Raw genomic sequence first — 57,671 nt, forward strand, 5'->3', positions numbered from 1 at the left:
CCGGAATGGTCAAGGCGCCGGAGGAATATCCGTATTCCAGCGCCCGGGCGCATATCACCGGCGTGCCGGACGAGGTGCTGAGCGATGAATTAATTACTGAAGACGGCAGGTCGAGTTATATAGAGTTCGTCAAGGCGCCGAGCCCGTGGGGTGGACGGGGACAGACCACATATTTTATAATGCTTGTTTTTCTTGACATTCAAGGCGCTCTTTGACAAAATTGAGGTTATGCCAAGGATTGCCAGAGTCGTCGCAGTTCATTTTCCTCATCATATCATTCAACGAGGCAATAATCGGGAAAAAATATTCTTTGCCGAAGTTACCAGAAGAAAATATCTGGACTGGCTCAAGGAATATGCCCAAGCCCAAGGCGTCAAAATACTGGCCTATTGCCTGATGACCAACCATATTCACCTCCTTGTCAAACCGGACAAACGGGAGTCGCTGGCCAAGATGATGCAGGGGTTGAATGTCTCTTATACGAGATACATCAATAAGAGATATGGGCGCACCGGACGATTACTTGAAGGCCGGTATCATTCGTGTATAATAGACGAGGAGCCGTATTTATGGGCCGTGGCACGGTACATAGAACAAAATCCCTTAAGGGCCGGAATGGTCAAGGCGGTGGAGGATTATCCGTATTCCAGCGCCCGGGCTCATATAACCGGCGGGTCGGACGAGGTGCTGAGCGATGAATTAATTACTGAAGACGGCAGGCCGAGTTATATAGAGTTCGTCAAGGCGCCAAGCCCGAAAAGGGAGATAGAACGGATAAGAATTACGACCAAGCGGGGGATGCCATTAGGTGGCGATATCTTTGTAGAGCGCCTGGAGCGCCGGCTAAAACGGCGTTTTACGAAGAAGAAGTCCGGTAGGCCGCGGAAATAAAGGGAAAGAAAATATGTGGTCTGTCCCCGTGGAACATAACTGGCGAGCCAAACGAGGCGCTGAGCGATGAATTAATCACTGAAGATGGCAGGCCGAGTTATATAGAGTTCGTCAAGGCGCCGATTCCGAAAAGGGAGATAGAACGGATAAGGATTACAACCAAGCGGGGGATGCCATTAGGCGGCGATATCTTTGTAGAGCGCCTGGAGCGCCGGCTAAAACGGCGTTTTGGGAAGAAGAAGTCAGGTAGGCCGCATAAATAAAGGGAAAGAAAATATGTGGTCTGTCCCCGTGGAATATAGAGTTCGTCAAGGCGCCGAGCCCGAAAAGGGAGATAGAACGGATAAGAATTACGACCAAGCGGGGGATGCCATTAGGTGGCGATATCTTTGTAGAGCGCCTGGAGCGCCGGCTAAAACGGCGTTTTAGAAAGAAAAAGTCCGGTAGGCCGCATAAATAAAGGGAAAGAAAATATGTGGTCTGTCCCACGAGACTGTGTACGAGATGCGTATACAAAAGGTGCTGGAGTTAATTATCCGCGCCGCCCCGCAAGTTTTTGGGGTATAACTATACCTTTTATAGATAGTTGGTCACCTCCACAAGCTAATGAGCTTGCCGATCCAAATAACAAAATAGATAATCTAAAAGTTATTCCGGAAAATGAAGCTAAGCCCGGTGATATAGTTGCTTTCCCAGCGGTAGATGGTTCAGGACATTCAGGGATTTATATAGGAAATGGGTTAATGGTATCTGCCAGCTCTCGTCTTAATCGGGTGGCAGTTACATCAGTAGCAGCTTCGAAGAGTGGACCACAGCACAACCGGGTAACTTATAGAAGATATACAGGAGGAAAGTAAAAATGAAAGTAAGGAAGAAAATGAAAATAATTATAATTGTTGCAATAGTTTTTGTATTATTGTTATTGGTAATGTTTTTTCAATACTTACGAATTAATCGGCCATATCGTATTGCTAACGCATTCCTGAACCTGGTTAAAAGGGGAGAATATGAAGATGCGTTAAAAATGTGTGATAAGACCATTGTTTCTTCGCTACTAGATAAAAATGGCAAGATAATTGGCATGCATTCTGTCTGGGATGAGGGTTATTCATATGATTGTTACTTTAATGATTTGAAAGATAAGGAAACACCTCGTCTTGGAGAATTAAAGTGGTATATATATATAAAAGAAATTTCCCCAAGAAGATTAATGCCTCTCGATGGTGGATACTATTTTGTAATAGAAGGAAGTACAATAAAATTTATTGATAGGAAGTTCTAATCCGAACAGCATAAGGGCTCGCATCGCAAGTGGCCTAAGCGGGACAGGCCACATATTTTGTAATGCTTGATTTGCTTGACTTAGAAACTAATGTTTTCTAAAATTGAACATGGTAATAAGGGTGTTAAAGAAGATGCTATTTTTATACCACAACGTCATCAACCCCAACAAAATAGCGGATGTAATCCGGGATAATCCGGGGACACAATACTAGTTAATTTCTTGCAGGCATTCTGATGATAATGTTCTGGTTCTGCGGGACAGACCACAGATTTTGTAATGGGCTATTTTGCTGCGATACAAGGCGGCGTTTGTAAAAAGTAGAGTTCGGAGGACACCATACTGAATTATTGAATTGAGTATGGTGTCCCCCGAATTTGCGTGGTGTCCCCCGAATTTGCGTCCCCCGAATTCCCCGAATTAATTCAACTAACCAAATTCTCAGCAATTTTTATTAAAAACATAGTCCATTCTTTCTCTAGGCCGGGCGTGTTACACCTGCCAGGAGAGCGTATATCATCTGCCCGGAGAGCATATACCACCTGAATGGGGAGCATATAACAACCACCAGTGGAGCGTGTATCACCTGCCAAGGGAGCGTGTATCACCTCCCAAGGGCGCGTATTCAACCTGCCAGGGGTGCGTGTATTACCTACCGGAGGCGCGCGTATCACCTGCCAGGGGCGCGCATATCATCTATCAGGGGTGCGTCTACCACCTGCCAGGGGCGCGTATGTCATCTGCCAGGGGTGCGTGTATCACCTGCCAGGGGAGCGAATTACACCTGTTAGGGGCGCGGATGACACCTGTCCGGGGCGCGTTTGTCACACGCCGGGTGAATTCATACCACAGTTCCAAGGGGCGCATACCACCCGGCAGCCGGGCGTAACATACCCCCCGGGGGGGCGGTATGGTATCCCCCCTGGGGGATAATGCGGCCCATACCCCCACCTTTTTTTAGGCACAAAATAATCAAAATTATCATTTTCTTAGAACCTTTTGCCTTATTTAGGCGTTTATATATATGGCTGAAAACCCTTGATTTTAGCGGGAAAAATTGGATTTGATGCAGTTTTTTGGGGGTCTGGAACATTCTATATTATAGAGAGGAAGACCCCTTTGTCCCTATGGGACAAGGGATAACTCGCTGTAACGAGCAAGCTCTAACAGCGAGTAAACATTCTATATTATGCCCCGACGAGTAATCGGGATAAGAGGCTGTAACATTCCGCCCTTAAGGCGGTATTAACAGCCTCTAAGAGGAAACCCCATACCTGCCCTATGGGGTTTTGGTCCTCGGCGCAGGGGTGGTTTTGCTGTGCTCATAAACTCGGCATTACCGCCCCTGGCCTTATAACAGGTAGGAGTATGCCTGCAGAGCATAACGACATACCCCCATCCGGGAAGGAAGGATGTTATGAAAGGCGATAAGTTTGACGATGAAGATGCGTCCTATACCGAGAAATTCGATAACCTGTGCTTTGACAAGGGCGGGCAAAAGCCCGCTGATATTAACGGCAAATCCTCACCTAAGGACCGGTTCCTGCTCCTGATTGACTGCCTGTTGCCAATCCTGCGCCGGAAATTCACCCAGGACGAGATTGACTTTATGCTGGCTTACCGGGCCAACCGGGGCGACCGGTATCTTACCGCCAATGCCATGGATATCGCGCCCAAGACCGTGGATGGCCACCGCACCTGCATAATGAAAAAGATACACAAGCTCTCCCGGGTGCTTATCAGGTTCCTCGGCCTGGGCAACGATTCAAATACCTAATCCCTCCGGGCTAAAATGCTTAAACCATAAGCACTTCAAAATATTCCTAATATTTTAACCCCTTATCAATCAATCCGTTACAGAATCGTCATTTCCCGGAAATGCTTAAACCATAGGAAAACCTACACTATCCCTATAGAGGGCAAAGATGGCTCTCGATTGACCCCGCAATGCTGCGGGGCCTAACTCGCCCGTACGGGCGTCTAAGAAAAGGATGGTGCGATATGAACACTACTGTGACCGCGACAGCGAAAACAAGAAAACATGCGGATGGGATGACGAAAGCGCTCCCCGACAAAAACTGTCGGGATAAGAGCCAGTATGTCGCTGGCGCTTCGACTGGCTCTAAAGAGTTCATTGAGGAGCAGCTCTACCAGCCGGCCCTAGCCGGGGCGTTTCAGCAGGAATTCAACTTCGTCAAGGCCTGCATCCCGGAACTGAAGCCATACCAAACACCGGCCGACTTTATGCGGGCCATGTGGCGGGACAAATCCCTGTGCGAGAAACTGGTTCGGCTGTTGGAGGCGTTGTGGAAGTCGGACTTTGCCCGGCGTCCGGCCTTGGGCCTGGTCCTGATGCTGGCTCTGAGACGCAAGAACGTCATGGCCGGAGATGATTACTGGGGCGATTACTTCATCGGCCTAGCAGAGGGCAAGGACGGTGTGCCATGCGAAGAATAATATTATTGGTTTTGGGGTGCGCGCTGTGCGTCGTGGGTCTTGCGTCTTGGGTCTTAACTCAGGACGCCCAACGCATAACGCAGGACGTGGTTATCGTCAAGGCGGGCCAGCCCAGACATCCGTATCAAGATGAATACGAGCGGATGCTATATCCAACGGTGAGGATAAGTTCACCGGCCGGGACCGGGAGCGGGGTGATATTCACCACAAAGCACACAAAGGACACAAAGGAAGAAATATATATTTTAACGGCTTGTCATGTTGTAGAGAACGAAACGACCGTTAGTATAGAATTATATAACGCAACAGTCATCACCGGAATGGTAGTAGTTACGGATACGGTCAAAGACTTGGCGTTAATACGAATTAATAGAGATTGCTTCGCTGACGCTCGCAATGACATTGTTGTATATTCCGCACAATTAGCACCCACGAACTACAAGCCGTATTTGTTTACGCCCGTCTGGACCGTAGGTTGTTCGCTCGGTTTAAAACCCCGCCCTTCTTTTGGCCACCTTAGTGCTCTTTGTGACCTTTGTGGTGAGAACTGGGAAATATCTGCCCCGGTTCTGCCAGGGAATTCGGGAGGACCTGTTTACGACGCACGCACATTTGAAGTAATTGGCATTGCGGTCTGGGTCAAGACCTGCCAAGGGCAACTCGTTACCACTATGGCTGGGATAGTGCCAATCAATCAAATCTATGAGTTTTTGGAAGGTTACAAGAGGTTACAATAGGTTACAAATAGTTACATGAGGTTACCGTAACATTCTGTAACATCCTGTAACTTCTCGTAACTTTCTATCAACTGTTTATGCAATACGAGATGCCTGATACATTTGCGCAGTGTATCGGAAGTATTGCCAGATGATAGATGTAACTTGCCTTGCGAGGGGGTGATTAAGATGGCAGACCAAATAGTTCTAGACCTCAAGATAACCGTTCCGACGATTCTTGGGCCGGCCGGGGATATGCCCGACAGGTGGGTTGAGGGAATGCTAAACAACGCCGAACGGCTGTATGACCGGTGGCAAGAGGTGATTTCCGATGAAGGCAAATTCCAGTCCATACTGGCGGAAATCTCCAGCCAGAAATGGCGCAAGATGGTCGACCCGGCATTCGTGTCCGAGGCGGGCAAGAGCCGGGACAATATCGTCCGGTTCCAGTACAAGAAACTGACCGAGGCCTTCGATAAGCTGATGGAAAAATACCAAAAGGCATTTGCCACAGTGGACGGGGTGTTCGGCAAAAACTTCAAGGACAACGTTACCAGCGCCAAAGACCGATGGGCCAATGCGATGGCTAACGGCACGCTCCGGCTGACCGGCGATAAGGTGCGCGGACGGGTGGTGACCCAGATGGGTTACTGGCTGACCGGCGACCCCAAGGCCAACCGGTTCTCAGACCACGTCGAGGTTATCTCAGGCGGACCGTATGATTTCACCAAGTCCGGACTGCGCAAGCAGTTCCGCTCGGCGATTACTAACCTGCTGATTTCAGCCGGTATGTATATCCTCAAAGCGGATATGGAGGCAGGCGAGATGACGGCCCAAAACGCCCGATTGGTGGATACGGCGAATTCTTTTAGGATTCCGGCCGTGAAACCTTTCGTGGCAGGCGGCGGGGCGACCGATTCGCTGCTCGAATACGAGTATGCGGATCCTGAGCTTAAGTTACATGCGAGAATCGTGTTAGTCTAAGTTTTAGATTACGCGGTCTCTGCGCAGTAGCTGGAGTTCGCTCCTGGAGTATGAGTATTCCGACCCGGAACTCAAGCTTCATGCACGGATAGTGCTGGTGTAGTGTGTGGGTAGCGTGAGTGGGGATGAGTGCACCATCCCCCGACCGCGCGTTAGGATAATGAATACCCCGCAATTCTGCGGGGTCTAAGAGCCAGTAAGTCGCTTTGCTTCAACTGGCTCTAAGAGGATAAATTTATGGCATACAGAAGAAATTATTTTGCGGACGGACAAGTTACGACACCCCAGATTACGCCTGAGGCGGTGACCGAGGATAAGATTGCGGATAACGCCGTTACATCCGCCAAGATTAAGGATGAGACCATTACCGGGGCCGATATCGGTGCCGGTCAGGTCCAGACCCAGGATATTGCCGATAAGGCAATTACCGCGGCTAAATTGGGCGATGATGTTACACTAACACCGTTGCCGGATAATGCGGTTTCAACCGCCAAGATACAGGATGGCGCAGTAGTCAGTAGTAAGTTGCCAGTAGGCAGTGTAATTGCTGATAAGATTGCCTCCGGCGCGGTGACTTCCATTAAGATTGTCAACGGGGCTGTGACGGCTGAGAAACTCGGGCCTGATGTGGTTATCGGCGCCCTGGGCAACGGGGCGGTTACTGCCGATAAGATAGCGGACGGCGCTGTTACAGAACTTAAGCTGGCTATAAATTCGGTGACCGCGGCCAAGATAAAAACCGGCGCAGTCGGCTCATCTGAATTGGCTACAAATTCTGTCATTACCACCAAGATAGCGGCTGGCGCAGTGACTACTGATAAGATACTTGATGCGAGTGTCACCCAGGCCAAACTGGCTCCGGGCGTGGGCGGCGGAGATACGTTGACGATGCTTCCCGCGCCGGTAACGGCCCTGGACCTGGCCGGGATTACCGGGACAACTCAACCGGCGACTGTGGACCTGTCCGCGATTATTCCGCTCAATACCAAAGGCGTTATCGTGTCAATCGCCTGTATCAACCAGAGTTATACGGACGGCGGGATGATGGCCTACATCTACCAACAGGTCGGCGCGGAATATGCCTTGCAAGTGATGGCACCCGCGGTTAATGCGCCGGGGATTAGTAACGGAGGCGCTGTCCTGATGCCGGTGGCATCGGATAGGACCCTGACCTGGATTGCTTATGTGGCTGGAAATAATTCAACCGAGTTGGTGATTTACATTTTGGGCTACGTTGTGTAACCACAGATGCAGGATGCAGGATACCGGATAATCAAACACGAATGGGACGCAGATAAACGCAGAGGCACGCAGATAATCCGGTAAATCTGTCAAATCCGCGTAATCTGCGTTCTATTCGTTTAGATTTCTTCGCGGTCAATTCGTGTTATCTCTTTTTCCTTGATAAGTATTTTCTTTGGGTTATAATAACCCTCAATGAAGAATTTCCGGAATATCGGTATTATCGCCCATATTGACGCGGGTAAGACCACACTGACCGAGCGCATCCTGTTCTACACCGGCAAGGAGCATACCATCGGACAGGTGGATGACGGCACCGCCACGATGGACTGGATGGAGGAGGAGCAGAAACGGGGCATTACCATCACCAGCGCGGCCACCACCACCTACTGGACGCCCAAGATTACCCGCATACCGAATTCTGAACCCAAGTACCGCTTTAATATTATCGATACGCCGGGACACGTGGATTTCACGGCCGAGGTGGAGCGCTCGCTGCGCGTCCTGGACGGCGCTATCGGCGTGTTCTGCGGCGTGGGCGGCGTCGAGGCCCAGTCCGAGACCGTCTGGCATCAGGCCAACCGTTACCATATTCCCCGCCTGGCCTTTGTCAATAAATTAGACCGGGTCGGTTCGGATTTCTTTATGGTCATTGACCAGATGTCCAAAAAGCTCCATACCATTCCGATGCCGATTCAGATTCCGCTGGGCAGGGAAAAGGATTTTACCGGCGTGATTGATTTGGTCCAGATGAAGGCGATTATCTTCGAGGAAATCCCGGACGAGGAGGCCAAGAGTTTCCGGATAGCCGATATCCCGGCCGAGTATTCCGAGCAGGCCAAGGAATACCGGCATAAACTAATCGAGGCGCTGGCAGACAAGGACGAGTCGCTGGTCGAGTCGTATTTGAGCGGCGCTGAGATAAATATTAATACCCTGATTACCGCCATCCGCAAGGTGACTCTGTCCGGCAAGGTCACGCCGGTCTTATGCGGCACGGCGCTGCAGAATATCGGGGTCCAGCCGGTCTTGGACGCCATCTGCGCCTATCTGCCCAGCCCGCTCGACCTGTTGCCCGAGGAAGGCATTAATCCGGACGTAAACAAACCGGCCCAGCGCAGGCATTCGGCGGACGAGTATTTTTCCGGCCTGGTATTCAAGTCAGCCACGGACCGGCACGGCGAGCTGTCATACCTGCGGATTTATTCCGGCAAGCTGGACGAGGGCGCGACTATTTATAATCCCCGGATAGACAAGCGCGAGCGCATCAATAAGATTTTCCTGATGCACGCCAACCAGCGCGACCAGCTCAAGACCGCGTCGGCCGGCGAGATTATCGCGGTTATCGGCCTGAGAAACACGGCCACCGGAGACACCATCTGCGACCCGAAGCATCCGATTGTCTATGAGCGGATGACATTCCCTGAACCGGTGGTGGCTATGGCCATCGAGCCGAAATCATCGGCCGACCGGGAAAAGCTGTCCGACGCGCTGGGCAAGCTGGCGCACGACGACCCGACCTTCCAGGTCAAGACCGACGAGGAGACGGCCCAGACCATTATTTCCGGGATGGGCGAACTTCATCTGGAAATCATCAAGAACCGGATACTCAAGGAATATAATGTGGCGGCCAATGTCGGCGCGCCCCAGGTGGCTTATAAGGAGACCATCACCGGCGCTATCCAGGGCGAGGGCACCTTCAACCGCAAGATCGGCGAGAAGGAACACTACGCCCATATCAGCGTGTCACTGGAGCCGGACCGGGCGCATCTGCAACCCTCTATTCAGAACCTGATTCTGGAAAAGATACCCAAACAGTTCCTGCCTTTTATCACTGAGAGCATCAAGAGCAGTTTATTATCCGGGCCGATTGCCGGATATCCGCTGATATACCTCAAGGCGACGATTACCGGCGGTTCGTTCGACTCGGCCAAATCCACGGACGTGGCATTCAGCGCGGCGGCGTCGCTGGCGGTCTGCGACGCGCTCAACAAGGCCAAGAGCATTACTTTGGAGCCGATTATGAAGTTCGAGATAATCATACCGGAGAAGAATATGGGCGACGTGATTAATGACCTGAACATGCGCCGGGGCGTGATTGAATCGATTGACGACTCGGGCGCGATGAAGCGGATTCACGGCAAGATACCGATTGCCGAGACCTTCGGATACGCCACGGTGATACGGTCCATTACCAGCGGCCTGGGTTCGTATAATCTGGAGCCGGCTGATTACCGCGAAGCGCCGAAGAAATAGAAACCACAGATTGCACAGATTTCGCAGATTATGAAGGAATTGAAAGATTGTTCCAGAGAAGAGTTGATTGGCCTGTTGGAAGACGCGGCCAAAAACTGGCTGGCCCACGACGGCCTGTGGTTCCAGCAGGTGGAGCAGGCGCTCGGGCTGGACAAGGCCATTGAAATGGATACGGCTTGCTGGTCTAAATTCAGCGTCATCGAGGCCGAACGGATAATGAAGCGCCATAATATCAAACCGGGCGGCGGGATTCCATCGTTGGTTCAGGCGCTCCAGTTCCGGCTCTACGCCTACATTAATAAGCAGGAGGTTGTAGAGGTCACGGACCAGCGCTGTGTATTCCGGATGAACACCTGCCGGGTGCAGGAGACACGGGAGCGTAAGAAGATGCCGGCATTCCCGTGCAAGCCGGTCGGAATAGTGGAATACACCAACTTTGCCAAGGCCATAGACCCGCGGATAAAAACCCGATGCATCACCTGCCCGCCCGACCAGCATTCACCGGAATGCTGGTGTTCATGGGAATTCAGTATTGATTGATATTTTATGCCGGAACCGCCGGGATTCCATACCTGTAAAAATCACTTGACAGAATAATGTTATTTTCCTAATATCCACTGCAGTATGAGCGGCGAGACATTAAGAATCAGGCAGTTCCATACCGAGGATGAGTTTCGGGCCTGGTGGGAAAGCACGGAGATTATCCAGCTGCGCCAGGGTTCTTCAGGCGAACTGGAATCGCTCAAATCGCATCCCTGGATAAAGCCCTGGCTGGACAAGATGCCCGGTCAAGGGCCGGCAACCGCCGCGCCGACGGTCCAGGCGCCGGCCCTGTCCGGCGAGCAATTCGGCAAGTATACGGTGGAGCGGAAACTGGGCCAGGGCGGGATGGGCGCGGTCTACCTGGCGTTTGACACGGTCTTGAAGCGCCGGGTGGCGCTGAAAGTCATGTCCGGCGAGGATGCCGATTCGCGGGAGCGGTTCCTGCGCGAGGCCCAGGCCTCGGCCAAGCTGCGCCATCCGCACATCATCCAGGTCTTTGAAATCGGCACCGAGGGCCGGTATCATTATTTCACCATGGAATATATCGAGGGCGGCTCGCTCCATGATTTAATCGGCAGCGGCGCCAGCCCGCGCCAGATTGCCGAGATTGTCGCCAAGATTGCCTCGGCCCTGCATTACGCCCACAGCCAGCAGCTGGTGCACCGCGACATCAAGCCGGCCAATATCCTGATAGACCAGAAAGGCGAGCCGTACCTGACCGATTTCGGGCTGGCCAAGGAGCTGACCGGCCTGGACCGGGCGCTGACCATGAGCGGGATGGTGGTGGGCACGCCCGATTATATGTCACCGGAACAGGCCAAGGGCGACAAGGATAAGATGGACAGCCGGAGCGACATATTTTCTCTGGGCGCCACGCTCTACCATTCCCTGACCGGGAGACTGCCGTTCCAGGGCAAGGAACTTTACGAGGTGATGGAGAAGGTGGTGCATTACGACCCGGCGCCGCCCACCCGGCTGGTCCGCAACCTGGCCCGCGACATCGAGACCATCTGCCTGAAGTGCCTGGAGAAGGAGCCGACCAGCCGCTACCAGACCGGACAGGAACTGTCCGACGATTTACTCAGGTTCGTCCGGGGCGAGCTGATTATGGCCCGGCCCAGCGGGCTGGTTACGATGGTATACAAGAAAGCGGCCAAGAACAAGATAGCCAGTTTGGCCATTGCCGGGGCTTTGGCGGTACTGATAGCGGTCGGCGCCTGGCTGATGATTTCGTCCGCCCGTAATAAGGAACTGGTGGTGAAATACCGGCTGGAGGCCGAGGAATTATACCGCCGGAACGATTATAACGAGGCGAAGGTCCGGGCCAGCAAAGCGCTGGCGCTTTTGCCCGATGACCGGGCGATGCAGGATTTAATCATTAAATGCGACGAAGTCCTGAATGAAAACGAGGCGCAGGCCAAGAAGGCCAGGGATGCCCGGGACCGGGCCCGGGGCGTTTTAGGACGGATGAAAAGCATGGACAAGCCCATAGCCGACGACCGGATAAAGGTGGCCGAGGATGCCCTGAAGATAGACCCGGGATTTGACGAGGCCTGGATGACGCTGGGCTACGCCTACATGGATAAGGTGGATTTTTACAAGGCCGAGCAGGCGTTTGGCAAGGCAATCGAGTCCAACCCCCAACTGGCTTACGCCTATTACGAGCTGGCGCTAATTTCGCGCGACATACGCAAGAACAACAAAAAAGCATTGGCTGATTTCGGCAAGGTGATTGAATTCGACCCGGGCAGCCATATCGGATATTTTGCCAAGGGCATCATAGAATACCAGCAGGGCCATATCGACGAGGCCATAAAATGTTTTGGCGAGGCCGTCCGGCAGAAGCGGGATTATGCCGAGGCGTATGAGAACCTGGCCGTGGCGAAGAGCGATAAGGGCGATACCGAAGGCGCGCTAAAGGATTATGAAAAGGCGATACAATTGAAGCCGGGCTATGCGGACGCCTATTACAACCGCGGGACGACGGAGTATAATAAAGGCGACCTGGCCGGCGCGCTCAAGGATTTTGACAAGGCCATAGAATTGGGGCGAGACGATAAAAATATTGACGCCTATTACAGCCGCGGGCTGACAAAATACAAACAGGGCGACAGCGAAGGCGCGCTCAGGGATTTTGATAAGGTGATAGAACTCGACCCGGAGCATTCCAACGCCTATATCTGGCGCGGGTTTTCCCGGGAGAAAAAGGGGGACGCCGGCGGGGCCATGGACGATTATAACCGGGCGGTTGAGCTTAACGCCGGCGATAATATCGTGTATTATAACCGGGGGGCGCTTAAATACAACCGGGACGATATCGAAGGCGCGATGGAGGACTTTGAGGTCTCCATCCGGATTAACCCGAATTATGCCCAGGCATATTGCAAGCGCGGAATTATCAAAAAAGACCGGGGCGATATCGAAGGCGCCATTGCGGATTATGACCGGGCCATCCGGCTCAATCCCGACCTGGCGGTGGCATATAACAGCCGGGGCCTGGCCAGGCTGGTCCGGAGGGATATTGAGGATGCGCTTAAGGATTTTAATATGGCCATTCAGCTCAATCCGGAAGACGCGGTTGCCTATACCAGCCGCGGCAATATCAGGGATATGAAAAATGATTCAGCCGGCGCGCTTGAGGATTATAACAAATCCATCGAGATTAATCCGAATTACGCCAATGCTTATTTCAACCGCGGGGTGACCAGGGCCGACAGAGGCGATATCGAGGGGGCAATGAAGGATTATGACCGGGCCATCGAACTCGACCCGAAGGACGCCCGGGCGTATTACAGCCGGGGAATCAGCAAATACGACCTGAAGGACGCCAAGGGCGCGCTTAAGGATTACGACAAGGCTATCGAGTTCAATCCTGAGTATGGCGAGGCGTATTATAACCGGGGGGTGGTCAGGAGTCGTAAGGGTGACGCGGACGGCGCCATAAAGGACTTCACCAACGCCATCCGGATTAACCCGAATCGGGCCGACGCCTATATGAGCCGGGGCATAGCCCGGGAAAAGAAGCTGGATATAAACGGCGCCATAGACGACTACGGCAAGGCCATCCAGCTTGAGCCGGGCAATGCCGGGGCGTATAACAATCGGGGAATGGCCAAAGCCAACAAGGGAGACGCCAAAGGCGCCATAAATGATTTTGACAAGGCCGTGGAACTCAAACCAGATTATGCCGAGGCGTATCACAGCCGCGGGGTGGTAAAGTATAACAGCGGAGATGTCGCAGGCGCCGTAAAGGATTTTACCAGGGCCGTAGAAATCAGGCCTGATTATGCACGGGCATATTATTACCGCGGAGTGGCATTGAACGCCCAACAGAAATACGACCCGGCGCTGGCGGACTTCGAAAAGGTATTGGAATTGGATTCAGGCTCGGAACTCAAGGTAAAGGCCAGAGAGATGATAGAGAGGATAAAAGGAAAACAGGGTAAATAGCGGCAGGAGTCTGCCCGTTGCCTGAACCTTAGATATTTTATGCCAGAACTGCCGGAAGTAGAAACGGTTTGCCGGGGGTTGCGCAAGTATGCGCTGGGTCTGAGGATTAAGGATGTCCGGGTCAGCCTGCCCAAGATTATCAATGTTCCGGTAGGACAATTCCGCAGACATCTTATCGGCGCCACGATTAAGGACGTGCAACGCCGGGCCAAGACCATTAATATCAGGTTTTCCAATGGCTACTGGCTGGTGGTTCATCTTAAGATGTCCGGCCAGCTGCTCTATCTGTCCAAGGCCGAACCTATTAGGAAACATACCCATGTCATCTTTGGCTTGAGCAATGGTGATACTTTGCGGTTTTGGGACCAGCGCCAGTTCGGGTATGTGCGCCTGTTTGACGGCCCGGGCCGGGACCGGTTTATGGCCGAGCTGGATTTCGGGCCTGAGCCACTGGAAAAGGGTTTTACCCTGGAGCGTTTCAGGAGGATGCTGGCAACCAAGCCCAGAGCGCGTATTAAGCCGCTCCTGATGGACCAGACCTTTATCAGCGGCATCGGCAATCTCTATGCGGACGAGATTCTGTTTTACGCGAGGATTCATCCGCTCACCCGGGTCAAGGCAGTAAGAGACCTGCAAATTAAGAAGATTTTCCAGGGCATCAAGCAGATACTGGCCTTAGGCGTCAAGAAGCGGGGCAGTTCCATCGAGTTATATGTGGATGTGGAGGGCAAGCCGGGCGGGTTTGTGCCGTATATCAAGGCCTACGGCCGGGACGGTCAGGCCTGTGTCCGTTGTAAAACACCGATTCAGCGGATAAAGATCGGCGCGCGCAGCGCCTCGTTCTGCCCTAAATGCCAGAAGATATAGTTTTACCACAAAGACACCAAGGCGCGAAGAATACGAAGAGAACACGAATTTTACGAATAATACCGAATCAAACGAATAGGAATTACAGATTTATATTTTAGTATAATTTTATTGACTAATCTTTGAGTGAAGAGTAGAAATACCAGTAATTATTAACGCCCGAAATATATCCGTATCAGGGTATTAACACAACAGAAACGGAGTTGCAAATGAGACGATTAATAGTATTTTTAGCGTTGTTTTTATTCATCAGCGCGCCGGTGGCGCAGGTTTTAATGGCCCAGGATGCGGAAGGCGACGTGCAATTCAAAACGCTCTACCGGCAGGGGATTGATTTGGTCAAGCGGGGCAAATACCAGGACGCCTACGTGTCTTTTGAGAAGGCGCTGCAATTAAGCCCGTCATCGGACCTGGTGCGTTTTATGATTCAGGAGACCGGCGACCTGATAATCAAGGAGATGATGAGCAATCCTGATTTGAAGCAGACGGCTTTGCGGATTCTGGAACTGGGTAAAGGCGCCTTCCAGCGCTATGTCCGTTCCCCAGAACAGATTCAGGCCATTGTGGCCCAGCTGGAGGGGTCCTTTGATAAGAAGTGGGAGGCCATCAATACGCTGGCGGCCATCGGCCAGCGGGCCGCGCCGTTCCTGATTGAGCAATTGGGTGATAAGTCGGACACGAAACGCACCGCCATGATGATGGCATTGGAGAAGATTGGCAATGAAGCGGTCTTGCCGATGATAGAGGCGCTCCAGAGCAAAAATATGCTGGTCCGGCAGAACGCGGCCATTGTCCTGGGCGTTATCCGGGATGACCGGGCATTGCCGGAATTAAAACGGGTTTACGAGGACGAGAAGGAATCTCCCGAGGTCAGGCGGCTGGTAGCCGATGCCCTGAAGAAGATAGCCCGGGTCGAACCGGACAAGTTAAAACCGGCCAAGGAATGTTATTACGAGCTGGCCGAGAAATATTATTACAACCACCCGTCGGTGATGGTGAATTTCTACGGCGAATTCATCTTCTGGCGCTGGAACAAGGAAACCGACACCCTGGCGCTCAGGGAGGTGCCGGATTTCGCGCTTAATGAACTGCTGGCCGAAGAATGCTGCTACGACGGCTTGAGATTGGATGACAATTACGAGCCGACCTGGTCTTTGCTGGTCAGCGTTCTTTTATCAAAATACAATGAGGCAGACTGGGCTCTGCAGGCGGCGCTGAAGAAGAGCAAGACCGGCGAGGTGGCCGATGACCTGCTGAAGAAACTGCAGGCGGACCTGGCCAAGTTCGGGGAGAATTTCACCACCGGTTCGATTGGCGGCAAGTCGCATCTTTACAGCGCGCTCAAGCGTTCGCTGTCCGACGGCAACAACGAGGTGGCGGTTTCCTGCATCAAGGCGCTGGCGGCATCAGCCGATGCTAAGGATTTGCCGACCACAGCCCGGGCCGATGCTTCAGCGCCGGGCATGCCTTTGATAGAAGCCATAGTCCATTCCGATAAAAGGGTCAGGTATGCCGCGGCCGAGGCGCTGCTTAAGATTAATCCGCCTGAGTCGTTCCCCAATATGGAAAAAGTGATTCCGGTGATAAACGAGGCGTTGGGCGAGAGCGGAATCCGGGTGGTTCTGATGATTGAGCCGGACCCGGAGGTGCGTTCCGGACTGAAGAATGAACTGGCCAAACTGAATTGCTTTGTCACCGAGGCGCTGAGCGCCGAGGAAGGCATCAAGATGGCCAAGAGGTTCCCGACTGAAGATTTGATAATCCTGAACAACAAATTAGCCAACGAGGTGGTGTTTACGGTCAATCTTCTGGTAAAAGGGGAAAAGTATTCCGAGACCGTATTTAATTCGCTCAAGGACGATATCCGGAGCCGGGGCATACCGCTGATAATGATTGGCGGCAAGGAAGACCTGGAAAAGGCCAAGAGCATCTATCAGGAAAAGGTGGATAGCTACCTGGTGACGCCGGCTGAAGGCGCGGTCTTGGCCGAGGCGATTAATAAGGTATTCCAGAGGGAGGAGATCCAGAACGACAGCAAGTCCAAGGCATTACAGGTCTGCGCCGACGCGGCCAAAGGGCTTTCCCGGCTCGATATGCGCAACACCATCTATCCGTACCGCCAGACCATCGAGGCGTTACTGGGCGTCCTGGAAGGCCGTCCGGATAATATCCGGGAACTGGCCCTGGAGGCGCTCAGGCGTTTTGCAGACGCGGCGGCCCTGGACGGACTGCTCAAGGTATTGACCAACAAGGAAAACCCCCTGCTTATCAGGCAGAAGACCGGTGAGGTCATCGCCGCTGTTTTCCGCGGTAATCCGGACAGTATTTCGCAGGAGATTTATGATACCCTCAAAAAGAGCTTCAAAGAGGACGAGCCGGAGATAAAACTGGCCGTGGCCATGGCATTAGGCAATGCCAAGCTTACCCCGACGCAGAGAAAAGAACTATTTGAATTAAACCGTCCGGTTCTTCCGGGCGAATAACACCTTAGTTTAATCCCGCAGTGGTTCAGGCGCGTGATGTTGCAACTTTGTTTATGCCACAGTTGATTATCAAGTGGGGCAACCGGGAAACCCGGTTTGCCATGACAACTTCTAGTATCGATATCGGACGCTCTGACGATAATCTTCTCCAGATAAGGGATGTTAAGGTATCCCGTTACCAGTGCAAGATAGTCCAGACGCCGGTGGGATTTCTGCTGAGCGATTCCCAGAGCAGTAACGGCACATTCCTGAACGGGAAGCGGGTGGAGCGGAACCTGCTCCGGAATAGCGATGTGATAAAAATCGGGAATGTGGAGATAATATTTTCGGAAAACGATTCGGCTCAGGCCGAGGATAAAGGCCCGGTGATTATTTCTTCGGGCCAACCGTCTGATGACGCCTCGGTCGGAGAAGTGACCACGGTTATAAGTATTCAGGAGGAGAACGCGGCTCCGGCCAGTAACGGCGCCCGGCAGTCCAGAAACGGAACGGTTCAGGTGGCGGCAGCCGGCAAGGTTTCTAACGGGGCCGTTGCGGTAGCCCAGATAGTTAAAAGGGCAGAGCCGGCCGGAAAGCCGCAGAATGGCGGCGCCAAACCCGTAAACGTCGCCGTCGCCGTGATAGCAAAACCTGTTGTCGCGCAGAAGGTTATGAATAATCAGGTCTTACCAAACGGGTCAGGCAGACCGACCGGAACACCGCCGCCGGCCGGCAGCCAGAATAACAGGATGGCGCAGCCCGCGCGTCCGATGGCACCGAAACCGGCGCCACGAGTTCCGCCACCGGCGCCAAAGCCGCAGTCCGGACCGATTTCACGGCTGGGTCAATCTGCGCCGAAACCACCGCCGGCTCCGGCATCACGACTGCCTTTTAATAAAGGCAAGCCGGCACGAACGGCTCCGGGTGCCTCCGGTCGACTGAAACAGGAAAAGACAGATGATGGACAGCCCAAGCCCAAAAAGAAGAACATGCTTTATATCATCGGCGGGGCGGTCCTGATTCTCATCGTTATCATCGCATTTGTCGTTTCATCCGGTTCCAATAAGAAAGCCGAGACGGACAATAAGCTGGAGATTGAAGCGCTGAGCGCGGCGAATAAACTCTATGACGGAAAGGAATACGGCGTGGCGCTCAAGAAATACGAGGCATTCCTGGAGGAATACAAGGAATCTAAATATAGCGCCGATGTTAAAGAGAGAATCAAGAAGATAAAGGAGCGCGATGAAAAGGACAAGGAGTCCAAACCCAGACTGGCGGAATTAAAGAAGAAAAAGAAGGATTATCCGACCAGCAAGTATCCGGAATTATTGAAGGAGTTTGACAGTTTTATCAAGGAATACGAGGATATTTCCCCGGCCTTAATGCAGGACGCCAAAGGCGAACGGGACACGATTAAAAGGGTGGTTGGTTCATCCGGAGAGAATGAGGTCAATATTTTATTTAATAAGGCGCTGAGTGAGGCCAATAATCTGCGCGACAAAAAGGACTATGACGGAGCCCTGGCTAAATTGAAATCATTCCTCAAGGAAAATCAGTCCCTGAATAATCGTCAGGAGAATACCATCAGGAATGAGATAAAGGCGATAGAGAAAGAAAAAGAAGAAAAATCCGAGAAAAAGTGAGCCGAAAGGGTCTTTTATTCGTTTATATAAAGGAATAAACACCCCCGATGAGGGTGTTAATAACGATTTGCCACAGGTGGAGAAAGGATATTCTTATGAGTCCGAATTATGAACCGAATCAGGAAATCCAGATTCAGGAAGGGTCGCTGGCCGAAAAAGCGTTTCAGCAGAAATTTGATTTTAACCTCTGGATGCAGGAAATGATGCACAATGCCCCGTGGTGGGGAATCTCGCTGGCCGCGCACGTCCTGTTTATCCTTTTTATTGCTTCTTTACCCTCAGGAATCGGCGGAGACAAGGTCGAAGAGGTCAAGGTGATTGAGATGAAGGAGGAGAAAAAGGAAGAGGTGGAGAAGATAGAAGAAGAAATACAAAAAGAGGAATTTGAAGAGGAAGTGACCGAGACGACCGAAATAGTTGAATCGGAAGTAGTCCAGGAATCCGAGAATATTAACGAGTTCGATACTAACAGCGACCTCAAGGGCGAGGGCGTTTACGATACCATCGGTATCGGCGGCGGTTTGGGCGGCGGCAGGCGTAGAGGCCGGCGGGGCAGAAAACAGCAGAAGAGCGAAGATGCGGTTATCGCCGGGCTTATCTGGCTGGCCAAACACCAGAATCCGGACGGCTCCTGGGGCGCCAAGACATTCCAGAACCAGTGCCGGGTGACCAAATGCACCGGCCCCGGACACGATGAATTCAATGTCGGGCTGACCGGGGTGTCTATGCTGGCTTTTACCGGCGCCGGTTATACCAACAGTTCCCGCGATACCTACGAGGGTATCTGCTTCGGCGACACGGTCCGTAAAGCGGCTCTTTACCTGACCGGAATCCAGCAGTCGGACGGCACTTTCGGCGGGGTCAAGGACGGTAAATTCCTGTATAACCAGTCGATTGCCACCTATGCGCTGGCGGATTTGTACGGGTTGACAATGGAAAGCCCTTCAGGCATACTTTTCAGGGAACCGGTAGAAAGGGCGGTTAAATATATTCTGGAAGTCCAAAACCCGACCAAGGCCTGGCGCTACCAGCCCAAGGATGGGCAGAACGATACCTCGGTCAGCGGCTGGGTGGCCATGTCGCTCAAGGCCGCCGAACACGCCAATATCGCCGTGCCGCCCGAGGCATTTGCCGGCATCAAGTCATTTTATGATGATGTGACCGAGCCGAATTACGGCAAGGTTGGATATACCAGCCAGGGTAGTATCGCATTGATGGGGCACGAAGACCCCCGGAACACAGTAGTTCAGCCTTCCCTGACGGCTATCGGCATAATGGTGCGCATCTTCATAGACAAGAAAACCACTGACCCGTTGATAAAACTCGGCGTGGGCCAGATACTGACCAGCCTGCCGACCTGGGACACCTCAAAGCCGGGGATTATTGATTACTACTATTGGTTCTACGCCTCGTATTGCCTGAACCAGTATGATGGTCCGAGCGGGCCGAGTTGGAGTTCCTGGAACGAGAAGATGAAGGATGTGCTCCTGAAAAACCAGCGCAGCAAATCCGATGGTTGCGCCAACGGCAGTTGGGACCCGCTGGACCGCTGGAGCGCCGAAGGCAGCCGGATTTATTGCACGGCTATTAACGTCCTGACCTTAGAGGTCTATTATCGGCTGGGTATTGTTAAGAACACCGGGCACTAATTATTTGTCAGATGTCAACCAACGCCCCGGCTTCGGCCGGGGCGTTTTTATTTCAGTCCGGCCTATAATTCTTGACCCCGCACATAAATGGTGTTAATAATCTTGCATAGGAGCTGGTCAACCCGACGTTTGGATGTAGCGTTGGCTTTCGAAGGCATCAATATGTGCGGGATTGACCCCTGAAGCATACTTTATTATTCCTATTATTGATGAAGAAGCCGATTATTATCACCATAGACGGTCCGGCCGGAGCCGGGAAAAGCACCATTGCCAAGCGGCTGGCCCGGAAATTGTCGTTCCATTACCTGGATACCGGCGCGCTTTACCGGGCCGTGACATTCAAGGCGTTGCAGGATAAAATACTTCCGAAGGGGGACGAGGCCGTCCTGTCCGGATTGGTTCTTAAGAGCGATATAAAACTCCAATCCACTTTAGGCGGAAAAAAGGTCAAGGTGCTGCTGGACGGCCGGGATATCTCACGCGAAATCAGGACCCCGCAGGTCACTTCCTATATATATAAGATATCCTCCGCGCCGCGGGTACGCCGGGCCATGGTCAAACTGCAGAGGCGGCTGGCCCGGGGCAAGAATATAATCTGCGAGGGTCGGGATATCGGCAGCGTGGTTTTCCCCAAGGCGCAGATAAAGTTCTATCTCGATGCCTCCATTAAAGAACGGGCCGGCCGGCGTTATAAGGAATCGCGCTTCCTGTTTCCCGGGACGCGCATCGGCTATAAGCAGATCCAGAAAGAGATAGCCACCCGCGATTACCGCGACCGGCACCGCAAAACCGCTCCTTTAATCAAGCCCATGGACGCTTTTTGTGTTGATACCACCCATCTTTCCATCCGGCAGGTAACCGATGCATTAAGCCGGATAATAAATGACAAATTGGATAAAAAACGATAAAATCCTTGCCCTAATTTATTTAATATGCTTTACTCATTAGTTCACGTTATATGCCGATTGCTGGCAATAGTATTCTTCGGGTTAAGGGCATTTGGCCGGGCCAATATTCCTGAGGGCGGGGCAGTGCTTGCCTCCAACCACCAGAGTTATTTTGACCCGGCTTTAATCAGCATAACCCTTAACCGGCCGGTCTATTTTTTGGCCCGGAAGGAGTTGTTTGAGTTCAACAGGTTTTTCGGATGGTTTATCCGCAGTCTTCATGCGATTCCGCTGGAGCGAAGAACCTTTGATTCCACGGGGTTGCGTCAGGCCATCGAGGTCCTGCAAAAAGGCGGGCTGTTGGTGGTTTTTCCTGAAGGAACCCGGACCTCAAACGGCGAAATCGGAGAGATACGGAAAGGCGTGAGTTTATTGGGCGAGAGGGCGAACGTGCCTCTTGTGCCAACACTGGTTGACGGGGCTTACCAGGCCTGGCCCAGACGTCATAAACTGCCCGTGCGGTTTTCACCGATACGGGTAAGTTTTGCCAAGCCCTTGTGGCTTGATAAAAGTAATATTGAAACAATCGTAGATGCCTGGAAGGAATTAAAGGAGAACTAATCTAATGAATATTACATCGGCTTTTCAAAAATACGGGGTTGCGCTCGAAACGGTGGATGAGAAAATCAATGATTATTTAAAGAGCTTTTCCAATGCGGATGCTCTGAAACTATACGAGAAATCGCTCAAGGAAATAAAGTCCAATACCATAGTCAAGGGCAAGGTGGTCAATATCAGCGGGAATTCCGCCATTATTGACATCGGCTATAAATCCGAGGGGTTCATACAGGTCGACGAATTCGGCGGACCGGACAAGATAAAAGTCGGCGACGAGGTTGAGGTCTATATCGCCGAGGTGGAAGGCGAGACCGGGCTGATTTCACTCTCCAAGAATCAGGCCGACCGGATGCGCGGCTGGGAACAGTTAGTTAAATCCGCCGCCGATAATACCACCATCACGGGTAAGGTGGTCAAGAAGACCCAGGGCGGATACCTGGTTGATGTCGGAGTCCTGGCGTTCCTGCCCTCCTCGCAGGTGGATATCCGCAAGGACGGCCATACCAACCTGATAAACCAGGAAATCGAATGCAAGATTATCAAGATAGACAACCAGCGACGCAATGTCATTGTTTCCCGCAAGGTGCTTATTGAGAAGCAGCGCGAGGCCATGAAGAAAAAGATCATGGGTGAGATAAAGGAAGGCGACACCCTCCAGGGCGTGGTCAAGAACATCACCGATTTCGGCGCGTTCGTTGACCTAGGCGGCGTGGATGCCCTGCTTCATATCGGCGATATGTCCTGGCGCCGGGTCAGCCATCCTTCGGAAATGGTGGCGATTGACCAGACCATTCAGGTCAAGATCCTGAAGATAGACCCCCAGACCGAACGCATCTTCGTGGGTTTAAAACAGCTTTCCGATAATCCCTGGGAAAAAGTTGCGGCCAAATACGAACAGGGCATGAAGATCAAGGGCAAGGTGGTCAATATTGTCAATTACGGCGTCTTCGTGGAATTGGAGCCCGGCATCGAAGGGTTGTTGCATATCTCCGAGATGTCCTGGACCAAGAAAATATCCAATCCGTCCGAGATGGTGGCTATCGGCGATATTATTGAAGTGGTTATCCTCAAGATTAACCCGGCTAAGCAGGAAATATCGCTCGGCATGAAGCAGTTGGAAGCGAATGTCTGGGTGGATATCGAGAAGAAATATTCAGCCGGGATGAAGATTCAGGGCCGGGTAAAGAATGTCACCTCTTACGGCGCTTTTATCGAGATTGAGGAAGGCATTGACGGTTTGATTCACCAATCCGATATGGTCTGGACCAAGAAGGCCGTTAAGCCCTCGAACATCATCAAAAAAGGCGATAAGATTGAAGCGGTGATTATCTCCATCGACCCGGCGCAGAAGCGGGTTTCTCTGGGCATCAAGCAGCTTACGCCCAATCCCTGGGAGACGACCATACCGGAACAATATCCGGCCGGCAAGGCCATAGAGGCGCGGGTTCTTAAGCTCTCTAATCGCGGGCTGATGCTGGAATTAGACCCGCAGTTGGACGGCCTGCTGCCCCTGATTAATCCCAAGACCATTGAAGGCGAGGCCGAAAAGGCCGGGCCAGCCGAGGATACCTCATTCGGCATTACCCACGAGCAGGCCAAGGAACTCAAGACCAACCAACACGTCAAGGTGGAGGTGGTCAAACTGGATGCCAATGAATGCCTGGTTCTGGTTAAACTGCAGGCCGGCAGTGAACCGGTTATCAGCGAGCCATTACCATTGCAGGATACGTCTGCTGAAAAACCAGCGGAGCCCACGGTATAACATACACCAAGCCCAGCCCCTGTGCACAGGGGCTGGGTTTATTTTTTGCATAAATATTATAAAATCCTTGACAATTATATAGAATAGTAGTACAATTATAATAAACGTAATACCAATAATATATCATAGCATGAAAGAATTAGCCCGGATCGGGGTGTCGCTGGAAGGCGAGCTCCTGAAATCGTTTGACAAGTGGGTGTCCGGCGAGGGCTATCCGACCCGGTCCGAGGCCATAGAGGGACTGATTAACTCCGCCCTGGTCAGGAAGCAGTGGCAGAAACCCGGCAACTACGTGGCCGGCGCGGTCATATTTGTCTATGACCACCACCGCAGGCAGCTGGCCAACAAGATGCTCAATATCCAGCATAACTTTGACAAGATAATAATCTCGTCCCAGCACATCCACCTGGACCATAATAACTGCCTGGAGATTATTGCGGTCAAGGGGATGGTCAGGGAGATTATTGAACTGGTAACCAATATCAAGTCGGTCAAGGGTATTAAGCACTCGGACCTGATAATGACCACGGCCGGATAAGCGGATATTTTTTGTATACTAGTAGCACGATTATATAATATGTAACATCAATGATATCAGAAAGGTGGATATATGATAGACCAGGCGTTGATTACCCTGTGCACCACCGCGGCGATTATCGGATTTACCCACACCCTCATCGGGCCGGACCATTACCTGCCTTTCCTGATGCTGGGCCGGGCCGGCAAGTGGTCGCTGGCCAAAGTCACGGTTATTACCATCCTCTGCGGCATCGGGCATGTTCTTTCTTCTATTATATTGGGGGTCATCGGGGGCGTTTTCGGCGTGGCGCTTAATAAACTGGTGGATATCGAATCATTGCGGGGCGATATTGCCTTTTATATGCTGGTCGGATTCGGCATCGCGTATTTCATCTGGGGCATCAGATACGCCTTGAGGCGCAAACAGCATGAGCACGCGCATTCGCATCCCGGAGAGGATATGCCCCACAGCCATCACCACCCGCACCTGAGTTCGCACTCGCATCCCCACAAGGGCAGTATGACCGCGGTCTGGACGCTCTTTATCATCTTTGTCCTGGGACCCTGCGAGCCGCTGATACCGCTTCTGATGTTCCCGGCCATGACCTATAATTGGTTCGGGGTCGGGGTGGTATCGGCCGTATTCGGAACGGTCACGGTCACGACCATGACCGTGATAGTGATTCTGGTCTATAAGGGAATGGATCGGCTTAAAATCCAATGGAGTTTTCTGGAGAAATGGTCGCACGCCCTGGCCGGATTTGCCATTGCCGTCGCCGGCCTGATAATAAAGATATTCGGGGTATAATCAACCACGGCCGCATCACAGCCCAGGGTCAGACCCAAGAAATCCTATCAAATAAAGACCTGCTTCTATCAAACGGGTTGGTTTAATAATCAGCCGACCGAACTAATTTTTCGCAGGGGGGAGTAGGTATGGCACCCAATATGGATGGGTATGGCACCCGATACGGATAGGTATGGCACCCGATGTGGATGGGTATGGCACCCGCTATGGACGGGTATGGCACCCAATACGGATGGGTATGGCACCCGCTATGGACGGGTATGGCACCCAATATGGATGGGTATGGCACCCAATATGGACGGGTATGGCACCCGATGTGGATGGGTATGGCACCCATCATAGGGGGGTATGGCACCCTATAGTGGTATACACCCCCTGTCTATAGGAGTCCTTTATTTATCAAGGGGTTATGACAAAAAAAGAGGTGTTGAAGGGGGACAATTACCCCTTTTCCCCGGCAAATTTGTTCCCATTCAGAGGCTATTTGTTCTCCTTCATTGATGTTCGCCTCTGATAAGGTCCCTTACGGATAAATGCATCCAGACCACCCTTGCGATAGTCAGAAATCCATCTTTTGACACTCCGATAATCCACCTTTAACTCATTAGCAATATCTTTATATGTCTTGCGTTTATCTGAAAGATAGAGTGCCTTAAGTGGTCTTTGTTTACTGTATTGTCCGGTCATAAAAAGCCGCTGCGACTCGGCTAATAACCTCTTTTGTTCTTCTGCGGTCAGTTTGATAAATTGGTGCGGATAGGGCATAGATTTATCGTATGGAATTTCAAAGAGGAAATCCCAACCCCGAAAGCATTCGGGGGACTCAGTTAGGCAATCCTCTCCAATACGACCCAGCACTCAAAGGATTTTGAGTGCTGCCCGAAGGGAGTTGCCGAGCGAAGCGAGGCCTAACTGGATATTTATTACTTCAGTCGCAATCTTAGTTCCCTGATTTCATCTTCGGTCTTATCATTCTGAGGGCTGGCCTGACGGGCTTCATCGCAGAGCTTTAATGCCTTTTCTATCTTGACTATGTCACGCTCCATATCGCCGAGATAACGATAAATCCTTATTAGGGCAATAAGGCGTTCATAGTTATTGGGGTCAAGTTCATATGCCCGCTGGATACAGGAAAAACTGCAAATGGCAAAGTCGTGATAATTATAATCAGTATACAGACGATTATCGGCGCCCCTCTTAAGAAAATCGCTTTCAACCAGCTCCTTGACACTTGGCACATTACGAAGCTTATGGGGAGCGTTGGCGTTTTGGTCCAGGGCTAACTTGGCCAGTTCCAGGAAGTTTCTGCCACTGCCGTTGAGATAGGCCCGTTCGTCAGGCGCGAATTTAAGGGCGTTCTGGAAATGCCTGATGCACATCAACCTGATTTGATAGGCCTCGTCTTTTTTACCCTGCCTGACACTTTCTTCAGCGCTTTGGTCATAACTGAAACAGAACTTATAGAAACCGTCTGCCCGGAGCACCGGAAGATTTACGGTGATAATAATAAATAGCGCCGCGGCAACGGTTATTATCCCGGCCATAACGCCTTCAGGATTGCCCCATTTTATTGGCTTTCGGTTATCCCTGAGAGACAAAGCCCCGATAATCAATCCGAGCAGGAACCAGGCCCAGGAATAAATCATCAACAAATCCGTATTGGTCGAGTCATCCGGCCAGTAGCGCCGGACCATAATAACTGCCAGTAGTATGGTCTGTTCAGCATAGGTCCAGAATAGCCAGCGTGGCCAGGCGATAATGCCTGTGATAATGCCGGCCAGCAGCCAGAGGCAGAATATGGCCAGCATGGTGTCCCTGATGGATTTTATGTGCGGCGTAAATATTCCTGCAGGCCAGGTGAAATAGAACAGGATAAACGCTATGGCGATGGTCAGAACGGCATATCCGATGAATAGATAGAGCCGCCAGTTAAAGGTGTTCGGGATATTCAGGATATTTGGACTCGTGATTTGGCCGGCGTCTTTGACTATACCCTGTAACAGGAGTTTGGCATTGTCAACATCATTACTGAGCACTTGGATTTGGGCCTGGACAAAGCCGTCCACGCCCGGGAGCATATTTTGCGTGTTCTCATTCTGGATGACGAATGGAATGCCGCTGTCCTGGAGTTTTAACCTGACAACCGATATCTCAGCCGGGTCGTGGGTGGAGTAGATAGTCACAAGGGCCGGGGTTTCATCCTTTGCCGGTTCTTCTGTTGTATCAGGTGGAGTTATTTCTTCTGTCTGCGGCGATGATTTCAAGCGGAATAGCCCATAAATCACTGCGGCAAATACCCAGAAATAGGTAAAGGATTGGGTTGTAGGGATGTTTACCAATGATTCCATCATATGAGTAATAAGGGCTGAGATGAATCCAATCGCTAACATGTTAATGACAATATTATCTGGCGGCGCATTCTGGTTCGGCGGTGTTTTTAGGCGGATGGTCTTGAAGCCGAGGTATAGTAAAGAGCCGAGAATAAATAGATATAAAACAAAACCAATGATACCATGCCAGACCCAGACATCCAGATAGAAACTATGCGCCCGGTCTGCGTGGACATTAGATCCTTCCAATGTGGCCAGTTCCATGGTGTAGTTTTTGTAGAATACTGTGGAAAGCGACTCAGGGCCGTAACCGATAAAGAATCGATAGGGCACGTCTTTATCCGTAATCAGTTTCCAGGCGCCTCTCCACATAACAACGTTTGTTCGGGCTGATGTATACGGTCTGGTGCTTATTGCCCCGATGCCTTTAGGTAAATCTTCTATTGTGATGATTTTGGGTATAAAAAAGAAGGTGACATAAATGATGCCGCTAATAAAGATAATGATACTAATTATAATAGCTGATATTTTACGATAATATAATCCGTATATAATAAAGAAAATAGAGACACCCAAAAACAGCACTACGATTGCGCTGTAACTTTTGGTTAGGAATACGATAATAATCTGTAACAAAGCCAACACGCCATAAAGGATAAGAGGAAGGGGGAACAGCCATTCGTCGCCAGCGGAATAAATAGTTCTATAAAGCGTCAGAGGAATAATCATTATTAAGTACGTTGCCAGGAAATGCGGATTGCCAGATGTAGCAGAAACCCTGATAGACGGGTCCATTGCCTGCCAGGGGATAACATCCATGCCAAATTTCTGAATAAAAGCGTATACGACAATAGGAATAGAGGTGAATATTATTGTCGTAACAATCCGGTCTATCTGGGCCCGAGTCCTGAGATTCAGGGCAATCATCAGAAATATGACCCAATATCCGGCTGAGGTGTATAATCCCTGCATCCGGTCATAGCCGCCCCAGAGGCTGTTATAGGGCACGGCTGAGAATATCACGGATACAATGTAAGCAAGCACAAACAAGCCAAATCCGATAAAAAGCGGGGTCTTGATAAAATGGGCAAAGACATTGTTCCCGGACTGAGATGGGGCGGTTTCAGGAGAACGATATCTGGTGATGAGTGTATCCACTATCTTGGTGATATAGAATGCCAGCATCAGGAGCGCCAGGCAGCGGACTATGGTTGCCTTGTCCGGCTCGAACATCCGGTGGCTGTAGATGTTCATGTACAGAGGCGTGAGAATCAGGGCAGCCAGCCATCCGGCCTCGATAAACTTATCGCACAAGATACTAAGTTTAGTATTCATGGTGATGATATCCCAATATAGCGACAATGCAGTGATTTGTCAACTACTTAGAGTATTGAAGGTTATATTTTATCCCGCTTTTCAGCGGGATAAAATTCACAGACGTCCTTTGGCCTATGACTTACGGCAATTCACCGTAAGTCATCTGTTCATTTTACTTGACTTTTTCCTGTAAGGTGGTACAATATAATATCAATTCAGATATCATTATCGATTTACAGGAAGGGGGAAAGTAATATGAAACGAGTAATAATTATAGGTGTTATTATAGGTTTGCTTTGCCTGACATCGGTTTATGCCCAGACATCAACCCAGGGCGGCGAGGGCGGTAAAAGCAGCGCCGGTCAGGGCGGCAAGGGCGGAGACGGAACGGTCATCATCAATAACCAGCCCAAGGAATCTCCCAAAGAGGAATCAAAGGTTGATGTTGAGCAGATTAAACGGCTGATTCGCGACCTGGATGCGGATGAAATCACGGTGCGCGATAAGGCCACCGAGGAGTTGAAGAAGATCGGCAAGCCGGCCCTGCTGTTGCTTGAAGAGTCAGCCAAGAGCGACAGTCCTGAAGTGGCCTGGCGCTCCAAGATTATTATCAACGCCATCAAGAAGGCCGAGCAAAAGAGCGAGCCCCAGCCGGACGATTCGGCATCCAAGAAGATTGGCCCGACCCTAAAGCAGTTCGGGAATAACTTTAATATTACCATCAGAGGCGCCACGCCCGGCACCAAGAGTTTCGCTATGTCCCAGGATGGCTCAGGCAAGATTACCGTAAATATTACCGAATATGACAAGGATGGCAAGCAGAACACCAAGACCTACGAGGCCAACAGTCCTGAGGAATTCAAGCAGAAGTATCCGGAGATTGCCCGGGAATATGGTATCGGTGAAAAGCCGCCGACAACAATAGAAATTCCCGACTTTGACGTTGATGACATATTTAAGGATTTCGGTAAATCCTGGAGCCGGCAATGGGGAGATATGCAAAAAGAAATGGATAGATTAAGGGATATGTTTAACCGGCCGGGTAATCAACCGCCTAATGTATCCGAGCCCGAGGATGAAGGCGCATTGCCTTCGCAGGCGCCGGCATTGTCCGCAACTGATTTGGGGTTGAGCATAGAGGCAATTGAGGATTCCGCGCTAAAAGAAGGATTAGAAACCAAAGAAGGCGTATTAGTAACCAGGGTTGAGCCGTTAGGCCTGGGAGAAAAAGCGGGACTGAAGCAGGGTGATGTCATTATTAATGTAAATAATACGGTGGTCAAGAGCGCCTGGGAGTGCCGGCGCCTGCTTAAGACCGTGCTTGGAAAAAACAGGGTTAATCTGACGATAATCAGGAATAACAAGAAAGAAGCACTGGTATACCCGAAGTAAAGAGAAATACCCCCTCACCCTTCCCTCTCCCCTTGGGGGAGAGGATAGGTGAGGGGTGAGGAGAAGATAATATGAACAAAAAAATATATCTGGCCATGGTTATTCTGACCGGGATTATAATCGGTATTTTTATATCCACGTATTACGAGCATTACAGTTGCCTGAGGGCATCGCCCCGAAATGATCGGGACTCCGCTGCGGCTACGCCGACCTTGTCCGAAGAAGAGCGGGGCGCGGTGCTCAAGGAGCTCAAGTCATTCAAGGATAACTCACAGCAGTTCGTCAAGTTGATTAAGCTGGTCCGGCCGTCCGTGGTGAGCATCTCCACCAAAAAGGTATTCAAGGGTTATGTGGACGATTTCTTCTGGGGCATGGTGCCGCGCCAGTTCGAGTCAGCCGGAGTCGGTTCAGGCGTGGTGGTCAATAACGACGGTTACATCATCACCAATAACCACGTGGTTCAGGGAATGGATGAAATCAGGGTGACCCTGGATGACGGACGGGAGTTTATGGGCAAGGTCATCGGTAGCGACCAGGTCAGCGATATTGCGGTGGTGAAGATAAAAGCCGATAATCTCCAACCGGCCATATTGGGCGATTCGGACCAGGCGGAAATCGGCGAGCAGGTCCTGGCCATCGGCTCACCCTTCGGCCTGGGCCAGACCGTGACCTCGGGGATAATCAGCGCCAAGCGGAATCTGGGTAACACCGGCAAGATAGCCGGCGACTATCCGGATTTCATCCAGACCGACGCGGCTATCAATCCGGGCAACTCCGGCGGACCGCTGGTTTCATTAGCCGGCGAGGTTATCGGCATAAATTCTATTATTATCACCCGGAGCGGCGGCTATCAGGGCATCGGGTTTGCCATCCCGATTAACCGGGCTAAGTACATTATGCAGCAATTGATAGACAAGGGAAAGATAAGCCGGCCGTTTTTAGGGATCAGGACCGGCGCCATAGACGAGTCCCTGGCCCGCGAGTATGGGTTTGAGTCTTCTGGCCAGCTCCTCAAGGAGTTGGGCATGGCAAAGGCCGAGGGTGTGTTTGTCCTGGAGGTTATTCCGGATTCCCCGGCAGCTGATGCCCGGCTCCGGGAAGGTGACGTGGTTCTGGAATACAACGGCAAGAAAGTGAATACGCCCGAGGAATTATATAACCTGATTAACAACTCCAGGGTGGGAGATGTTGCCGCATTAAAGATAATCCGCAACGGCAGGGAAAAGTCCGTCAAGGTTACCATCGGCGAGCGCCGTTAGAAGCGTTCACGATTGGGTGATTAGACATACGTTATTTTATCGTTTTGCTGATGGTCGCTTCTAACGGTGCGAGCGGAAATAGGCCACGGATTTCACTCCGCTCCGTAGGTGCTCGTGCTCACGCTGCGCTTAGTTCACAGATTTACTTCACATCGCTGGCGCAACGGAACCCGATTTCGCTGCTTTTGGTATTCGGCTCTATTTTGGAGCGGACATCCGAACGGCAGGGATAAGCAGGGCTCTTCCACGACCCGCCCCGCATCACCTTTAACTTTCCGGTCTTGGGTCCCTGGGGATTTTCCTTGGGGCTGTTATAATAATATTTGGCGTCATACCAGTCACTGCACCATTCAAAGACGTTGCCGGACATGTCGTAAAGTCCGTAGCTGTTAAGTTTCCTGGTGCTGGTGGCCTGGCTCTTGGCGCCGGAATTCTTGGTATACCACATATATTCCACGTCTTCGTCATCGCCCCAGTAAAAGTTGGTTGAGGTTTCGGCTCGGCAGGCGTATTCCCATTCGGCCTCGGTGGGCAGCCTGATATCCTTGGACCATTCTATGAATTTCTGGCAGTCCTCCCATGAGACCTGCTCAACCGGGAAATCATCTTCGGCCTTGAAGAATGATGGGCTGTCGTCGGTCTTGTCTTTGCGTTCTTTCATTATTTTCCGCCAGGCGCCCTGGGGCACCTCGGTTTTGGACATCAGGAAATCGCTTAGGGACACCTCGTGCGGCGGGTTGTCAATCTCGCCCTCGCCGCCGCCCGGACCGGGTTTGCAACCCATCAGGAATTTCCCGCCCGGTATCAGGACAAAGGTTATTCCGGTTCTCTTATGGCGGTATTCCAGGTATCCCTGTGGATTCTTGGTCGTGAAAGCCATGCCTTTTACTTGCGGGGCAATCTTGGCCTGTAATGCCAGGGCAGCCGGGTCATTGGGTTTACACCTGAGGGCGTTGTCTATGGCTTTCATGGCCTCGTCAGTCTTGCCTTCGCTGGCCAGTTGCTTGGCCGCATTCATATGTTCCTGGTATGCGGCCTGCTCTTCCTTGGTCATCGGGCGGCCTCCTGTTCCATCGCCATGTTGCGAGAAGACTTCAAACTGGCTGAGCGCCAGGAATGACACGCAGAGCGCTATCATCAGGCCAATCAATGCTTTTTTCATAATATCCTCCTCTTATGGCGCCGTTGGCGCCATTAGATCCCGCCGAATGGCGGGATATTTTATTAGATGGTTATGGCGTCATAGACGCCCTTTTCATTATTAGAATGTTATATAGATATTATAACACTGCCAATTAAGAAATCAAGTAGAATCTGATATTTTCTTAGAGCCAGTTAGGGAGTCCGACCCGAAGGGGCGGAAGACCGTTACTGGCTCTTATCCCGACAGTTTTTGTCGGGGTTAGAGCCCCGCATAAGCGGGGTAAACTCCGCAACATACTGACTCTTAGACCCGCCTTTGGCGGGTTAATCCCTCGTTGCACTCGGGATAAGACGTTCTCCCTAACGGGACTTCCTTCGGTCGTAAGTCATGGAATTTATCCTGCTTTAGCAGGATTCCAAGAACGTCTAATATAAATCCTCCAGTTCATCGCCGCCTGAAGGGAGTTTTCCGTATTTAGCCAGGTAGGCCTGAATCAGTTCACTTTCCTTCTTGGTGTACATTGGGTCTGTTTCATAGTGGAAGAATCTGGCCTTGCTGTTATTGGCTTGTTCTAACAGGGATTCCCGGATATTTATCGCGCCTTTAATCAGGATGGTATCCTTATTTTCATTGAGCAGGATATAAACGCCTTCTTTGGCCGGCGCCTGTTTGATGTGCTCTTCGGTAAATGCCAAATCCTCCTTGGCCTGTCCGGTCTTGGAGACCTCGGGCGGGAAGATGACCTGAGAGATGGTCAGCCGCAAATCGCACTGTAGGCATCTATTGGCTTCCTCTTTTGCCTGCTGGTCAGTGAAGCCGGTTTCGACCGGGTTGAAGTTATTATCCCTCTGGCTGAGCGCGATACAGGACATCTTTATCCTTTGGTGTTTGGCAAATCCTTCATCCCGGCCCAGGTAGTGGTTGGCCTCGGGAATATCAATCGGATTGTCAATCACGCCATCACCGCCCAGGTGGTTGTCAATATTCTCCGCGGCCTTTCGGCCGTCGGCAATGGATTCGATGATGGATGACGGATTATGGGCCGCCTCGCCGCAGGCAAAGATGCCCGGAATGTTGGTGGCTAGGGTATTCCCGTCCGCCTTGATAGTCCGGTTAGGATTGATAGCAGTTGTTATTCCTTCGGTATTCGGTGACTGGCCGATAGCCAGGATAATGACATTCCCCTGGAATTTATCGCAGACGTTGTCATTAAATGACGGATTGAACCTGCCTGACTCGTCAAACACTTTTGTGCACTGGACTGCCTCAAGCGCCAATTCATTTTCTGATAACTGGCAGATATTCTTCGGTCCCCAGTTGCAGTTGAGGGTGATGCCTTCCTCCAGCGCCTGGGCGATTTCCCATTCGTGCGCCGGCATCTCGTCTCTCGATTCCAGGCAGACCATCTGGACCTTTTCAGCCCCGAGCCGTTTGGCCGATAGAGCTACGTCTATGGCTACATTACCGCCGCCGATGACCAGAATATTCTTATTCTTGAATTGTGATGAATTCATCTGGCCGCGCCTGATGTTCTTTAGGAAATCAATGCCCCAGAGGACCGGCGCCGTGATTTTACCTTCTAATATCTTCTTGGGGCTCTGGGCGCCGATGGCAATCAGTATTGCTTTAAAGCCCTGTTCTTTGAGTGATTCAGCCGTAAAGTCCCGGCCCAATCTGGAATCGGTTTTAATGGTGATATTAGGATGCTCGGTGATTTTCTTAAGGTCGTTCTTAAGCGCGGACAGGGGTAATCTGTATTCAGGAATGGCATAGCGCATCATCCCGCCGATTTCTGACTCGGCTTCAAAGACCGTGACCGGGTATCCCTTTTGGGCTAAGTAGTATGCCGCGCTTAAGCCCGAGGGGCCGGAGCCGATGATGGCAATAGGCGGTCCGCCTGTCGGCCTGTCTGTCGGTCTACCGGTCAACTGGCTGACTGGCTGACTGGCTGACCGGTTAGCATTTTCCGTAGCATAACGTTTCAGCCCGCATATTGCAATTGGTTCGCTTGCCCCGCACATAACCTCTGCTTTGGGTTGTCCAGGTTTAAGGTTATGTGCGGGGTTGAGTTCTTTCCTCCGGCAATTCTCCTCGCAGGGATGGAAGCACACCCGGCCCAGGACCGAGGGAAACGGAACCTTATGGCTGATGACCTCAAAGGCCTGGTCGGTTTTACCTTCTTTTATCAGGCGGATATAATTAGGCGCGTCCATATTGACCGGGCAGGCGCCCTGGCAGGGGACTAATGATTTCTTGCGGTCTGCGGAGACGGTTATCTTGTCCGTTAGCGCGCCGGTTGGGCAGACCTCAACGCAGGCCCCGCAGAATTTGCATCCGGAATCTGACAGAGAGGATACTCTACTGCCGACTGTAGCCCGGTCACTATCAATGATGAATCCGAGCGCGTCAACCCCTCTTAAGTTTCTGCAAACCCGGACGCAGCGCAGGCATCCGATGCACAGATTATAATTGCGCCTGAATAGGGGGTCGGTTTCGATTATCGGGATTTCCTTTGGGATATAGCGCGGGGTAGCCGGCGCGATGCCGACATATTTGGATATTTTCTGGAGTTCACACCGGCCGAATTTGGGGCAGCAGCGTTCGTTCTGGGGCACGTTGCTGGAACACTGGGTCAGGGAGCATCCCTCTGACTGGGCGCAGGTCAGGCAGCTATGCGGATGCTCGGACAGGATTTGGGCCAGATTCTCCTGCCGGGCCTGGCGGACTTGTTCCGTATCAGTGTCCACCTCCATGCCCGGGGATACAATTGTTCCGCAGGATTTCTGTGGGCCCTGTATTCCTTTTATTTCCACCAGGCAGAGTTTACAGCCCAATTCGAGACCGGTCGATTTATGAGCTTTGCGTCCCGATGCTTCGTTCGGGGCGCTCCGCTCGTGAGCATCGGAGCGTTTATTACCCTGATAGATTGCCTCAGACGGTTTGAGTTCGCCGCTGCACGATAGGCATTTATAATCGTCCAAATCCGGATGGCTGCACAGATGTGGTATATAAATTCCGGCGGACAGGGCCGCCCTGAGGACCGATTGCCCTTCTTGGGCGCTGATTTCCTGTGAATTAATCTTAATCGTGAGCATTACATAAAATTTACTTATTGCGATATATTTGTCAACCAATAAATCTTGAAAATATGGGGCTTATTTGGTAGTATTCAGTTATGCAAGACAGATTTGGCAGGGAGATAAACTATTTGCGGGTTTCGGTTACAGACCGGTGTAATTTCCGGTGCGCCTACTGCATGCCCCCGGACGGCATCAGGCCGCTCTTAGAGCCGTCAGAAGTCCTTTCCTACGAAGAGATTCTTGAGGCGGTGAAAGGCTGTATCAAATTGGGCATAACCAAATTCCGGGTAACCGGCGGCGAGCCCTTAGTCAGGCGCGATGTGACATGCCTTCTGGAGCAGATGGCGCGCATGCCCGGGGTTAAGAAGGTGGCCCTGACCACCAACGGCTATCTGCTTGACGACTTTGCCGAACGGTTGAGTAAAATCGGGCTGGCCGGCATCAATGTGGCGCTAAATTCACTGGACCGGGATAATTTCAAGCGGATAACCGGCGTGGACGGCTTACGCAAGGTCATTGACGGCGTGAAACACCTGCTGGGCTGCGGATTTGCCAATATCAAGATTAATACGGTGCTGTTAAAGGAATATAATGAGAAGGAGATGGTGGAATTTGCCAGATTGACCCTGGATTATCCGATAGCCATTCGTTTCATCGAGTATATGCCCTGCGGCGATTGGGAATCAAGGGCTGGAGATATTATAAAGGGCGATGAGATAGCGAAACTGATTAGCGCTGATTTGGGAGAGTTGATTAAGTCGGATAACCAGACCGGCGATGGCCCGGCTCGATATTATCGCCTGCCGAATGCTCAGGGTCGGATCGGGTTTATCCTGCCGGTCAGCCAACCGTTTTGCGCGGCCTGCAACCGTCTGCGCCTGACCTCGGACGGGCATCTGAAATCCTGCCTGCTTTCAGATGAAGAGATTGACTTGAAACATATCCTGAGAGAGATAAAGGACGAAAGAATCAGGATGCAAGAGCTTGAAGAATCTATAAGAAAAGCCATACTGGACAAACCTGATGCGCATTCATATAAACGCGATAATGTAATGTCTAAAATCGGAGGGTAATTAATGAAGTTAACGCATATTGACAAAAAGGGTTCTATTCGGATGGTGGATGTGGCCGGCAAGGATATCACCCATCGCCAGGCCCGGGCCTTTGCTAAGGTAATAATGAAGCCTTTGACTCTCAAAACGATAACTTCAGGCAAAGTAAAGAAGGGTAACGTCATAGAAGCCGCCCGGTTGGCCGGCATTATGGCTGCTAAAGAGACCCATAAATTAATCCCGCTGTGCCATCCGATAAATATCACCCATATCCGGATAGACATAAAACCGGTCCGGCCCAGGACATTGGAAATAAATGCGTCGGTCGAGGCATACGACCGGACCGGAGTGGAGATGGAGGCGCTGACCGCGGCCGCGGTGAGCGGACTGACCATTTATGATATGTGCAAGGCCATTGACCGCGGGATGCGGATAACCGAAATCAAACTGCTGGCCAAATCAGGCGGAAAAAGCGGAACTTATAAACGAAAGAACTGAAGGGCTAAAGGACTTTAATATTTGTTTTTCATTTCTTACGTTCTTTAGTTTATTTGTTCTTTAGTTATTTTTGTATGGCAAAAATAGTAGGCGTTTGTATCAGCGACCGGAAGGGCATCCCCAAGAAAAACATCGGCTCGGCATATCTTGAGAAGGGGTTGGGCATAAAAGACGATGCCCACTCGGGTAAATGGCACCGGCAGATTAGTTTACTGGCTAATGAAGCGATTGACACCATGCGTCAAAAAGGTTATGAGTTAGTTGAAGGCTCCTTTGCCGAGAATCTGACCACCGAGGGCATAGACCTTAAGAATCTTCCCATCGGAACCGAATTGCGGGTCGGGGAATCCGTCCGTTTGAAGATTACCCAGATTGGCAAGGAGTGCCACACCAAGTGCGCCATCTTCCGTAAGGTCGGCGATTGCATCATGCCGCTGGAAGGGGTTTTTGCCGAGGTGGTGGAATCCGGGACCGTCAAAGTAGGCGATACAATAAAGGTGGTATAATCATCTGTTCTGTTGCTGCGGTTGCTCTTGAGGTCTCGGCGGGTTGTTGCCGCCGCCCCGGCCCATCCCGGGCATTATTCCCCTGAACAATGATAATTCCGCTTTCTGGTATTGCTCAAACTGTTCGGGCAGTAAAACCTGTTTGACCTTCTCGTTGGATTCGGTCCTGATTGCCTCGCGTTTTGTCCCGAATTCTTCCGGGGATATCTTTTGTTCCCGGAACTGGGTAAACAGGTCTATGGTCTTATTGCCGTTCTCCGAAAGAATCTTGGTGAATTCCTGCTGCTGATAAACATTCAGGTTCAAGGTCTTGGAGAATTCTTCTATCCTTTTGGCCAGCCGTTGCTGGAGTTGCTCCTTGAACTTTTCCGTTTCTTCTTTACGCTCGTTTTCCTGGAAGGCCTTGACGGCCTCGGCCACCTGTTCCTGGAAAACCTTGGCAAACTGCGGGTCTTTGAATATCTCGCCGGAGAGTATCTGGTTTAACAGGGGGTCCAGGAGATGCACCGGCCGCTCGGTCTTGTCCTTGGCAGAGCTGTCCGTTCCGGCCAGGTTCTTGTCCAATAATAATGCCTGGATAATGGCCATGGTATCGTGGAATTCCTTTTCCAGCTTGGCAATCCGAGCGCTGTCCGCCAGGCTGTCCTCTTTCATTTTCTGGATAAAGGCGTATTGCTTGGCCAGATTGTCTTTCAGTTCGGTATTTTCAGTCTGGAGTTTGCCGATTTCCTCTTTCAAGCCCGGCGTGTCCGATAACAGCTGGGGGGCCGGCTGCACCGGTTTGGTTCGGTCGTTGATTACGAAATAACCCAGGACGCTTACGGAAACCACCAATAACAGCCCGATGATAATGGTAAAATATTTCATAAATCCTCCTCTGTTGATTGTCGGTGATTTTGTGTCAGCATATTATAGGTTAATCTATTATTAAATCAAGAATAAAATTACTTGTTAGAGTTATAGAATATGCTATATTAACAATAACCAAGAAGGAGGCAGAATATGCTTAAAATAGAAAAATGGGGAATGGCCGGCGCCATAGTAATGATACTGGCCAGTATAATATTGAGCGTGGCAATAAACGGCTGCTTCAAACACTCCACGGATGAGCCGATAAGCGGCAGCAGCGTCCCGGCCCCGGGCGCTTTTACCCTGGGCACGCCCGGCGATATGACCGTTGGCATTGACCTGTCCGGCAGCATCTCCGGCACCGGGCTTCCCATGACTTGGACGCCATCCACCGATGTGGCTAATTATCTGTTGGAGATAAGCAAGGATGACTCGTTTGCCGCCGGATATTCTGTCTATTCTCCGACCTTTGCTTCGAACGTCACCCAGATTTTGCTTGTTACCACAACTCTCACATCCAATACGCTTTATTATTGGCGGGTAAAGGCCACCAACGCCAGTGGAACGCTGGTTGCGTCCAATGTGCCGTTTTCTTTCTATACCGGTTCCGGCGCCTTTGCGCCCGGCAGTTTTGATCTGCAGAGCCCGCAAAACCTGCCCGGCAATGTATCTCAGCTGTCACCTAATTCGGAATCACTCACTCCCACTCTGACCTGGACCAATGCCGCCACCGAAACCCTGTATACCGTTTACCTGGATGACGATACCAGCGTAACCGATACGCCGATTTATAGCACTACCACAAAACCGGGCGTGTGGACTGCAAGTATTCCGGCTTCGGCAAACCTGACCGATACGGCCCGTTATTATTGGACCGTGGTTGCCACCGGCAATATCAGCGCCACCGCCGCCACCACGCCGTATTATTCATTCGTCACCGGCCCGATAAAATATTATGCTTATACCACAATAACCCCGACGGTTATAACCGCCGGAGAATCGATAAGCGCAACCCTTAAGGCCTACGACAACAATACGGTTACCGTTACCACCCATACGCCGTTCAGCATTACCATGACCTCATCTCCGGGCGTGACCTTCTATACGGACAATACCCTGGGGACGCCGACCACTACCTATACTTTAACCGGCGGAACGGCTGACATATATCTGGCGATAACCACTTCAGGTTCGGCTGTGATAACCGCCACTGATATTGCCGGCCGAAGCGTGAGCAGTACGGCCACCACTATCACCGTCAATCCGGCCGCCCTGGACCATTATTATGTGGTTCCTGCGTCTTATAGCATTGTCAGCGGAACCGCTATCAGCGTAACTATTACCGCCCAGGACGTATACAGCAATACGGTTACCTCCGCTTCTACTGAAATAACCATGACTATCAACGCTACCAGCGGGACACCGGCTGTCGCATTCTATGAAACCGGCATCTGGGATGGCGAGCCTGTTGCTTTCAGCAATCCCTGGGCCAGCGGCGTGGCGCAGCTATCCATGAAGGCGGAAGTATCTGGAGCCACGGACGAGAAATTTACCATTCGGGCTGAGGATGTCGCGGCCAAATACGGAACCAGCGGCGAGGTTACGGTCGGCCCTTAAGTTATCGTGGATTTCCTGGCTTATCCCGCGGATTACTCCGGCAATCATCTCTTACGTCTGCACGGACAAAGCATTGACTGCCCGCAAGTATTACATTTCAGTTGACAGCGCTGTTTAATTAGGTTATATTAAATACATGTTGAATAAAACCCCGAAAGACGCCAACGGCCTGGGCAACCTGATATTCCAGTTAAGCCAATTGCCCGGGATGGGCGAGCGGTCGGCCGAACGGATGGCTTTTCATATCCTGAAGATGCCGGATGAGGCGCGTCAGGCGCTTTTGGCATCGATTAATTCGGTCAAGAATATAAAATTCTGCTCCAAATGCTTCAACTTAACCGGCGCTCCGATGCCTTCGGATGCGGAGCGCTCCGCTCGTGAGCATCGGAGCGCCGCGTCAAACGGCCTGTGCGATATCTGTTCGGATAATTCGCGCGACCGGACGGTCATCTGCGTGGTCGAGCAATCCGAGGATTTATGGAAGATAGAGAAAACCGGCGCCTATAAAGGGTTATACCATATCCTGCAGGGCGTGATTTCACCACTTGATAACAAGGGCCCGGAGGATGTTACCTTGCGGCAGTTAATCCAGCGGGTCAGGTCCGACAAGCCCAAGGAAATAATTCTCTCGACCAATCCGACCGTGGAGGGCGACAATACGGCCCTGTATATCCAGCGGGAACTTAAATCCCTGCCCGTAAAAGTCACCCGGCTGGGCCGGGGAATTCCTTCGGGCAGCAATATCGAATATCTCAACAAGGCGGTTTTGATTGACGCCTTGCGTGAGCGGAAAGAACAGGTCTATGACGCCTGAAAGAAACCCGTATCAATTTAAGGCCGAGATGCTGCCCAAAATGGAGATGAAGCTCAAGCTTTCTCTCCAGCAAATCCAGAACCTGGAGCTTCTTCTGCTGCCGGCTATGGAATTAACCGAGCGGATTTATCAGGAACTGGAGCAGAATCCCACCCTGGAAATATCCGATGAAGCCGAACCGTCTCCGGCGGATGATAAAGAAACGCCGCCCGCACCGGCCCCAGAGCAGCGCCCGGCCGAGGCCGAAGCGCCGGAAACTGTGGTGGAGATGTTGGATGATGACCGTGATTATGAATCAAAAGGAAGTTTGTGGCGGGGCCGGGAAATGGCGGATAAGAAACTGGAGGCCATGCAAAACACCCCGGACCGGCCCGAGAGCCTGCAGGACTATCTTTATTTTCAGTTCCTGCTCATGGAGCTGTCCGAGGATATGAAGGCCTTAGGCAAGGACATTATTTATAATATCAGTGATGACGGCTTTCTCAAGACAACGCTGGAAGATATTGCCCAGACCAGCCGGGTTCCGCTGGAAACCGCGGAAAAGGCGTTGAAACTCATCCAGAAACTCGACCCGCCCGGCGCCGGCGCGCGCAACCTGGCCGAATACCTGCTCATGCAGCTGTCCGAAGATGACCCCAAATTGGAACTTAAACATCTGTTGATTACCCGGCATCTGGACCAGATCGAGCCGTATAAACTGCCCAATTTGGCCAAATTGTTGAATCGGACGCTCGAGGAGATACAAAAGGCGGCCGAGGAGATTAAACTGCTCAACCCGCATCCCTCGGCCGGGTTTTCATCGGAAAATATTCCCTATATCGTGCCCGATGTCATCATCAGCCGGGTCGAGGATAATTACGAAATCAAGGTCCAGAGCGAATATTTCCCGTCCCTGGTCATCAGCCAGTATTACCGGAAGCTGATGGCCGATAAAAATACCGACAAGCCCACCCGGACCTTTGTCCGCGATAAAATCAATGATGCCGCCGGACTGTTGCAAGCCATTTTACTGCGCGGCAGCCTGCTCAGGCAGATTGCCGAACAGATTGTGCTGATCCAGCGGGATTTTCTTGATAAGGGCATTGAGCACCTCAAGCCACTGATGATGAAAGACATCGCCCGGAAACTCGGCGCCAACGGCGTTCATCTTTCCACCGTCAGCCGGATCCTGGCCAATAAATACGTCCAGACGCCGCACGGGTTGTACAGCATGAAATTCTTCTTCTCCAGCACCTCTGAAACCGCGGACGGCGATTTCTATGCCCAGCCGGCACTGCTGTCGGCCTTAAAGGAAATAGTGGACCAGGAGGATAAGGCGCATCCGTTAAGCGATGCCAAGATAGTCGATGCGCTCAAGCAAAAGAATTTCACCATCTCGCGCCGGACCATCGCCAAATACCGCGAGATTCTTAAAATACCCAATCACAGCCAGAGGAGGGATTCGAAAGCGGATACATAGAGCCGGCCGGGCGAGAATAAAATAACAAAAAGATTGAGCCGGCTGCCGGATATTTCGTTTAATATAGAGTATGATAGAAGCCGAACTTAAGACCGCGCGGGACAGGCTGGCCGAACTCAAGGCCGGGATAAAACTCCAGATGGTCGGCTACGACGAGGTGATTGACCAGCTTATCATTGGGCTGTTAGCCGGCGGGCATATCCTGCTCGAGGGCGTGCCCGGTATCGGCAAGACTCTCCTGGTCAAGGCCCTGAGCCAGGCGCTCGGGCTTAACTTTGCCCGCATCCAGTTCACCCCGGACCTGATGCCGGCCGATATCACCGGCACCAATATCATCGTCGAGGACGCGGACGGCCGCCGTGGCTTCCAGTTCCAGCCCGGACCGGTCTTTAATAATATCATCCTGGCCGATGAAATCAACCGGGCCACGCCCAAGACCCAATCGGCCCTGCTCGAGGCCATGCAGGAACTCACCGTCACGGCCGGCGGAATCAAACACCGGATCGAAACGCCGTTTACCGTCGTGGCCACCCAGAACCCGATAGAGATGGAAGGGACTTACCCGCTGCCCGAGGCGCAGCTGGACCGCTTCCTGTTCAAGCTGGTCATGCCCCAGCCCGGCCTGCCTGAACTCAAGGAGATTATCAACCGGACCACCACGGAAAAACAGGTAACCGTTTCTCCCCTGATTAATCGCGAGCAGATTATAAAATACCAGTCGCTCATCCGCCAAATTCCGGTCGCGGCTAATCTGGTGGAATATGTCAGCAAGCTGGTCCTGGCCAGCCAGCCGGATACGGAATACGCGACCGGCCTGGTCCGGAAATATGTCCGTTACGGCGCCGGACCGCGCGCCGCCCAGGCCGTTATCCTGGCCGCCAAGGTCTCGGCCCTGATGCAGGGACGGCTCCACGTTGCCCAGGACGATGTCCTGAAGATGATCCTGCCCGTGCTCAGGCATCGGATAATAATGAATATTGAAGGCGAATCGAGCAATATTTCGATAACCGGCATTATCGAAGAAATAAGGACCCGGACGCCGGCCCTGCCGCCCGGCGCCGAAAAGATACTGTCTCTGTCTGAATAACCTATGCTGAAACTGCGCGCTATAATTTATTTCCTCAGCCGCCCGTCATCCTGGACGACCGGCCTGTCGCTCTACGTCTTGATATCAGCCGCAGCGCACGCCATTATCCTGGGCGCGTTTATCTTATCGCCCGGCTCCGGTAAACCACAGCCGGATACCTCGCCCATTACTGTTTATATCAAGCCCGAGGCCATCTCGGTTGATTTCGAGCCGGACCGGATTAATCCGGCTGACTTCAAGGTCGAGCCGCTGGAGCCGGAGAAATTCCCGGAAATCACCATCCTGGGCGACAATGCGCCGGCGCTTTCACAGCCGGATAAGCCGGCCGATGCCACCGCCTCGGATTACTCGACCGAGGCCCGGCCGATCCTGGACGGCTCCAATAAACTGCCGCCTTATCCGCGCCTGGCCCGCCAGCTCGGACAGGAGGGGCTGGTGGTTTTATCCGTGGAAATAAACGCCAAAGGCTTGGCACAAGACGTTAAAATTGCTAAATCATCCGGATATAAATTGCTCGATGACGCGGCGGTCAAGACCGTCCGGGGCTGGATATTTATCCCGGCTACCAAAAAAGGCCGGCCGGTGCCGAGCAAAGTGGAAATCCCGGTTAGGTTTAAGTTGACTTGAGACGGCATCGGGCCGTCTTCCCTGGGCATCGCAAAAGTATCATTATCTTTAACGCAATAAATTGCTTTTGCTCGGTGCAGTTGCTATACTATTTCTATATCGTTATGTCGGGGCGTAGCGCAGATGGCTTAGCGCGCTTGCTTGGGGTGCAAGAGGTCGGTGGTTCGAATCCACTCGCCCCGATTTTTACTGTCCGTGCGAACTAAACGAAGTGTGACCGTGAGCACCTACTGGAGCGGAACGAAACCACGTGAGCATACGGACAGTTACCCCGATGCATATCGGGGTTACTCCCATTTTAAGGTTTTGTCCGCCTCTTTTTTCTTGACACCTTTCTTATACTTTGTTTATATCCCCTAAATACGCTACTTGGAAAATCTCTATAGAAAGGATAACCTATTATGTCTTGGACTTGTCAAATCTGCGGTAAGAAGCCCTCAACCGGCAACCAAATCTCCCGCCGGGGCTTGGCCAAGAAAAAAGGCGGCGTCGGCAAAAAGATTACCGGCATCACCCGGCGCTGGTATAAGCCCAATCTTCAGTATCTCCGGGCCATGGTGGACGGCAAGACCAAACGCATCCGGGTCTGCACCCGGTGCCTCTCGGCCGGCAAGGTCACAAAACCTATGCAAGTAAAACAAACCGTCTAAAACGGATATATATCCCGGCAAATACTGCCGGGATAAGAGCCAGTCCCTCAACGGGATCCCGTTAGAGGGATAAGTCAATATATTCCTAACTGGCTCTAAAGAATAGGAGTAGCTATGGCTGGTTTAGATTTCCTTCAGAAGGAACTGGACGACCTGAAAGCGCAGGGCTTGTATCAGCCGTTACGGACCCTGGGCAGCGAGCAGGCGGCGACCTGCATCGTCAACGGCAAAAAGGTGGTCAATCTCTCATCCAATAACTATCTCGGGCTGGCTAACCACCCCAAGATGAAAAAGGCGATGATAGAGGCGACCGAAAAATGGGGCGCCGGCACGGCCTCGGTTCGGCCCATCATCGGCACCATGGAAATCCACACCCAATTAGAAAAGAAACTGGCTGAATTCAAGCACATGGAGGCATCTCTGGTGTTCGTGGCCGGCATCGCGGCCAACCGGGGCGTCATCCAGGCCCTGCTCTCCAGCAAGGTCAAGGGCGAGGACGAAAAGTTCGTGGTCATCAGCGACGAGCTCAACCATGCCAGCATCATTGACGGCGTGCGCTTAAGCAAGGCCCAGCGCAAGGTCTATAAACATAAGGATATGTCCGAACTGGAAAAGGTGCTGAAGGAGAGCCAGGGCGCGCCGCGCATTATGATTATCACGGACGGCGTATTCAGCATGGACGGCGACATCGCGCCGCTGCCTGATATCGCTAAATTAGCCAAACAATACGGAGCGTTCACCATGGTTGACGACGCGCACGGCGAAGGCGTGCTGGGCAAGAACGGGCGCGGCACGGTGGACCATTTTGGCCTGCAGGGCAAGTGGGACATTGACATGGGCACGCTCTCCAAGGCCATGGGTTCATTAGGCGGCTATATCGCCGGCTCGCAGAACCTGAGGGATTATCTGATTCAGTCCGCCCGGCCGTTCCTGTTCACCACGGCCCATCCTCCGGGCGTAGCCGCGGCCTGCATCGCGGCCATGGAAATCGTCCAGGAAGAAACCTGGCGCCATGAAAAACTCTGGTCCAACAGCAAACTCTTCAAGACCGAACTCCAGAAGATGGGCTTTAATACCGGCCGGTCCGAGACCCCGATTACGCCGATTATCATCGGAGACGAGGTCAAGACCGAGCAGTTCAGCCAGAAACTCTTTGAAGAAGGCGTGTTCGGGTTGCGGATAGTGTTCCCGATGGTGGCCAAAGGCGCGGCCCGGATTCGGACCATCGTCACCGCCGGTCACACCGAAGAAGAACTAAGGTTTGCATTGGACAAAATAAAGAAAGTCGGCCAGGAACTAAGGATAATTTAAGAATTAAATTATCCGTGAATCCGAGTACACGAAGTGACGCAGGTTAATTGAGGATTATATAATAAGGCAAGGTATTCACCAGCCCGGTATCCGGATAATATCCGGGTGCCGGGCTTTTTTCATGCCTCTTTGTTAAAGGGGGAGGGGGGAGGGTGGGGGGTAGTACTTCCGGCCTGCATTAGGTATATTCCAGGCGCTACATAGGTGCATTCCAGGCCCTGCGTAGGTGCATTCCAGGTCCCACATAGGTGCATTCCAGGCCCTGCATAGGTGCCAACATAGGTGTATTCCAGGCGTTATAGAGGTGAGTTCTAGGCGCTGTGGAGGTAAGCTCCAGGCGTTATAGAGGTAAGCTCTAGGCGCTATAGAGGTAATCTTCTGGCGCTATGGAGTAGTGGCGTCTACAGACCCTCATAGGGGGGTATAAAAAGAGGATATTTGTTGTATTTCTACGAAAGTATGGCTTGCCCCCGAACTCCAGTTAGATGACGCCAACGGAGCCACTTTCTTATAAGTCCTTATTCTATTTATATTTGAGGGATATACCCAGGACTTTGCCGTATGTCCCCAGAGCTTCCGTGTATGCCCCCGAACATCCGTGGACGTCCCCGAACCATCCGTGGACGTCCCCGAAACATCCGTGGACGCCCCCGAACCATCCGTGGACGCCCCCGAAACATCCGTGGACACTCCGGGAACTTTCCTCTACCATCGGGGAAGAAATCCCACCTATCGGCCTGTCTGCCGGTAGGCAGGATCAAGGGCGGGACTGTCCCACGAACCATTCCGACCGGTTGAATGTGTCCCGCGTCCCAAAATCAGTGCTCGCACTTAATTCTTTTAGTGTAAGTTTTAGATTTACGTTCTCCAGTATTTGGGTCTATAATAGTTGAAATTGCCGTGGCACTTATCTCAGTCGTTGAACCGCTCACGCAAGTGGCCTCTATCCTATATTCTCTCGTATACATGAGTGGGTCGTCTGGAAATGGCTTTTTTACATATCTATCTACTGTGATTACCTCAACCTTTTCCCCGCCTACTGACCCTCCTACAAAGTTTGCTGTTACTATAATATCAGTGACTCGAGCATTGTCATTATAAGATTCCTTGTTCATCACGGCGCTGCCTACTACTGTCCAGGTACAAATACACCAATCCCTGCCATCTGGGCTTGATATCCTTTGGGACGGTTCGGGGGTAAGAACGACATAAACACTAAATATCGGGTGCTTCTCTTTTGTTGCAGTTCTAATTCCGGGAATGCCATACCCGGTGTACATTATTACATAAGAAAGAAGCATAGAGCCGGCAATGGCAAAAAATATCATCCCTATTAGAATTAATTTAGCCGTTCGTTCTTTCGTTGTCATATCCCTCGAATCTGCCGAATCAAAATCAGAGATGTCCCAGCAAGTATTTATAAATAACATACCCTCTTCACCATAAATGTCAACCAAAATCGTATATTTTGTTGGTATTAAGTCATTATTAGCCCCGATTGTTCACCCAGCCCATAACTTATGGATTGGGTTCACCGGAGGCAGGGCGTTATTTTATTTCCCTGTAGTTACTATCTTCAACGGTTTGGTGGCCTTGGTCAGGAATAACAGGGCGAAACAGGTGTCGGAAAGATTGTCGTTCCATTCGCCTGTCTCGGACTGCTTGGCCACCAGGAACTTGGCGCCGTCTGAGTACCAACTATTATTCCCGATTTTCTCCTGCTCGGCCAATACCCCCAGCCGCTCCATGGCATATAAGTAGTAGTAGAGCCAGCGCGGGTCGCCCTCGGGATTCTTGCTGACCGTGTAATTCCAGGACACCCATTTCAGGCCGTTGTTGAACCAGGGTTCGCTGTTTACGTCTTTCAACTCTTTGAGGTAATATTTGGTAATGGCCAGGGTGCCCAGCGCGCCCACGGTCATTGAGCCGTAGCCGGTTGATGTCATCCCCAGCGAGCAATAGCCCCAGGAGCCGTTTTTGTTCTGGCAGGCCAGCAGCCACTTTTGGGCTGATTTCAGGGTGGCCTCCGGCACCGAGACGTTGCTTTCGATGCAGGCCCTCAGGCCCAGGATGGCATATTGGGTATTGGAGTTGTCGCCGTCAGCCGGGCCCTGGGGCGCGCCGGTTATCTTTATCGGCGTTATCTTCTTCGACTGGGTCGAACCTGATGATGCCTTGGGAGCCGGGGTCTTCTGGCCGTTGCCGGTCACGACTATCTTTTCCTTGCCCTGGCCGGTCTTGACCCAGCGGGGCGAGGTCCGCTCGGTGCCGTAACTCCACTGGCCGTTCTTGCACTGGGTATCGACCAGATACTGGGCGCAGTCGGCAATCCGGGCCTGGTATTTTTCCCGGTCGATGTGCTCCAGGGCTATGGCCTGCAAGGAGACGTGATAGACCTTGTCCAGTTTCAGTTCGGTCACCCTTTGTAAGAATTTGTCCCAGTCCTCGTTGGTGGCCACGCCGCAATGGGCCAGGGTGTAGAGAATCAGGTCGGCATAGCGCATGGTATGGTCGAATCCGTTGTAATCCCTGAGCGGTACCGTATCCAATTCCTCCGAAGCGACGTATTTGTAGAGGTATTCGGTGCCCTTGCTGATGGCGTCATTGACCTGGTTCTGCAGTTCCGGCGGCAGGGTCTTCTTTTCTTCTTTCGGGGCGGATTGGGCAAGTCCGATAAGCAGGACAGAAATGCAAAAGATTACAAAGGCGATTTTTCTGGTAATCATTATGATTATCTTGTAGATAAATACGTAATAAATATCAAGAATAAGTAAGCGGATTTAGCAGATTTTGCTGATTAAACGGATTTATGGCGTCAATCGGCTTAATCCGTATTATCCGCTTAATCAGTTTACAGAGGAATTAAATATGTCAGAGACCGAAGGTAAGTTAACCCCGGTATTTATCGAGGCATTTGATTTGGATGACGCCTGGTTCCAGGCCCTGAATAAGATTCTAGACCACGGCCACGTCTATACCATCACCCGGGGCAGTTTTGCCGGGCAGCGCCGGCTGGAATTCGATTACGCCTTTATCCAGGTGCGCAACCCGTCGCACCGGCCGATTATCCCGCTCATGCCCGAGGGTTGCGGCATCCCGGCCCCGACCTCGCTGGAATACGTGGAACAGTATATGAATTACTTGCTGACCGGCGACAAGCAGGAGAACGAGGATTATACCTACGGCGCCCGCTTAGTTGGCGAGAGGCCGGTGTCCAGTGACGGTTCATTCAAAAGCATGCTCAAGGAAATGCCGCTCCAGGTCAACCAGATTGAAGAGGTCATCAAGATTTACAAGAATCAGGGATTCGGCACCAACCAGGCCGTGATGGAAATCGGCATGCCCTCGGACATCAAGCTGGTCGACCCGCCGTGCCTGCGCATCATCGACACGCGCATCCGCTACGGCAAACTCCATTTCATGATTTATTTCCGCTCCTGGGACCTCTGGGCCGGACTGCCGTCCAACCTGGCCGGGCTGCAGCTCCTGAAGGAGTATATGGCGTCCGAAATCGGGGTCGAGGACGGCGAAATAATCGCCTGTTCCAAGGGTCTGCATCTCTATGAATATGTCTGGGAATTCGCCCAGACCCGGACCCGCAAGGTGGTGGAGCGGCTCAAAATACAGCCACTAAGTCACTAAGGCACGAAAACACAAACACGAATCACACGAAAAGAACGAATGGCACGAATAAATCCGCTATAAACAATAATTCGTGTTATTCGCCTTTATTCGCTGGACGCGGTCCCTACGGGTTCGTCTTATTCGTGTTTATATTTTACGGCTGGTTTTTCTTGACTTCTTAGGGTCTTTGTGGTTATATAATTTAAAAGTAATGAAAGGGGTGTTATATGAAGAAAATGATAGTAATCGCCGTGGTGCTGGCCGCGCTGATCGTGGTCGGCTACAGTTGCGGCGGGGGCAGCAGCAGCGGGAGTTCCGGAGACACCACGGTAAAACACATCGCGGTTGACCCGTATATTGTCGGCGCCAAGTTTTTTGAAGACCTGGATGGCGACGAAGTCCAGGATACAGGCGAGCAGTTGTCCAGCTTGACTGATGCCAATGGCCTATTTACATTTTCCAGCCCGTTAACCACCGGCTCATTTATAGTCCTGAGCAATACGGTCATCGGCCCGCTCCATAACGGCGTAAGCTACACCGGCATCGTTAAAAGAGAGGTGACCTCAATCACTGAGTCGCTGGTGGCTTCGCCTTTGACCACGCTTCTGGCCAACGGCTGGACCGCGGAAAATGTGGTTGATGTCCTGACCGGCGCCGGATTGGCCGGAATCACAGTTACAGACCTGACCAAGAACCCGATGGCCGGGGTTAATGACCTGACCGCCGTGACTGAGGCCGAACTGGTTCAGATCAGGTCGTCCATAGCCATTTATTCATTCCTTTCCATAATGGACCAGATAATTACCGGCGAGGGATATGCCCTGACCTATATTACTTTTACGAATTATGCCGTGACCACCACGCCGGCTCTGCAGGCAATGGTTACTTCCATTAAAACCTGCCTATCGCATACACTTCTGGCCACTATCAAATCCCAGATGGATGGTTCGGGATACACACTTCCGTCTGTGACAGCCGGAGATATTATCAGGACATCAGTGGCTATGGCTGACTGGATTATTCCGCAGGTAGTTGCAAACCCGACCGGATTTGATCCTACTCCATCATTACCATTGTATGCGACTATGAGTTACCAATTAGGGGTGAATTTCTATATTATCAGGAATAAAACGAATTTTATCATCCAGGGGGCGCTTAGCGGTCCTGCACCTTCAAACCCGCTAAAAGATAATGCCATTCCCGGTATTCTTACAAGGGATACACTTGGAGTCAATGACTTGCCGTAAACAAGGCGATCGGATTATTAAAAGCCCTGCAGTATACACTGCAGGGCTTTTTTATTCTCTGCGCCTCTGCGGTTATATTGCTTCGTAGTGTTTTTTCATCAGCAGGGCATCGGTTTCCAGGTTCGGGCTCTCGCAGATTAATATCCCACCCACCTGGTGTTCCTTTAGCGCCTTTAATAAATCCTTGTAATTCATGTCCGACTCCGGCAGGTTGAGATGCTCCTGTTCGCCCTTGTCAGAATACTTGATGCCGGAGGTGTGGATATGCAGATTCTTTAGGAACCCGGAGCCTAATTCCTTGGCTATCTGTTTTAGGACATCGGTCCATTCTTGGTAAGAATTATATTTTCCTGCGCTACGCGCGTGCAGATGTGAGAAGTCAATACACATGCCGATAGGTAATTCTTCAGCCAATTTGATTAGTTCCTCGAGCGAGCCGAATTGTGACGCCTTGCCGGTGAGTTCCGGGGTCAATCTGATATCTATTTTATCCTTATTGAGACGGCTGATGATTTCCTTAAGATTATTTCTGATGGTTTGATATGTTTTGTCCGCCGGGTCGCCCAGATAGAACCCGGCATGGAAGGTGACGTTGACAGCGCCGCAGAGCGCGCCGATGCGGCAACTGTCGTATATCCGTTTCTTGCTGGCGTCTATTTTCTCCGGCTCATGGGCATTGAGATTGATAAAGTAGGGCGCATGGACGGTCAGGGTTAGTCCTAATTCTTGGCGCTTTTTATTAACCTCTTTAGCTAGCGCCTCGCCCATACGCACGCCCTGGACGAATTCCAGTTCCATGGCGCCCAGGCCCAATTCCTTGATGCGGGCCAGCCCGGCTATGGTATGCGGTTCACTGGAACTTCTGGGCACCCCGGCTGTGCCGAATAATAGGTTTCCCATTACAATCCTAACTTCTTATAAAGCGCCTTGATATTAACGTTCTTCTGGACCAGCTTGATGGCCTCGTCAATCTTGGACGGCGTATATAGTCCAAAATGTTTTCTCAGGCGCTCTATCTTGCGCGAGGTCTCCAGCGAGGTGTCCCGGACCACCAGAACCGGCACGTTCATCTCCTCGGCCTTGGACAGGACGATATCCGGCGGATAGAGTTTGCCGGTCAGGATCAGGCATTCAATCTGGCTTTCCAGGGCGGCCAGTTGGATCTCGACCCGGTCGCCGCTGACGATGACCGCATTGCATCTGGTATCCCGGAAATACTTTATGTCGTTTTCCATGTTCATGGTCGAGATGCAGAATTCCTCGACGATACTGTCTTCCTTGTCAGTGCCGGAAAGCAGTTCCGCATTGAGCATGGTTTTGAGTTCCCGGATGGACAGGGCCTTTAGGCGGGGCAGGGCCGGGATGATACCCAGGGTTTCTATTTTGTGCTCCTTTTCCAGGAACGGGACGATTCTGTCCTTAAGGTATTCAATCTGGTTGGCTGGCACGTAGTTGAATATCACGCCGGACAGGAGATTTCCCAGGACTTTTTTGGCCATAATGAATCCGTCAATGATGTCCAGCGGCAGGGCGAAGCGGTTGGCCTGGAATCCGTCAATCAGGATGGTCGGCCAGTTGAAATCCCGGATGAGATGGTGTTCGCTTAAGCCCAAAGACGAGCCGCGGTAGAACCGGCCCAGGCCCTTGACCAGAAGCACGTCCTTCTTACCGGAGAGTTTGGCGATGCTGGCCTTGACGTTTTCGGACAGATTTATCCTTTCCTTGCCGGCAATGATATTCCTGAAGAGTTCGTCATTGACCACCAGCGAGGTTAGGTGCTTGACCGGCTCTTCCAGTTGGAATATGTTCTGGAAAAAGACCGCGTCCTCATCGCTGGTTACCCGCTCGTGCAGGTGCGGCTTGTTGGCCAGCGGCTTGAGGAAGCCGACCCGGTATTTGTCGGCCAGCATTTTCTTGCCAATGCCGGCAATGACCATGTTCTTGCCGGCCGCGTCATTGACCGAAGAGATGAATAGTGTTTTCATGTAGCACTCCTTGTTGAGCGTAGAGCGTGTAGCGTAGAGCGTGTTGTGCTCTATGCTCTTTGCTCTATGCTATGGTAATCCTTGCATCAATAGCAATACCGCCTTTCGAGAACAATTTATACGGATTTATATCCAGTTCGGCAATCTGGGGAAAATCGGTCACCAGTTGCGAGATCTTTAAAATGGTTTCTTTGAGGTTCTGCAGGTCGGATGGTTCCTGCCCTCTGATGCCTTTGAGGAGCGGATAGGTTTTTATCTCGCGGATCATGGCCTCGACATCGGACATCTTCAGAGGCGCCAATCTGAATGACACGTCTTTCAAGACTTCCACATAGATGCCGCCCAGCCCGAACATTATCAGGTGCCCGAACTGGCGGTCGCGCGATACGCCGATAATGATTTCCTGGCCGCCGGCCACCATTTTCTGGACCATGATGCCCTTGATGGCGGCGCTGGCCGAGAGCCGGGACACGCTTTCAATAATCTCCCGGTAGGCCTTGTTTAATTCGGCCGGCGTATGGATATTCAGTTTTACCCCGCCCACATCGGTCTTGTGCGAGAATTCGGCCGAGATGAGTTTGAGCACCACCGGATATCCGATGGCCTCAGCATATTCCAGGGCCTGGTCCAGTGACTGGGCCAGTTTGAAATCCGGAATCGGGATATCATAATCGTTAATTACCTTCATCACCTCATCAGTGGTGATGGTTTCGCCTGAACTTAATGTTTTAGCGCATAGAGTATAGGGCTTAGAGCCTTTTGATATTTTTGCTATACGCTCTACGCCGCTCGCTCTTTGCTCTGAATTCTGCCAGCTGGAATACTGGAACATGGCTTTAAATGCGGTGATGGCTTGTTCCGGGTAGGGATAGCAGGGGATGCCAGCCTGTTTAATCAGTTCCACCCCGCGCGAGGCAATCTCTCCGCCCATAAAGCAGGCCAGGATAGGTTTCCGGGACTTCCGGAACATCTCCACGATGGCCCGGGCAATGGCCTCGGGCTGTTTTTCCTTGCTGGCCGGCAGCAATACGGCCAGTAATCCGTCCACGTTTTTATCGTTATGGGCCGACTCTAGGGCTAGGGAGTAACGTTCGTAGGTGGCGTCGGCAATCACGTCAATCGGGTTATAGAAATTAGCCCCGGGCGGGAATCCGGCGCGCAGTTTGGCAATGGTTTCCTCGGTGAACTGGGCCATCTGGAGTATTTTGGATTTCTCAATCTGGTCCGTGGCCATGACGGCCGGCCCGCCGGCGTTGGTGATGATGGCGATGCGCGGGCCTTTGAGGCTGATGTCTTTCGATGTGTCCGGTGAGCCGGAATAGGTGGCAAAGGCCCGGGCTACGTCGAATAACTCCGGCAGCGTGTCGACTCGGATGACGCCGGATTGCAGAAACCCTGCCTGGTAAGCCCGGTCCTGACCGGCCAAAGAACCGGTATGTGACGAGGCCGCCCGTGAACCGGCCACGCTCGAGCCGCCTTTGACCATGACAATCGGCTTTATCTTGCTCACCCGCCTGGCCACCTCCATAAACCTGCGGCCGTTTTCTATCGCCTCAAGGTAGCCGAGGATTACGTTTGTATCCTTGTCTGCGGCCAGGTAATCTATCAGATCTATCTCGTCGACGTCGATTTTATTGCCTAGGCTGATTAGTTTGGAGATGCCGATTTGTTCCTGGATGGTCCAGTCGAGAATAGCCATGCACAGCCCGCCGGACTGAGAGAAGAAGGTAATCTGTCCGCGCGGCGGCAATTTATCCGCCGGCAGGAAGGTGGCGTTAAGCGGGGTGACCAGGTCGATGAATCCCACACCGTTCGGGCCGATGGCTCGGATATCGTTATCCTTGAAGACCTGGCGGATTTCCTTTTCCATCCGGGCGCCTTCCAGCCCGATTTCCTTGAATCCGGCTGTGATAATAATGGCCGACTTGAGATTTTTCTTGGACTCAACGGCGGATTTAAGTATGGGCAGGACAAACGGCGCCGGGACCGAGAATATTATCAGGTCAATATCGCCCGGAACGCTTTGGACATCCTGATAACATTTCAGCCCCAATATTTCATCGGCATTCTTGTTGACCGGGTATATCCGTCCTTTATAACCGCTGGTGATGATATTCTTGAGGGTGGTGTGTCCCAGTTTGCCCGGTTCGCGCGATGCGCCGATAACCGCGATTGATGAAGGCTGAAAAAGGTCTTTTATCACGGCAGTATGATATTTATTCTTCTGACATCGCCGATGATCAGGGTCTGAAAGGAATTAATTCTTGGTTCGCCCGTCCCTGAAGAAATGACGGCTTCAATTCGGTAAAACCCCTCGGGTAATTCCACGCTGACCTGGCCGTTGGGATCGGTGGTAAACTGCTGGGTTACTGCTAAAGCCGGTTCTTTACTTATATGGTAAGACGTATCTGTTTTAATGAGCGCGATGCTGGTAATGGTTATGGTGACATCCTTGAGCAGATTATCGTTCGCCACCTTTCCGTCATAAAGGTAGATGTCCGCCTTGACTTTATGGCTGAAATTTATATTAACCGCCAGTGGCTTGAATGATTCCATCATTTCCTGGACGGTTTTCAAGATGACTTCATTATTAATCTGTTCGTAATAGTGCGGTTGCTCCAGGGAATAAGCCAGGTCGTCCAGCGGCTTGCTGCCCGATATTTTCTTCTCTGTCAGCATCAGGGCCTTGGCGGTCACGTCATACCGCCAGATGAGATTCATATTGGCTGATTCATAGAGTTCAATCCGGGCGCGGGCCGCGGAGTCCTGCTGCCATTGCTCGACCGGATAGCCGCCTGCTTTTTCAGGCGCTAATCTTCCGACCTTGGTTTCGCTGTCGGTCAGTTCATAAAGGTAAACCAGCAGGCAATAATCAGCCGGGCAGGATATCTTCAGCACCTCAAAGAATTCAGGCGCATAAAGATCCTCGGTCCGGGCTAGAGTGGCCACAAACGGCACAAAGCCTTTCTGTTCCAGGTCATCTTTAATCTTATTAGCCATTATGGCGGTATAGCGTCTGGATTGCTCGTATTTATCCTTATCAGGCGGAGGCAGGAAATAGTCGTAGAAATCCTTTTTCCGGGACGGCTCAGGTGATACCACCGGCACGATGCCGATAACGGATTTCTCTTTAATCTGGGCCGGAATCCGGGTCGGCAAAATCCGGGAGACCTGGGGTGCGACGGGCTTCGATGAATTGCATCCGCATAACAGCAAGACCAGTAATAAAATCAATGCCGGCATAAAGATGATAATACTATAATTTATAACCGGGTCAATAAAAATGGTTAGCTACTTTTCGTTGACCTTGATGTGAATAAATTGATATAATTATTTTCTATATATATATTGCAGGAGAGGAGTTTGAGCCATGTATTTAGACGCCGATTCCAGTAAGTGCACGGGTTGCCGGGTCTGCCTGACCGTCTGTTCGTTATATCATTTCAAGGAGGTAAATCCCAAGAAGGCCGCGCTGGCGGTCGATGCCAAATTTCCCAAGCCGGGCCATTACGAAGTGCGGGTCTGCAACCAGTGCGGCACCTGCGCCAGCGTCTGCCCGGTCGAGGCCATCTCCGAGAAATCCGGCATCTATATCATTGATGCCGATAAATGCACCGGCTGCGGCGAATGCGTCAAGGCCTGCCCGACCCAGGTGATGTTCCTGCACGAGGACAGCCCGGTGCCCATAAAGTGCGACCTGTGCAAGGAATGCATCCCGCTCTGCGGAACCAAGGTGTTATTCCTGAAAGACTAACGTTGGTGCGTCGTGAGTCCTGTGTTGTGCGTTTTAACACCTGACGCAGAGCGCAAGGCGCAGGACGCATTAGATTAGGAGAATCATATGTTCGCTGAACGCAGTCCCTTCGGGTTCGGTTACGGCGGTAAGATATTAAGAGTCAATCTTTCTAATGGTAAGATAACCACTGAGCCCCTGCCCGGGAAACTGGTCCGGGATTATTTGGGCGGGCGCGGTTTTGCCGCCCGGATTCTCTACGACGAATTAAAGCCCGGTATTGACCCGATGGGCCCGGATAATAAAGTTCTTATTGCCTCAGGCCCCTTGGCGGGCTTGTTCCTGCCGGCCGGCGGCAAGATTACCTTTGCGGCTAAATCACCGGCTACCAATTCCTACGGTGACAGCAATATGGGCGGCCATTTGGCGGCTGAGGTAAAATACGCCGGCTACGACGTGATTATCATTGAAGGCGCGGCTGCTCAGCCCGTTTATCTCTATATCAATAACGACAAGGTGGAAATTCGCGATGCCGCGAAATACTGGGGCCAGGGCGCAATTATAACCGAAGACATGCTCAAGAACGACCTGGGTCGGGAGTTTGAAATAGCCACCATCGGCCCGGCTGGCGAGAACAAAATCAAATTCGCCTGCATTTCCCACGATTTCGGACGTCAGGCCGGACGGACCGGTATCGGCGCGGTTATGGGCTCGAAAAACCTCAAGGCCGTGGCCGTAAAAGGCACCAAGTCGCTCAAGGTGGCTGACCCGGATAAACTTTTGGAAATAGGCAAACAGGCCTTTGCCGACTGTTTCAAGCATACCGGCTGGAAACAGTGGGTGGCCCAGGGTACGGCCGGCGTGACCGTTTGGTCCAACCAGCAGGGCTCTTTCCCGACCCGCAATTTCCAGAGCGGCAGTTTGAAGGGCTACGAGAATATTTCCGGCGACGAGCTGGTCAAGCAGACCCTGGTTAATCACAAGGCCTGTTTCGGCTGCCCGTGCGCCTGCGGCAAATACGCCAAGACCGTCAGGAACAACAAGGATTATTATG

At 51.7% G+C, this 57,671-nt stretch carries 48 protein-coding genes and 1 tRNA gene (1 of these 49 running past the window's edge); 38 read left to right on the forward strand and 11 right to left on the reverse strand.

Going from position 1 to position 57,671, the window contains the following annotated elements; translation table 11 throughout:
- From HZA49_10460 to HZA49_10560, 21 genes are all read left to right on the forward strand, one after another.
- The coding region (locus HZA49_10460) for a hypothetical protein (GenBank protein ID MBI5779856.1) at nucleotides 1-215 on the forward strand (215 nt) is incomplete at its 5' end.
- A gap of 13 nt (nucleotides 216-228) precedes the next feature.
- Complete coding sequence (locus tag HZA49_10465; GenBank protein MBI5779857.1) at nucleotides 229-891, forward strand: transposase; 663 nt, start codon at nucleotides 229-231, stop codon at nucleotides 889-891.
- Between the two features lie 473 nt (nucleotides 892-1,364).
- Nucleotides 1,365-1,748, forward strand: coding sequence for a C40 family peptidase (locus HZA49_10470; GenBank protein ID MBI5779858.1), 384 nt, complete (start codon nucleotides 1,365-1,367; stop codon nucleotides 1,746-1,748).
- A gap of 2 nt (nucleotides 1,749-1,750) precedes the next feature.
- Nucleotides 1,751-2,173, forward strand: coding sequence for a hypothetical protein (locus HZA49_10475; protein ID MBI5779859.1), 423 nt, complete (start codon nucleotides 1,751-1,753; stop codon nucleotides 2,171-2,173).
- 1,417 nt (nucleotides 2,174-3,590) lie between these two features.
- Nucleotides 3,591-3,950, forward strand: a complete 360-nt coding sequence (locus HZA49_10480; protein MBI5779860.1) for a hypothetical protein — start codon at nucleotides 3,591-3,593, stop codon at nucleotides 3,948-3,950.
- Between the two features lie 224 nt (nucleotides 3,951-4,174).
- On the forward strand, nucleotides 4,175-4,630 hold the full coding sequence (locus HZA49_10485; GenBank protein MBI5779861.1) for a hypothetical protein: 456 nt from the start codon (nucleotides 4,175-4,177) through the stop codon (nucleotides 4,628-4,630).
- Nucleotides 4,618-5,367: a trypsin-like peptidase domain-containing protein gene (locus tag HZA49_10490; protein MBI5779862.1), complete on the forward strand. Its 750-nt coding sequence runs from the start codon at nucleotides 4,618-4,620 to the stop codon at nucleotides 5,365-5,367. Before HZA49_10485 ends, HZA49_10490 begins: the two co-directional genes overlap by 13 nt.
- A 168-nt stretch (nucleotides 5,368-5,535) precedes the next feature.
- Entirely contained in the window at nucleotides 5,536-6,330 is a 795-nt protein-coding gene (locus HZA49_10495) for a hypothetical protein (GenBank protein MBI5779863.1), read from the forward strand.
- A 237-nt stretch (nucleotides 6,331-6,567) separates the two neighbouring features.
- Entirely contained in the window at nucleotides 6,568-7,572 is a 1,005-nt protein-coding gene (locus tag HZA49_10500) for a hypothetical protein (protein ID MBI5779864.1), read from the forward strand.
- A 195-nt stretch (nucleotides 7,573-7,767) separates the two neighbouring features.
- Nucleotides 7,768-9,828, forward strand: a complete 2,061-nt coding sequence (fusA, locus tag HZA49_10505) for an elongation factor G (protein MBI5779865.1) — start codon at nucleotides 7,768-7,770, stop codon at nucleotides 9,826-9,828.
- Between the two features lie 30 nt (nucleotides 9,829-9,858).
- Nucleotides 9,859-10,368, forward strand: a complete 510-nt coding sequence (locus HZA49_10510) for a hypothetical protein (GenBank protein ID MBI5779866.1) — start codon at nucleotides 9,859-9,861, stop codon at nucleotides 10,366-10,368.
- Between the two features lie 84 nt (nucleotides 10,369-10,452).
- Nucleotides 10,453-13,821 carry a tetratricopeptide repeat protein gene (locus HZA49_10515; GenBank protein ID MBI5779867.1) on the forward strand — a complete coding sequence of 1,123 codons (3,369 nt, stop codon included), beginning with the start codon at nucleotides 10,453-10,455 and terminating at the stop codon, nucleotides 13,819-13,821.
- A 39-nt stretch (nucleotides 13,822-13,860) separates the two neighbouring features.
- Nucleotides 13,861-14,688 (forward strand): DNA-formamidopyrimidine glycosylase, encoded by an 828-nt coding sequence (gene mutM / locus HZA49_10520; GenBank protein ID MBI5779868.1) that lies wholly within the window; start codon nucleotides 13,861-13,863, stop codon nucleotides 14,686-14,688.
- A 209-nt stretch (nucleotides 14,689-14,897) separates the two neighbouring features.
- The gene (locus tag HZA49_10525) at nucleotides 14,898-17,171 is read left to right on the forward strand and encodes a HEAT repeat domain-containing protein (GenBank protein MBI5779869.1); all 2,274 of its coding nucleotides are present in this window, start codon (nucleotides 14,898-14,900) and stop codon (nucleotides 17,169-17,171) included.
- Between the two features lie 53 nt (nucleotides 17,172-17,224).
- Entirely contained in the window at nucleotides 17,225-18,793 is a 1,569-nt protein-coding gene (locus tag HZA49_10530) for an FHA domain-containing protein (GenBank protein MBI5779870.1), read from the forward strand.
- 95 nt (nucleotides 18,794-18,888) lie between these two features.
- The gene (locus tag HZA49_10535) at nucleotides 18,889-20,442 is read left to right on the forward strand and encodes a terpene cyclase/mutase family protein (protein ID MBI5779871.1); all 1,554 of its coding nucleotides are present in this window, start codon (nucleotides 18,889-18,891) and stop codon (nucleotides 20,440-20,442) included.
- Between the two features lie 209 nt (nucleotides 20,443-20,651).
- Nucleotides 20,652-21,350 carry a (d)CMP kinase gene (locus tag HZA49_10540; protein MBI5779872.1) on the forward strand — a complete coding sequence of 233 codons (699 nt, stop codon included), beginning with the start codon at nucleotides 20,652-20,654 and terminating at the stop codon, nucleotides 21,348-21,350.
- Between the two features lie 24 nt (nucleotides 21,351-21,374).
- Nucleotides 21,375-21,950, forward strand: coding sequence for a 1-acyl-sn-glycerol-3-phosphate acyltransferase (locus HZA49_10545; protein MBI5779873.1), 576 nt, complete (start codon nucleotides 21,375-21,377; stop codon nucleotides 21,948-21,950).
- A gap of 4 nt (nucleotides 21,951-21,954) precedes the next feature.
- Nucleotides 21,955-23,709 (forward strand): 30S ribosomal protein S1, encoded by a 1,755-nt coding sequence (locus HZA49_10550; GenBank protein ID MBI5779874.1) that lies wholly within the window; start codon nucleotides 21,955-21,957, stop codon nucleotides 23,707-23,709.
- 130 nt (nucleotides 23,710-23,839) lie between these two features.
- Nucleotides 23,840-24,247, forward strand: coding sequence for a nickel-responsive transcriptional regulator NikR (gene nikR / locus HZA49_10555; GenBank protein ID MBI5779875.1), 408 nt, complete (start codon nucleotides 23,840-23,842; stop codon nucleotides 24,245-24,247).
- A 72-nt stretch (nucleotides 24,248-24,319) separates the two neighbouring features.
- Nucleotides 24,320-25,036, forward strand: a complete 717-nt coding sequence (locus tag HZA49_10560; protein ID MBI5779876.1) for a sulfite exporter TauE/SafE family protein — start codon at nucleotides 24,320-24,322, stop codon at nucleotides 25,034-25,036.
- Nucleotides 25,037-25,516: 480 nt separating this feature from the next.
- Here HZA49_10560 and HZA49_10565 read toward each other — a convergent pair whose 3' ends face one another.
- Both HZA49_10565 and HZA49_10570 read right to left on the reverse strand, forming a co-directional pair.
- Nucleotides 25,517-25,801, reverse strand: a complete 285-nt coding sequence (locus HZA49_10565; GenBank protein ID MBI5779877.1) for a helix-turn-helix domain-containing protein — start codon at nucleotides 25,799-25,801, stop codon at nucleotides 25,517-25,519.
- A gap of 158 nt (nucleotides 25,802-25,959) precedes the next feature.
- The gene (locus tag HZA49_10570; GenBank protein ID MBI5779878.1) at nucleotides 25,960-28,701 is read right to left on the reverse strand and encodes an O-antigen ligase family protein; all 2,742 of its coding nucleotides are present in this window, start codon (nucleotides 28,699-28,701) and stop codon (nucleotides 25,960-25,962) included.
- Between the two features lie 237 nt (nucleotides 28,702-28,938).
- On the opposite strand from HZA49_10570, the gene HZA49_10575 reads away from it, so the two are divergent.
- Both HZA49_10575 and HZA49_10580 read left to right on the forward strand, forming a co-directional pair.
- Nucleotides 28,939-30,075: a PDZ domain-containing protein gene (locus HZA49_10575; protein ID MBI5779879.1), complete on the forward strand. Its 1,137-nt coding sequence runs from the start codon at nucleotides 28,939-28,941 to the stop codon at nucleotides 30,073-30,075.
- Between the two features lie 71 nt (nucleotides 30,076-30,146).
- The gene (locus tag HZA49_10580) at nucleotides 30,147-31,334 is read left to right on the forward strand and encodes a trypsin-like peptidase domain-containing protein (protein ID MBI5779880.1); all 1,188 of its coding nucleotides are present in this window, start codon (nucleotides 30,147-30,149) and stop codon (nucleotides 31,332-31,334) included.
- A 142-nt stretch (nucleotides 31,335-31,476) separates the two neighbouring features.
- Here the strand turns inward: HZA49_10580 and HZA49_10585 are convergent, their stop codons facing one another.
- Together HZA49_10585 and HZA49_10590 are read right to left on the reverse strand one after the other, a co-directional pair.
- A complete protein-coding gene (locus HZA49_10585; GenBank protein ID MBI5779881.1) occupies nucleotides 31,477-32,496 on the reverse strand; it encodes an SUMF1/EgtB/PvdO family nonheme iron enzyme in 1,020 nt (339 codons plus the stop codon).
- 407 nt (nucleotides 32,497-32,903) lie between these two features.
- On the reverse strand, nucleotides 32,904-35,573 hold the full coding sequence (locus HZA49_10590; protein ID MBI5779882.1) for an FAD-dependent oxidoreductase: 2,670 nt from the start codon (nucleotides 35,571-35,573) through the stop codon (nucleotides 32,904-32,906).
- A gap of 80 nt (nucleotides 35,574-35,653) precedes the next feature.
- Between HZA49_10590 and moaA the strand changes: the two genes are divergently transcribed.
- The 3 genes from moaA to HZA49_10605 all read left to right on the forward strand — a co-directional run bounded on the left by moaA (nucleotide 35,654) and on the right by HZA49_10605 (nucleotide 37,614).
- Nucleotides 35,654-36,631 (forward strand): GTP 3',8-cyclase MoaA, encoded by a 978-nt coding sequence (gene moaA, locus HZA49_10595; GenBank protein MBI5779883.1) that lies wholly within the window; start codon nucleotides 35,654-35,656, stop codon nucleotides 36,629-36,631.
- 3 nt (nucleotides 36,632-36,634) lie between these two features.
- Entirely contained in the window at nucleotides 36,635-37,108 is a 474-nt protein-coding gene (gene moaC, locus HZA49_10600) for a cyclic pyranopterin monophosphate synthase MoaC (GenBank protein ID MBI5779884.1), read from the forward strand.
- A gap of 74 nt (nucleotides 37,109-37,182) precedes the next feature.
- Complete coding sequence (locus tag HZA49_10605; protein MBI5779885.1) at nucleotides 37,183-37,614, forward strand: MOSC domain-containing protein; 432 nt, start codon at nucleotides 37,183-37,185, stop codon at nucleotides 37,612-37,614.
- Here the strand turns inward: HZA49_10605 and HZA49_10610 are convergent, their stop codons facing one another.
- The gene (locus HZA49_10610; protein ID MBI5779886.1) at nucleotides 37,615-38,481 is read right to left on the reverse strand and encodes a hypothetical protein; all 867 of its coding nucleotides are present in this window, start codon (nucleotides 38,479-38,481) and stop codon (nucleotides 37,615-37,617) included.
- 135 nt (nucleotides 38,482-38,616) lie between these two features.
- Between HZA49_10610 and HZA49_10615 the strand changes: the two genes are divergently transcribed.
- The 8 genes from HZA49_10615 to HZA49_10650 all read left to right on the forward strand — a co-directional run bounded on the left by HZA49_10615 (nucleotide 38,617) and on the right by HZA49_10650 (nucleotide 46,028).
- Entirely contained in the window at nucleotides 38,617-40,080 is a 1,464-nt protein-coding gene (locus HZA49_10615) for a hypothetical protein (protein ID MBI5779887.1), read from the forward strand.
- A 136-nt stretch (nucleotides 40,081-40,216) separates the two neighbouring features.
- On the forward strand, nucleotides 40,217-40,894 hold the full coding sequence (gene recR / locus HZA49_10620) for a recombination protein RecR (protein ID MBI5779888.1): 678 nt from the start codon (nucleotides 40,217-40,219) through the stop codon (nucleotides 40,892-40,894).
- Nucleotides 40,884-42,353, forward strand: coding sequence for an RNA polymerase factor sigma-54 (rpoN, locus tag HZA49_10625; GenBank protein ID MBI5779889.1), 1,470 nt, complete (start codon nucleotides 40,884-40,886; stop codon nucleotides 42,351-42,353). The genes recR and rpoN overlap by 11 nt, the downstream gene beginning before the upstream one ends.
- Nucleotides 42,354-42,423: 70 nt before the next feature.
- Complete coding sequence (locus tag HZA49_10630; GenBank protein ID MBI5779890.1) at nucleotides 42,424-43,440, forward strand: MoxR family ATPase; 1,017 nt, start codon at nucleotides 42,424-42,426, stop codon at nucleotides 43,438-43,440.
- A gap of 3 nt (nucleotides 43,441-43,443) precedes the next feature.
- Nucleotides 43,444-44,067: an energy transducer TonB gene (locus HZA49_10635; GenBank protein MBI5779891.1), complete on the forward strand. Its 624-nt coding sequence runs from the start codon at nucleotides 43,444-43,446 to the stop codon at nucleotides 44,065-44,067.
- A 108-nt stretch (nucleotides 44,068-44,175) separates the two neighbouring features.
- Nucleotides 44,176-44,250: transfer RNA gene (locus tag HZA49_10640), tRNA-Pro, on the forward strand.
- A 218-nt stretch (nucleotides 44,251-44,468) separates the two neighbouring features.
- The gene (locus HZA49_10645) at nucleotides 44,469-44,717 is read left to right on the forward strand and encodes a 50S ribosomal protein L28 (protein ID MBI5779892.1); all 249 of its coding nucleotides are present in this window, start codon (nucleotides 44,469-44,471) and stop codon (nucleotides 44,715-44,717) included.
- A gap of 114 nt (nucleotides 44,718-44,831) precedes the next feature.
- Nucleotides 44,832-46,028 (forward strand): glycine C-acetyltransferase, encoded by a 1,197-nt coding sequence (locus HZA49_10650; protein MBI5779893.1) that lies wholly within the window; start codon nucleotides 44,832-44,834, stop codon nucleotides 46,026-46,028.
- Nucleotides 46,029-46,846: 818 nt separating this feature from the next.
- Here HZA49_10650 and HZA49_10655 read toward each other — a convergent pair.
- Entirely contained in the window at nucleotides 46,847-47,398 is a 552-nt protein-coding gene (locus HZA49_10655; GenBank protein ID MBI5779894.1) for a hypothetical protein, read from the reverse strand.
- Nucleotides 47,399-47,581: 183 nt separating this feature from the next.
- Nucleotides 47,582-48,754 carry a terpene cyclase/mutase family protein gene (locus tag HZA49_10660; GenBank protein MBI5779895.1) on the reverse strand — a complete coding sequence of 391 codons (1,173 nt, stop codon included), beginning with the start codon at nucleotides 48,752-48,754 and terminating at the stop codon, nucleotides 47,582-47,584.
- A gap of 142 nt (nucleotides 48,755-48,896) precedes the next feature.
- Here HZA49_10660 and HZA49_10665 point away from each other — a divergent pair, with 142 nt between their 5' ends.
- Nucleotides 48,897-49,670: a thymidylate synthase gene (locus tag HZA49_10665; GenBank protein MBI5779896.1), complete on the forward strand. Its 774-nt coding sequence runs from the start codon at nucleotides 48,897-48,899 to the stop codon at nucleotides 49,668-49,670.
- Between the two features lie 209 nt (nucleotides 49,671-49,879).
- Nucleotides 49,880-50,899 carry a hypothetical protein gene (locus tag HZA49_10670; protein ID MBI5779897.1) on the forward strand — a complete coding sequence of 340 codons (1,020 nt, stop codon included), beginning with the start codon at nucleotides 49,880-49,882 and terminating at the stop codon, nucleotides 50,897-50,899.
- Between the two features lie 72 nt (nucleotides 50,900-50,971).
- On the opposite strand, the gene HZA49_10675 is transcribed toward HZA49_10670, so the two are convergent.
- The 4 genes from HZA49_10675 to HZA49_10690 form a co-directional block, all read right to left on the reverse strand.
- Entirely contained in the window at nucleotides 50,972-51,799 is an 828-nt protein-coding gene (locus HZA49_10675; protein ID MBI5779898.1) for a TIM barrel protein, read from the reverse strand.
- Nucleotides 51,799-52,884: a phosphotransacetylase family protein gene (locus tag HZA49_10680; GenBank protein ID MBI5779899.1), complete on the reverse strand. Its 1,086-nt coding sequence runs from the start codon at nucleotides 52,882-52,884 to the stop codon at nucleotides 51,799-51,801. Before HZA49_10680 ends, HZA49_10675 begins: the two co-directional genes overlap by 1 nt.
- 64 nt (nucleotides 52,885-52,948) lie before the next feature.
- Complete coding sequence (locus HZA49_10685; GenBank protein MBI5779900.1) at nucleotides 52,949-55,087, reverse strand: acetate--CoA ligase family protein; 2,139 nt, start codon at nucleotides 55,085-55,087, stop codon at nucleotides 52,949-52,951.
- Entirely contained in the window at nucleotides 55,084-56,127 is a 1,044-nt protein-coding gene (locus HZA49_10690; protein ID MBI5779901.1) for a hypothetical protein, read from the reverse strand. Before HZA49_10690 ends, HZA49_10685 begins: the two co-directional genes overlap by 4 nt.
- 127 nt (nucleotides 56,128-56,254) lie before the next feature.
- On the opposite strand from HZA49_10690, the gene HZA49_10695 reads away from it, so the two are divergent.
- Nucleotides 56,255-56,638 (forward strand): 4Fe-4S dicluster domain-containing protein, encoded by a 384-nt coding sequence (locus tag HZA49_10695; GenBank protein MBI5779902.1) that lies wholly within the window; start codon nucleotides 56,255-56,257, stop codon nucleotides 56,636-56,638.
- Between the two features lie 87 nt (nucleotides 56,639-56,725).
- On the forward strand, nucleotides 56,726-57,671 hold the 5' portion of the coding sequence (locus HZA49_10700) for an aldehyde ferredoxin oxidoreductase family protein (GenBank protein ID MBI5779903.1). The gene runs 893 nt beyond the window's last position; the window shows 946 of its 1,839 coding nt (coding positions 1-946); it begins with the start codon at nucleotides 56,726-56,728; its stop codon lies beyond the right edge, outside the window.

The organism is Planctomycetota bacterium, assembly GCA_016235865.1.
GTDB lineage: Bacteria > Planctomycetota > MHYJ01 > JACQXL01 > JACQXL01 > JACRIK01.

Coding starts and splice junctions, on each gene's coding strand:
- HZA49_10465 (MBI5779857.1), top strand. CDS start 229: ATGCCAAGGATTGCCAGAGTCGTCGCAGTTCATTTTCCTCATCATATC.
- HZA49_10470 (MBI5779858.1), top strand. CDS start 1,365: ATGTGGTCTGTCCCACGAGACTGTGTACGAGATGCGTATACAAAAGGT.
- HZA49_10475 (MBI5779859.1), top strand. CDS start 1,751: ATGAAAGTAAGGAAGAAAATGAAAATAATTATAATTGTTGCAATAGTT.
- HZA49_10480 (MBI5779860.1), top strand. CDS start 3,591: ATGAAAGGCGATAAGTTTGACGATGAAGATGCGTCCTATACCGAGAAA.
- HZA49_10485 (MBI5779861.1), top strand. CDS start 4,175: ATGAACACTACTGTGACCGCGACAGCGAAAACAAGAAAACATGCGGAT.
- HZA49_10490 (MBI5779862.1), top strand. CDS start 4,618: ATGCGAAGAATAATATTATTGGTTTTGGGGTGCGCGCTGTGCGTCGTG.
- HZA49_10495 (MBI5779863.1), top strand. CDS start 5,536: ATGGCAGACCAAATAGTTCTAGACCTCAAGATAACCGTTCCGACGATT.
- HZA49_10500 (MBI5779864.1), top strand. CDS start 6,568: ATGGCATACAGAAGAAATTATTTTGCGGACGGACAAGTTACGACACCC.
- fusA (MBI5779865.1), top strand. CDS start 7,768: ATGAAGAATTTCCGGAATATCGGTATTATCGCCCATATTGACGCGGGT.
- HZA49_10510 (MBI5779866.1), top strand. CDS start 9,859: ATGAAGGAATTGAAAGATTGTTCCAGAGAAGAGTTGATTGGCCTGTTG.
- HZA49_10515 (MBI5779867.1), top strand. CDS start 10,453: ATGAGCGGCGAGACATTAAGAATCAGGCAGTTCCATACCGAGGATGAG.
- mutM (MBI5779868.1), top strand. CDS start 13,861: ATGCCAGAACTGCCGGAAGTAGAAACGGTTTGCCGGGGGTTGCGCAAG.
- HZA49_10525 (MBI5779869.1), top strand. CDS start 14,898: ATGAGACGATTAATAGTATTTTTAGCGTTGTTTTTATTCATCAGCGCG.
- HZA49_10530 (MBI5779870.1), top strand. CDS start 17,225: ATGCCACAGTTGATTATCAAGTGGGGCAACCGGGAAACCCGGTTTGCC.
- HZA49_10535 (MBI5779871.1), top strand. CDS start 18,889: ATGAGTCCGAATTATGAACCGAATCAGGAAATCCAGATTCAGGAAGGG.
- HZA49_10540 (MBI5779872.1), top strand. CDS start 20,652: ATGAAGAAGCCGATTATTATCACCATAGACGGTCCGGCCGGAGCCGGG.
- HZA49_10545 (MBI5779873.1), top strand. CDS start 21,375: ATGCTTTACTCATTAGTTCACGTTATATGCCGATTGCTGGCAATAGTA.
- HZA49_10550 (MBI5779874.1), top strand. CDS start 21,955: ATGAATATTACATCGGCTTTTCAAAAATACGGGGTTGCGCTCGAAACG.
- nikR (MBI5779875.1), top strand. CDS start 23,840: ATGAAAGAATTAGCCCGGATCGGGGTGTCGCTGGAAGGCGAGCTCCTG.
- HZA49_10560 (MBI5779876.1), top strand. CDS start 24,320: ATGATAGACCAGGCGTTGATTACCCTGTGCACCACCGCGGCGATTATC.
- HZA49_10565 (MBI5779877.1), bottom strand. CDS start 25,801: ATGCCCTATCCGCACCAATTTATCAAACTGACCGCAGAAGAACAAAAG.
- HZA49_10570 (MBI5779878.1), bottom strand. CDS start 28,701: ATGAATACTAAACTTAGTATCTTGTGCGATAAGTTTATCGAGGCCGGA.
- HZA49_10575 (MBI5779879.1), top strand. CDS start 28,939: ATGAAACGAGTAATAATTATAGGTGTTATTATAGGTTTGCTTTGCCTG.
- HZA49_10580 (MBI5779880.1), top strand. CDS start 30,147: ATGAACAAAAAAATATATCTGGCCATGGTTATTCTGACCGGGATTATA.
- HZA49_10585 (MBI5779881.1), bottom strand. CDS start 32,496: ATGAAAAAAGCATTGATTGGCCTGATGATAGCGCTCTGCGTGTCATTC.
- HZA49_10590 (MBI5779882.1), bottom strand. CDS start 35,573: ATGCTCACGATTAAGATTAATTCACAGGAAATCAGCGCCCAAGAAGGG.
- moaA (MBI5779883.1), top strand. CDS start 35,654: ATGCAAGACAGATTTGGCAGGGAGATAAACTATTTGCGGGTTTCGGTT.
- moaC (MBI5779884.1), top strand. CDS start 36,635: ATGAAGTTAACGCATATTGACAAAAAGGGTTCTATTCGGATGGTGGAT.
- HZA49_10605 (MBI5779885.1), top strand. CDS start 37,183: ATGGCAAAAATAGTAGGCGTTTGTATCAGCGACCGGAAGGGCATCCCC.
- HZA49_10610 (MBI5779886.1), bottom strand. CDS start 38,481: ATGAAATATTTTACCATTATCATCGGGCTGTTATTGGTGGTTTCCGTA.
- HZA49_10615 (MBI5779887.1), top strand. CDS start 38,617: ATGCTTAAAATAGAAAAATGGGGAATGGCCGGCGCCATAGTAATGATA.
- recR (MBI5779888.1), top strand. CDS start 40,217: ATGTTGAATAAAACCCCGAAAGACGCCAACGGCCTGGGCAACCTGATA.
- rpoN (MBI5779889.1), top strand. CDS start 40,884: ATGACGCCTGAAAGAAACCCGTATCAATTTAAGGCCGAGATGCTGCCC.
- HZA49_10630 (MBI5779890.1), top strand. CDS start 42,424: ATGATAGAAGCCGAACTTAAGACCGCGCGGGACAGGCTGGCCGAACTC.
- HZA49_10635 (MBI5779891.1), top strand. CDS start 43,444: ATGCTGAAACTGCGCGCTATAATTTATTTCCTCAGCCGCCCGTCATCC.
- HZA49_10645 (MBI5779892.1), top strand. CDS start 44,469: ATGTCTTGGACTTGTCAAATCTGCGGTAAGAAGCCCTCAACCGGCAAC.
- HZA49_10650 (MBI5779893.1), top strand. CDS start 44,832: ATGGCTGGTTTAGATTTCCTTCAGAAGGAACTGGACGACCTGAAAGCG.
- HZA49_10655 (MBI5779894.1), bottom strand. CDS start 47,398: ATGACAACGAAAGAACGAACGGCTAAATTAATTCTAATAGGGATGATA.
- HZA49_10660 (MBI5779895.1), bottom strand. CDS start 48,754: ATGATTACCAGAAAAATCGCCTTTGTAATCTTTTGCATTTCTGTCCTG.
- HZA49_10665 (MBI5779896.1), top strand. CDS start 48,897: ATGTCAGAGACCGAAGGTAAGTTAACCCCGGTATTTATCGAGGCATTT.
- HZA49_10670 (MBI5779897.1), top strand. CDS start 49,880: ATGAAGAAAATGATAGTAATCGCCGTGGTGCTGGCCGCGCTGATCGTG.
- HZA49_10675 (MBI5779898.1), bottom strand. CDS start 51,799: ATGGGAAACCTATTATTCGGCACAGCCGGGGTGCCCAGAAGTTCCAGT.
- HZA49_10680 (MBI5779899.1), bottom strand. CDS start 52,884: ATGAAAACACTATTCATCTCTTCGGTCAATGACGCGGCCGGCAAGAAC.
- HZA49_10690 (MBI5779901.1), bottom strand. CDS start 56,127: ATGCCGGCATTGATTTTATTACTGGTCTTGCTGTTATGCGGATGCAAT.
- HZA49_10695 (MBI5779902.1), top strand. CDS start 56,255: ATGTATTTAGACGCCGATTCCAGTAAGTGCACGGGTTGCCGGGTCTGC.